The organism is Salinimicrobium sp. WS361 (genome assembly GCF_050750585.1).
In the GTDB taxonomy this organism is placed as follows: Bacteria; Bacteroidota; Bacteroidia; order Flavobacteriales; family Flavobacteriaceae; genus Salinimicrobium.
The window spans coordinates 57,672-115,342 of record NZ_JBOJLM010000011.1 but is presented as its reverse complement, the minus strand read 5'-3'; the positions used below and the strand labels follow the sequence as shown (position 1 = coordinate 115,342).

Annotated in this window: 56 protein-coding genes and 1 pseudogene (2 of these 57 cut by a window edge); 20 read left to right on the top strand and 37 right to left on the bottom strand. The window is 39.9% G+C overall.

Annotation, left to right across the window (positions count from 1 at the left end; translation table 11 throughout):
- On the bottom strand, window positions 1–689 hold the 5' portion of the coding sequence (gene ltrA / locus ACQ93I_RS12310; RefSeq protein ID WP_431698771.1) for a group II intron reverse transcriptase/maturase. The gene continues 574 nt to the left of window position 1, outside the view; the window shows 689 of its 1,263 coding nt (coding positions 1–689); the start codon lies at window positions 687–689; its stop codon lies off the left edge, out of view.
- 801 nt (window positions 690–1,490) lie between these two features.
- On the opposite strand from ltrA, the gene ACQ93I_RS12305 reads away from it, so the two are divergent.
- The 5 genes and pseudogenes from ACQ93I_RS12305 (at window position 1,491) to ACQ93I_RS12285 (ending at window position 8,132) form a co-directional block, all read left to right on the top strand.
- On the top strand, window positions 1,491–1,871 hold the full coding sequence (locus ACQ93I_RS12305; RefSeq protein ID WP_266069664.1) for a BfmA/BtgA family mobilization protein: 381 nt from the start codon (window positions 1,491–1,493) through the stop codon (window positions 1,869–1,871).
- Window positions 1,872–1,881: 10 nt separating this feature from the next.
- Window positions 1,882–2,913, top strand: coding sequence for a MobB family relaxase (gene mobB / locus ACQ93I_RS12300; protein WP_266069665.1), 1,032 nt, complete (start codon window positions 1,882–1,884; stop codon window positions 2,911–2,913).
- 13 nt (window positions 2,914–2,926) lie between these two features.
- Window positions 2,927–4,508, top strand: a pseudogene (locus tag ACQ93I_RS12295) (type IV secretory system conjugative DNA transfer family protein).
- 38 nt (window positions 4,509–4,546) lie between these two features.
- A complete protein-coding gene (locus ACQ93I_RS12290; RefSeq protein WP_168025960.1) occupies window positions 4,547–5,527 on the top strand; it encodes an AAA family ATPase in 981 nt (326 codons plus the stop codon).
- Complete coding sequence (locus ACQ93I_RS12285; protein ID WP_168025961.1) at window positions 5,520–8,132, top strand: S8 family serine peptidase; 2,613 nt, start codon at window positions 5,520–5,522, stop codon at window positions 8,130–8,132. The genes ACQ93I_RS12290 and ACQ93I_RS12285 overlap by 8 nt, the downstream gene beginning before the upstream one ends.
- A gap of 16 nt (window positions 8,133–8,148) precedes the next feature.
- On the opposite strand, the gene ACQ93I_RS12280 is transcribed toward ACQ93I_RS12285, so the two are convergent.
- The 9 genes from ACQ93I_RS12280 to ACQ93I_RS12240 are packed head-to-tail and all read right to left on the bottom strand — an operon-like array spanning window position 8,149 to window position 15,276.
- Complete coding sequence (locus ACQ93I_RS12280) at window positions 8,149–8,514, bottom strand: hypothetical protein (RefSeq protein ID WP_168025962.1); 366 nt, start codon at window positions 8,512–8,514, stop codon at window positions 8,149–8,151.
- 7 nt (window positions 8,515–8,521) lie between these two features.
- Entirely contained in the window at window positions 8,522–9,355 is an 834-nt protein-coding gene (locus tag ACQ93I_RS12275) for a DUF4138 domain-containing protein (protein WP_168025963.1), read from the bottom strand.
- Entirely contained in the window at window positions 9,352–10,281 is a 930-nt protein-coding gene (traM, locus tag ACQ93I_RS12270; protein WP_168025964.1) for a conjugative transposon protein TraM, read from the bottom strand. Before traM ends, ACQ93I_RS12275 begins: the two co-directional genes overlap by 4 nt.
- A complete protein-coding gene (locus ACQ93I_RS12265) occupies window positions 10,271–10,885 on the bottom strand; it encodes a conjugal transfer protein TraK (protein WP_168025965.1) in 615 nt (204 codons plus the stop codon). Before ACQ93I_RS12265 ends, traM begins: the two co-directional genes overlap by 11 nt.
- 10 nt (window positions 10,886–10,895) lie before the next feature.
- The gene (locus ACQ93I_RS12260) at window positions 10,896–11,738 is read right to left on the bottom strand and encodes a hypothetical protein (protein ID WP_168025966.1); all 843 of its coding nucleotides are present in this window, start codon (window positions 11,736–11,738) and stop codon (window positions 10,896–10,898) included.
- A gap of 2 nt (window positions 11,739–11,740) precedes the next feature.
- Window positions 11,741–12,310 (bottom strand): conjugal transfer protein, encoded by a 570-nt coding sequence (locus ACQ93I_RS12255; RefSeq protein ID WP_146831850.1) that lies wholly within the window; start codon window positions 12,308–12,310, stop codon window positions 11,741–11,743.
- Window positions 12,307–14,718, bottom strand: a complete 2,412-nt coding sequence (locus ACQ93I_RS12250) for a TraG family conjugative transposon ATPase (protein ID WP_168025967.1) — start codon at window positions 14,716–14,718, stop codon at window positions 12,307–12,309. The genes ACQ93I_RS12255 and ACQ93I_RS12250 overlap by 4 nt, the downstream gene beginning before the upstream one ends.
- Window positions 14,705–14,989, bottom strand: coding sequence for a hypothetical protein (locus tag ACQ93I_RS12245; RefSeq protein ID WP_168137306.1), 285 nt, complete (start codon window positions 14,987–14,989; stop codon window positions 14,705–14,707). Before ACQ93I_RS12245 ends, ACQ93I_RS12250 begins: the two co-directional genes overlap by 14 nt.
- On the bottom strand, window positions 14,989–15,276 hold the full coding sequence (locus ACQ93I_RS12240; RefSeq protein WP_168025969.1) for a hypothetical protein: 288 nt from the start codon (window positions 15,274–15,276) through the stop codon (window positions 14,989–14,991). Before ACQ93I_RS12240 ends, ACQ93I_RS12245 begins: the two co-directional genes overlap by 1 nt.
- A 194-nt stretch (window positions 15,277–15,470) precedes the next feature.
- On the opposite strand from ACQ93I_RS12240, the gene ACQ93I_RS12235 reads away from it, so the two are divergent.
- Window positions 15,471–16,121, top strand: coding sequence for an N-acetylmuramoyl-L-alanine amidase family protein (locus tag ACQ93I_RS12235; RefSeq protein ID WP_235942522.1), 651 nt, complete (start codon window positions 15,471–15,473; stop codon window positions 16,119–16,121).
- 158 nt (window positions 16,122–16,279) lie between these two features.
- Here ACQ93I_RS12235 and ACQ93I_RS12230 read toward each other — a convergent pair whose 3' ends face one another.
- From ACQ93I_RS12230 to ACQ93I_RS12120, 23 genes are all read right to left on the bottom strand, one after another.
- A complete protein-coding gene (locus ACQ93I_RS12230; protein ID WP_168025971.1) occupies window positions 16,280–16,942 on the bottom strand; it encodes an ATPase in 663 nt (220 codons plus the stop codon).
- Window positions 16,926–17,678: a hypothetical protein gene (locus tag ACQ93I_RS12225; protein WP_431698770.1), complete on the bottom strand. Its 753-nt coding sequence runs from the start codon at window positions 17,676–17,678 to the stop codon at window positions 16,926–16,928. Before ACQ93I_RS12225 ends, ACQ93I_RS12230 begins: the two co-directional genes overlap by 17 nt.
- A gap of 3 nt (window positions 17,679–17,681) precedes the next feature.
- A complete protein-coding gene (locus tag ACQ93I_RS12220; RefSeq protein ID WP_168025973.1) occupies window positions 17,682–17,966 on the bottom strand; it encodes a helix-turn-helix domain-containing protein in 285 nt (94 codons plus the stop codon).
- Between the two features lie 317 nt (window positions 17,967–18,283).
- The gene (locus ACQ93I_RS12215; RefSeq protein ID WP_168025974.1) at window positions 18,284–19,120 is read right to left on the bottom strand and encodes an RteC domain-containing protein; all 837 of its coding nucleotides are present in this window, start codon (window positions 19,118–19,120) and stop codon (window positions 18,284–18,286) included.
- A 243-nt stretch (window positions 19,121–19,363) separates the two neighbouring features.
- Window positions 19,364–20,284, bottom strand: coding sequence for a helix-turn-helix domain-containing protein (locus ACQ93I_RS12210; protein ID WP_431698769.1), 921 nt, complete (start codon window positions 20,282–20,284; stop codon window positions 19,364–19,366).
- Window positions 20,281–20,769, bottom strand: a complete 489-nt coding sequence (locus ACQ93I_RS12205; RefSeq protein ID WP_168025975.1) for an asparaginase domain-containing protein — start codon at window positions 20,767–20,769, stop codon at window positions 20,281–20,283. The genes ACQ93I_RS12210 and ACQ93I_RS12205 overlap by 4 nt, the downstream gene beginning before the upstream one ends.
- A 224-nt stretch (window positions 20,770–20,993) precedes the next feature.
- Complete coding sequence (locus tag ACQ93I_RS12200; RefSeq protein ID WP_168025976.1) at window positions 20,994–22,004, bottom strand: sodium:calcium antiporter; 1,011 nt, start codon at window positions 22,002–22,004, stop codon at window positions 20,994–20,996.
- A 629-nt stretch (window positions 22,005–22,633) separates the two neighbouring features.
- Window positions 22,634–23,425 carry a cation transporter gene (locus ACQ93I_RS12195; protein ID WP_209309364.1) on the bottom strand — a complete coding sequence of 264 codons (792 nt, stop codon included), beginning with the start codon at window positions 23,423–23,425 and terminating at the stop codon, window positions 22,634–22,636.
- Window positions 23,426–23,803: 378 nt separating this feature from the next.
- Window positions 23,804–25,120, bottom strand: coding sequence for an APC family permease (locus ACQ93I_RS12190; protein ID WP_168025977.1), 1,317 nt, complete (start codon window positions 25,118–25,120; stop codon window positions 23,804–23,806).
- A gap of 354 nt (window positions 25,121–25,474) precedes the next feature.
- Window positions 25,475–25,651, bottom strand: coding sequence for a hypothetical protein (locus ACQ93I_RS12185; protein WP_168025978.1), 177 nt, complete (start codon window positions 25,649–25,651; stop codon window positions 25,475–25,477).
- 127 nt (window positions 25,652–25,778) lie between these two features.
- Window positions 25,779–26,405 (bottom strand): cation diffusion facilitator family transporter, encoded by a 627-nt coding sequence (locus ACQ93I_RS12180; protein ID WP_431698768.1) that lies wholly within the window; start codon window positions 26,403–26,405, stop codon window positions 25,779–25,781.
- Window positions 26,406–26,829: 424 nt separating this feature from the next.
- On the bottom strand, window positions 26,830–27,006 hold the full coding sequence (locus ACQ93I_RS12175; RefSeq protein ID WP_168025980.1) for a hypothetical protein: 177 nt from the start codon (window positions 27,004–27,006) through the stop codon (window positions 26,830–26,832).
- A 76-nt stretch (window positions 27,007–27,082) separates the two neighbouring features.
- Window positions 27,083–27,448: an STAS/SEC14 domain-containing protein gene (locus ACQ93I_RS12170; protein ID WP_168026017.1), complete on the bottom strand. Its 366-nt coding sequence runs from the start codon at window positions 27,446–27,448 to the stop codon at window positions 27,083–27,085.
- Between the two features lie 214 nt (window positions 27,449–27,662).
- Window positions 27,663–29,027: a Na+/H+ antiporter NhaA gene (gene nhaA / locus ACQ93I_RS12165; RefSeq protein ID WP_168025981.1), complete on the bottom strand. Its 1,365-nt coding sequence runs from the start codon at window positions 29,025–29,027 to the stop codon at window positions 27,663–27,665.
- Window positions 29,012–29,368: an STAS/SEC14 domain-containing protein gene (locus ACQ93I_RS12160; protein WP_168025982.1), complete on the bottom strand. Its 357-nt coding sequence runs from the start codon at window positions 29,366–29,368 to the stop codon at window positions 29,012–29,014. The genes nhaA and ACQ93I_RS12160 overlap by 16 nt, the downstream gene beginning before the upstream one ends.
- A 48-nt stretch (window positions 29,369–29,416) precedes the next feature.
- Window positions 29,417–30,076 (bottom strand): ribulose-phosphate 3-epimerase, encoded by a 660-nt coding sequence (rpe, locus tag ACQ93I_RS12155; protein ID WP_168025983.1) that lies wholly within the window; start codon window positions 30,074–30,076, stop codon window positions 29,417–29,419.
- A gap of 72 nt (window positions 30,077–30,148) precedes the next feature.
- Entirely contained in the window at window positions 30,149–30,601 is a 453-nt protein-coding gene (locus ACQ93I_RS12150) for an OsmC family protein (RefSeq protein ID WP_168025984.1), read from the bottom strand.
- Window positions 30,588–33,140: a heavy metal translocating P-type ATPase gene (locus tag ACQ93I_RS12145; protein ID WP_168025985.1), complete on the bottom strand. Its 2,553-nt coding sequence runs from the start codon at window positions 33,138–33,140 to the stop codon at window positions 30,588–30,590. The genes ACQ93I_RS12150 and ACQ93I_RS12145 overlap by 14 nt, the downstream gene beginning before the upstream one ends.
- Before the next feature lie 259 nt (window positions 33,141–33,399).
- A complete protein-coding gene (locus ACQ93I_RS12140) occupies window positions 33,400–33,687 on the bottom strand; it encodes a cation transporter (protein WP_168025986.1) in 288 nt (95 codons plus the stop codon).
- Window positions 33,688–33,956: 269 nt separating this feature from the next.
- Window positions 33,957–34,292 (bottom strand): P-II family nitrogen regulator, encoded by a 336-nt coding sequence (locus ACQ93I_RS12135; protein ID WP_168025987.1) that lies wholly within the window; start codon window positions 34,290–34,292, stop codon window positions 33,957–33,959.
- 88 nt (window positions 34,293–34,380) lie between these two features.
- Complete coding sequence (locus ACQ93I_RS12130; RefSeq protein WP_168025988.1) at window positions 34,381–35,622, bottom strand: efflux RND transporter periplasmic adaptor subunit; 1,242 nt, start codon at window positions 35,620–35,622, stop codon at window positions 34,381–34,383.
- 30 nt (window positions 35,623–35,652) lie between these two features.
- Window positions 35,653–40,128 (bottom strand): CusA/CzcA family heavy metal efflux RND transporter, encoded by a 4,476-nt coding sequence (locus ACQ93I_RS12125; protein WP_168025989.1) that lies wholly within the window; start codon window positions 40,126–40,128, stop codon window positions 35,653–35,655.
- Between the two features lie 93 nt (window positions 40,129–40,221).
- Window positions 40,222–40,614: a hypothetical protein gene (locus ACQ93I_RS12120; protein ID WP_168025990.1), complete on the bottom strand. Its 393-nt coding sequence runs from the start codon at window positions 40,612–40,614 to the stop codon at window positions 40,222–40,224.
- Between the two features lie 273 nt (window positions 40,615–40,887).
- Between ACQ93I_RS12120 and ACQ93I_RS12115 the strand changes: the two genes are divergently transcribed.
- The 5 genes from ACQ93I_RS12115 to ACQ93I_RS12095 all read left to right on the top strand — a co-directional run bounded on the left by ACQ93I_RS12115 (window position 40,888) and on the right by ACQ93I_RS12095 (window position 43,892).
- On the top strand, window positions 40,888–41,259 hold the full coding sequence (locus ACQ93I_RS12115; protein WP_168025991.1) for an ArsR/SmtB family transcription factor: 372 nt from the start codon (window positions 40,888–40,890) through the stop codon (window positions 41,257–41,259).
- A gap of 1 nt (window position 41,260) precedes the next feature.
- Window positions 41,261–41,869 carry a mercuric transport protein MerTP gene (merTP, locus tag ACQ93I_RS12110; RefSeq protein WP_168025992.1) on the top strand — a complete coding sequence of 203 codons (609 nt, stop codon included), beginning with the start codon at window positions 41,261–41,263 and terminating at the stop codon, window positions 41,867–41,869.
- Window positions 41,870–41,884: 15 nt separating this feature from the next.
- Window positions 41,885–43,231: a dihydrolipoyl dehydrogenase family protein gene (locus ACQ93I_RS12105; protein ID WP_168025993.1), complete on the top strand. Its 1,347-nt coding sequence runs from the start codon at window positions 41,885–41,887 to the stop codon at window positions 43,229–43,231.
- A 20-nt stretch (window positions 43,232–43,251) separates the two neighbouring features.
- Window positions 43,252–43,476, top strand: coding sequence for a GDCCVxC domain-containing (seleno)protein (locus tag ACQ93I_RS12100; protein ID WP_168025994.1), 225 nt, complete (start codon window positions 43,252–43,254; stop codon window positions 43,474–43,476).
- Window positions 43,477–43,595: 119 nt separating this feature from the next.
- Window positions 43,596–43,892 carry an amino acid permease gene (locus tag ACQ93I_RS12095; protein ID WP_168025995.1) on the top strand — a complete coding sequence of 99 codons (297 nt, stop codon included), beginning with the start codon at window positions 43,596–43,598 and terminating at the stop codon, window positions 43,890–43,892.
- A gap of 211 nt (window positions 43,893–44,103) precedes the next feature.
- Here the strand turns inward: ACQ93I_RS12095 and ACQ93I_RS12090 are convergent, their stop codons facing one another.
- Window positions 44,104–45,318: a phage integrase SAM-like domain-containing protein gene (locus ACQ93I_RS12090; RefSeq protein WP_431698767.1), complete on the bottom strand. Its 1,215-nt coding sequence runs from the start codon at window positions 45,316–45,318 to the stop codon at window positions 44,104–44,106.
- A 320-nt stretch (window positions 45,319–45,638) separates the two neighbouring features.
- Here ACQ93I_RS12090 and ACQ93I_RS12085 point away from each other — a divergent pair, with 320 nt between their 5' ends.
- From ACQ93I_RS12085 to ACQ93I_RS12075, 3 genes are all read left to right on the top strand, one after another.
- The gene (locus ACQ93I_RS12085; RefSeq protein WP_431698766.1) at window positions 45,639–46,226 is read left to right on the top strand and encodes a HupE/UreJ family protein; all 588 of its coding nucleotides are present in this window, start codon (window positions 45,639–45,641) and stop codon (window positions 46,224–46,226) included.
- Window positions 46,227–46,333: 107 nt separating this feature from the next.
- A complete protein-coding gene (locus tag ACQ93I_RS12080; protein ID WP_266069691.1) occupies window positions 46,334–46,765 on the top strand; it encodes a deoxycytidylate deaminase in 432 nt (143 codons plus the stop codon).
- Window positions 46,762–48,366, top strand: coding sequence for a S41 family peptidase (locus tag ACQ93I_RS12075; protein WP_431698765.1), 1,605 nt, complete (start codon window positions 46,762–46,764; stop codon window positions 48,364–48,366). Before ACQ93I_RS12080 ends, ACQ93I_RS12075 begins: the two co-directional genes overlap by 4 nt.
- Before the next feature lie 5 nt (window positions 48,367–48,371).
- Here ACQ93I_RS12075 and ACQ93I_RS12070 read toward each other — a convergent pair whose 3' ends face one another.
- The 3 genes from ACQ93I_RS12070 to ACQ93I_RS12060 are packed head-to-tail and all read right to left on the bottom strand — an operon-like array spanning window position 48,372 to window position 49,746.
- Entirely contained in the window at window positions 48,372–48,977 is a 606-nt protein-coding gene (locus ACQ93I_RS12070) for an FAD-dependent oxidoreductase (RefSeq protein WP_431698764.1), read from the bottom strand.
- Window positions 48,977–49,174, bottom strand: a complete 198-nt coding sequence (locus ACQ93I_RS12065) for a hypothetical protein (RefSeq protein ID WP_431698763.1) — start codon at window positions 49,172–49,174, stop codon at window positions 48,977–48,979. The genes ACQ93I_RS12070 and ACQ93I_RS12065 overlap by 1 nt, the downstream gene beginning before the upstream one ends.
- The gene (locus ACQ93I_RS12060) at window positions 49,171–49,746 is read right to left on the bottom strand and encodes a MarC family protein (RefSeq protein ID WP_266069695.1); all 576 of its coding nucleotides are present in this window, start codon (window positions 49,744–49,746) and stop codon (window positions 49,171–49,173) included. The genes ACQ93I_RS12065 and ACQ93I_RS12060 overlap by 4 nt, the downstream gene beginning before the upstream one ends.
- Window positions 49,747–49,860: 114 nt before the next feature.
- Between ACQ93I_RS12060 and ACQ93I_RS12055 the strand changes: the two genes are divergently transcribed.
- The 6 genes from ACQ93I_RS12055 to ACQ93I_RS12030 all read left to right on the top strand — a co-directional run.
- A complete protein-coding gene (locus ACQ93I_RS12055; protein ID WP_431698762.1) occupies window positions 49,861–50,457 on the top strand; it encodes a DUF3109 family protein in 597 nt (198 codons plus the stop codon).
- A gap of 293 nt (window positions 50,458–50,750) precedes the next feature.
- The gene (locus ACQ93I_RS12050) at window positions 50,751–51,584 is read left to right on the top strand and encodes a DUF4412 domain-containing protein (RefSeq protein WP_431698761.1); all 834 of its coding nucleotides are present in this window, start codon (window positions 50,751–50,753) and stop codon (window positions 51,582–51,584) included.
- Window positions 51,585–51,792: 208 nt separating this feature from the next.
- Window positions 51,793–52,872, top strand: a complete 1,080-nt coding sequence (locus ACQ93I_RS12045) for a Gfo/Idh/MocA family protein (protein WP_431698760.1) — start codon at window positions 51,793–51,795, stop codon at window positions 52,870–52,872.
- Window positions 52,873–53,131: 259 nt separating this feature from the next.
- Entirely contained in the window at window positions 53,132–54,109 is a 978-nt protein-coding gene (locus tag ACQ93I_RS12040; protein ID WP_431698759.1) for a ribonucleotide-diphosphate reductase subunit beta, read from the top strand.
- 131 nt (window positions 54,110–54,240) lie between these two features.
- A complete protein-coding gene (locus tag ACQ93I_RS12035; protein ID WP_431698758.1) occupies window positions 54,241–56,658 on the top strand; it encodes a ribonucleoside-diphosphate reductase subunit alpha in 2,418 nt (805 codons plus the stop codon).
- Between the two features lie 317 nt (window positions 56,659–56,975).
- Window positions 56,976–57,671, top strand: partial view of a deoxyguanosinetriphosphate triphosphohydrolase gene (locus tag ACQ93I_RS12030; RefSeq protein ID WP_431698773.1) — the 5' portion only. It continues 645 nt past the right edge of the window; the window shows 696 of its 1,341 coding nt (coding positions 1–696); it begins with the start codon at window positions 56,976–56,978; its stop codon lies beyond the right edge, outside the window.

Sequence of the window (57,671 nt, the reverse complement as noted above, 5' to 3'; positions counted from 1 at the left end):
GCATAACGTTCAAACTGGATATCAGGATAGCGCTTTTGGATCCACTTGTCGAATACAATATCCATATAGATATTAGCTAATACAGGACTAATTACTCCGCCCTGTGGTGTGCCTTTACCGTTTGGATTATGCAGCGTTCCATCAGATAATTGCACTGGAGCCTCCAGCCACCTTTTCACGTAAAGCAAAATATGCTTCTCCTGTGTATGGTGCTGAACAGCTTTCAGTAGCAGTTCATGATCAATGTTGTCATAAAATCCTTTTATATCCAAATCAATGACCCAGCTATATCGTAAACAATTTATACGACATTGGCCCAAGGCATCATGTGCAGATTTCCTGGGACGATACCCAAAACTGCTTGGACTAAAGGTGTGATCAACTATTGTGTTTAACTGCGATGCAATTACTTGTTGGGCAACCCGATCAACTACAGTGGGAATACCCAAAGGTCTCATTTTACCTTTCCCTTTTGGGATTAGTACCTGTCGAACAGGTTTAGGGAAGTAACTCCCACTGGCCATCCTATTCCATAATGGGTACAGATATTTCCGTGGTTGACTACTTACTGTTTCAATGGATAATCCATCTACTCCAGCACTCCCTTTGTTGGCTTTTATTCTCTTAAAAGCTTCATTTACCTGCAACCTGCTAATAGGTTGCGTCTTGTGTTCTTCATTAAAAATCATCCTTAAATTACTTTAAGTTGTAATACAATAAATGAACATGCTTGAGTGAAGTCCTTCGCTCACAAGATGATTAATCTTGTTCTCTGGAGTATTTTCGCTACTACGACTTCATCCGTCCCAATACCTAACGTCGCTACTTTCTGGTTTTTCCGCTTCGGGATTTTCACCATTTTTGCTTCTCATTTAGATATTGGTTCTCCTGTTCCTTGATAATGCCTGAGTATGGTTCTTGCCTCCTATATGCCGGGTGTCGTATGGTCAGTAATCAGGTATCCACCATACTTAATCTCTCAGAGCTGCTCTCTCCTCGATTTTGACACCGTAAAGGTCACTTTCGACACGTCCATAGAGGTTCACTTACGTTCAACTCCCATACCCTCACCAGATCTTGTCGCTCAGTACCTGTTCTCTTAAAACAAGCACCACAAGGTGGTTTGAACAATATGCCTGAACATCTTGTTCGATAGGCCAACATTTTATGAAACGGTACCGTGAGACTTCTAACTTACCATCCAAAAATGGGGTTAGCTCGTTTCTGTTTCTACATAAAATTCTATCATCATTATCAAAGTTATGTTATCATTTCAATGAACTTTTTAGGTTCTAATGTACTCCCGTGATAACTCAGGACACACAGCAAGAGGGTAACACGCGATGCGATGTTTAGTACTCCTTTTTGTTTTCAAATAACTGGTAATCAGCAACTTGAAAAAATATAAAATTCCCGACCTTCTACAATTTGCGACAAATGTCCTGTGAACGCCCATTTTTAGGGAAGGATTTGCGACAAATCGGCGAATTATGGACTCATTTATCGGCATCAGGTTCAAAAAGGAAACGGCAAAACGTTTTCAGGAATTTTCAAGGACACACTTCAAATCGCACACCGAAGCAATGGCAACAATGCTCGATTTTTTCTTCTACAACGAGATTTCCCCAAAGGAAAAACTAGGACCTACGGGAAGGACAATCGAAGCTTCAATCAAGAAGCGAATCAATGCGGTGATTGCCATTATGAGGGATATGGAAAAGAGCCAGACCAAACCCACCGTAGCAATGTTGGAATCTCTATTTCAAACTGAAGAACCTAAAAAGAAGCCTTTGATTTTAGAAAAGAAAATCATTGAAGAAAAGAATGAAGTAAGCTTTCGAGAAAAGCTAAATGGGAGCAATGAACTCTAATTTTTGAGCTATGTACATTACCATCACACCTCAAAAATCAGGGAATAATTACTCGCAAAGTTCAGCGGATTTTGTGGGCTATCTGGAGAAAGAAAACCAGGGTTTGGAACAGGGAGCTATGGAACATTTTTTCAATCAATATGATGAGGAAATATCAGCGGATGAAGTTGTAAAGGAAATTGATGGGAATGGTGCCAAACTCAAAAAGACCGAACCGAAATTCTATTCGATCACGGTGAGCCCTTCTAAATATGAATTGAACCGGTTACAGAACAACAGTGAGGATCTAAAAAGGTACACCCGTGAACTGATGAAGGACTATGTGGCATCCTTCAATCGTGAAATCAACGGAAGACCGATTAGCATCGATGATATAAAATATTATGCGAAAATAGAACATCAACGAACATTTAAGGGAACGGATTGGCAGATTAGGGAAAACCAACCCTTTGCTACCAAAATATTGCAGCTCAAAACTGAAATCAGAAACATTAAAGAGGGGCGAGCTGAAGGCAATATCAAACTATTGCAGAATAAAATTGACCGATTGGAAAAGGAGGCTCCGCACCAACAGGACGGGAAGCGAATTGTCCAGGGGATGCCAAAGGCAGGAAATCAAAGCCATATCCATATCATCGTAAGCAGAAAGGATGCATCCAATACTTTCAGTCTTTCTCCTGGGAGCAAGCATAAGGCCTCGGAAGTCCAGATGCATGGTAAGAATGTAAAACGGGGCTTTGACCGTGATCAATTTTTTGACCGGGCAGAAAAGACCTTTGACAGGACTTTTGTCTATCAAAGAAACTTTGCCGAGACCTACAAGGCTCGAAAGGATTTTATCAAAAACCCTCAAATATATTTTGCATCACTGATGAAATTGCCCACCAATGAAAGGGCGATTGCTTTTAAAATTATGAAGGAAAGTGGTGTTCCAATGCTACCAAGTATTCCGGTTACCCAGGCACAACTGGCAATGAAAATATTCAACCGCCTGCGCCGTGGTGTGGAAGTGGCTATTAAATCAAGTTCAATAGGTATCTAAAGGAAAAACAATAATGCAACTAGCCAATCCACTACATATACTCTTAATTATCGTTTTGACAGCTTCAGTATTTTATGGACTGTATCGGATTTCCAAATATGCCTTTTTCATAAATACTGTGCTGCTTTTGGGACTGATAGCCTATTTGTATTATCCGCATAATACGATAAAAGCACTACTTTATTTAGGTTGTCCTTTATTGTTGGTCAATACGGTATTTTACGTTTTTCTGCATAAACCGGATTTAAAGCAAAATACCTCTGACAAATATCGGGTAACTTTTAAAACGGACAGGAAAAATTTTAAAATTGAAAACATCAAACGTGGAGCTTCGATTATTGGATCTGCCGGAAGTGGAAAAACCGAAAGCGTGGTTTACGGATTTTTAAAACATTTCCAGAAACATGATTTCTGTGGGGTTATTCACGACTATAAGGATTTTGAGCTAACCGAAATGGCGTACCCACTTTTTAAAAATCCAGATATTCCTTTTCGTATTATCTCTTTTGACAAAATTATCCATAGGGTAAACCCTATAGCACCCAGATATCTCGAAAACGAAGAAAGTGTGAATGAGATTTCGAGGGTACTTATTGAAAATCTTCTGGAACAGCGGGAATCGGGAATTACAGGATCCTCTAAATTTTTTTAACGATGCTGCGGAAGGATTGATTGGTGGATTGATCTGGAAACTGAAAACATCTTATCCGCATTTCTGTACCTTACCACATCTAATAGCCATTTATCAGTTTCTGGATACCGATAGTCTCATAAAGTTTTTAGAGACCAATACCACCTCCAGAGCGATGGCAGATGCGTTTATTAGCGGCAAAGATTCCGAAAGGCAGACAGCAGGGGTAAAGAGTACCCTGGCCAATGCTCTGAAACGTATCAGTACACAAAACATATTTATGGCCCTTTCCGCAGATGAAGTGCCATTAAATATTAATAACCCGGAAAATCCTGCTGTGATTTCAGTAGTGAACAATCCTAAATTTGAAACCTCCTATTCCCCTGTAATTGCCACCATAATCCACACGATTACAAAGCAAATGAGTGTACGCAATTCAAATTCTTCCTTTCTTTTAATGGAAGAAGCACCAACCATTCGGTTATTGAATATGCACCGCATTCCGGCTACCTTAAGAAGTTATGATATAGCAACTGTTTATGTAATGCAGGACAAGATCCAGAACGATATGATGTATGGAGATAAAGCGAGTAAAGCTATTTTAAGCAACCTTTCCTATCAATTCTTCGGAAAGGTCAATGATCCTGATACTGCAAAATACTATGAACGCTTCTTTGAAATCATAAAAAAAGAAACAACCAGCATCAACCGAGGTTACAGTCTTGACTTTGATACACGCATTACTACCGGGGAACGGGAAATTCCTAAAATACGGGCTGATGCTTTTTTCCGTTTAAAGCAGGGGGAGTTTATTACCTATGCGGATGGGGAAGATAAAAAAGTGCAGTTTAAATTGCAGAGAATTCAGAGGCAGCTTCCGGATGAATTAAGGCAGTTTTCCAAGGCTGATTTAGCAGCTAATTTTGAAAGAGTTTATCAGGAAGTGAGATCAATTTTTAATTAAATTATAGTTTAACAAATCAGAATATTATATTTGTACAAATGGCAAGAGCAGATTTATTATTAAAATTAGTTAAGGCCGGAACTAACGGAGACAATACCCTTTTTAGAAAGGTTGTTGAATCTATAATTGCCGAAGAAAAGAGTAAACAACATCATATTGTAGCTCAACAATTATTAGATGCACTTTCCAAAGCCTCTAAGCCTCAATCCAACCAACCTATACATAATCGTTTACTGGAAGATGGATTAGACAGTTTTTTATATCGCATTTACCCTCAAAAGACTTTGGATGATGTGATTTTAAATTATGAAAATCAAGCCGTCATTCAAGACCTTATCCAGGAACATCATCGTAGTGACTTATTGAGATCCTATAATTTAGAACCTAGAAATCGTATTCTATTGGCAGGTCCTCCTGGAAATGGAAAAACTTCTCTCGCAGAAGTCATAGCTCAATCTTTAATGATTCCATATTACGTTGTAAGGTATGATGGAATAATTGGTAGTTATCTAGGAGAAACCGCTACTCGGCTTAAAACAACTTTTGATTTTATTAGAACCCAAGAATGTGTTTTATTTTTTGATGAATTTGACACTATAGGAAAAGAACGCGGAGACATTCACGAAACGGGTGAGATTAAAAGAGTTGTAAGTTCTTTACTTCTTCAGATTGATCGTTTGCCGAGTTATGTAGTAGTTGTCGCAGCAACTAATCACGCCGAACTTCTAGATAGGGCTGTATGGAGAAGATTTCAAGTAAGATTGGAATTAAAAGCTCCGGATAAGTCAATGATAAAGATTTGGCTCAAAAACTTTGAACAGCGAGTTAAATACGATTTGCAATATCCTATTGATAAAATAGCAAATAAGCTTGAAGGTCTTAATTTTGCGGAGATTGAAGAATTCATCCTCGATGTTGAACGTAAATATATATTGTCGCTCCCTGACGTAAACGTAAAAAGGTTAGTGGATGAATGCCTTGTTCAAATGGAGCATAAATATTCCTTAGGGAATGGTTAAAAAACCACTTCTTTTGTTCCCATTCCCTATAAGTGCGGAAAAATCTAAAAAACAAGGTTTTCCGGGTAAAATGTTTATCCCAACCAAAACTCAACAAATTCAGAGAAATGAATTAAAGATAACGGAATTAGATCGTGTACTTTCTAATAGGTCAGCTTCACTACAAAAGGAAGCAGGGAATATTATCCCTGAAATGATCTTGGTGTTAGAAACTGCCGGAGAAATAAAAGATTTTTTTAAAGCTGTGAAAAAGACTCCAGGAATGGAGTTTTTAGCTGAATATGAGACTGAGTTCGAGGCAGAAGATGATTTCTATAACATAGATAAAAACGGTAATAGATCTGAAGAAAATGTGGATGCCAGATTTTACCTCACTATGACCAACCAAAGGGCACTTAAAGAACTTCAGAAATATTGGCGAGAATATAAGAAAGATAAAGAAAAACAAAATTTTAAGCGAGGGACTGCAAAATTCAGATCGCTTTTTGAACAATTAAAGGATATTAGGCCCTATAATGTTAGTGATAGGGTACGTGATACAGGTATTGAAAAATATATTCAGGAAAGAAAATTATACGATTTTGATTTCGTAAGATTTGAAATAGAATTGGCCTTTAAAGGTAGTGACCAAGCCAATCGAAAAGCCTATGAAGAAGTAACCCGTTTACTGAATTTACATAACGGAGAAGAAGTGAAAGGTTCAAGGACTATAATCTCCGAGATATCATATCACGCTTTTATTGCAAGAGCTCCGATTCAAGTATTTGATGATCTTACGGAGAATACGAATATTTCCTTTTTAAAATCGCAACAAATTTTGTTTTTTCGTCCTGTAGGACAGATGGTTTTTGAAACTCCTGAAGATATTGAGCAATTAAAAAAGTTGCCCAATGTTGAAGAAAATGATGAACTACCCACAGATGGCCATCCAGTCATTGCACTTTTTGATGGTCTTCCCTTAGCAAATCATTCTCTATTAGAAAATAGATTACAAATTGATGATCCTGATGGTTTCTCCAGTAATTATACGGGTAATCAAAGATTTCACGGTACCGCAATGGCTTCTCTTATTATTCACGGTGATTTAGATAATGAGAAAAAATCGATATTAAAAAGACCCTTATATGTCCGCCCTATAATGAAATTGGACACACAACTTTATCAAGGAGAATGTCTTCCAGATGACGTTTTACCAATAGATTTAGTGCATAGGGCTGTTCTAAGAATGAAAGTGGGAGATGCGGACAATCCTCCAGTAGCCCCTGAGGTAAAGATCATTAATTTTTCTATTGGAGACGCTTTTAGACCTTTCTTAAACAATATGAGCTCTTGGGCAAAATTACTGGATTGGCTTTCTTATCAATACGATATCTTATTTGTAATTAGTGCAGGAAATTTTAGTGACGATATCGCTTTGGAAATCCCAGATGATGAATTTGATAATCTCTCTGATGATGAAGTACAAAAATTAGCTTTAGAGGAAATAGTTAGGACAAATTTTAATAGAAAGATTTTGGCACCAGCTGAATCAATAAATTCTATTACAGTTGGTGCGGCACATTTTGATTTCTCAAAGCCTAATAATTTATACCAAAGGAAAAATCTGATTAAGTCATCCTCCTTATTATCTCCAATAAGCCGGATTGGTTTTGGTTTCCGAAGGAGCATAAAGCCAGAGATTATAACGTCAGGTGGGCGGAAGTTATTTCGGAAATCTCCAATTCAAAATTTACCAGGGAAAACGGTTCTTAAATTAGAATCTATCCCATTTAATGTAAATCCTCCCGGAAACAGATCTGCATTTCCAGGTAGTCCAGGACAAATAAATAAGTCTGGGTATTTATGTGGTACTTCAAATGCAGCAGCTTTGACATCTCGTCTTGCTGCCCAACTTTATGATGTTTTAATTTCTATAAATAATTCTGGAGATAAATCTATACCATCAGATTTTCTTACTGTAATTATTAAAAGTTTATTGGTACATAGTGCTAGTTGGAGTAAAAGTTCAGATTTTTTATTGCAACTAATTAAGGATTTACCAGGCTCAGCTGCAAATACTTCAAAAAAAAACGTATTGCCTTATCTAGGGTATGGGGGTATAGATCCAGAACGCATTTTATATTGCACTGAGAAACGAGTAACCATTATCGGATTCGGAAAGCTTTACGATGGTCAAGCCCATTTATATAGATTTCCATTGCCGCCATCACTTACTAAGGGGAGGATTGATAAAAAACTGACAATAACTTTAGCCTACAATAGTCCTCTAAATTTTAAAACAAGACAATATCGTAAAGCACAATTATTTTTTGATAATCTTAAACATAATAATCATCTCGAATTAGATAGATCATATTATGATTTCCGAACCACACAATTAGGAACTGTGCAACACGATATTCTTATTGGGGACAAGGCTGACGTCTTTGTTGATGGAGATTTTTTAGAAATAAAAGTGAATTGCAGAGAAGACGCATCTGAGCTTGGAAAACTGTCAATTAAATATGGATTGTCTGTTACTTTAGAAGTCAAGGAAAATAATGACATAAAAATTTATGAAGAAATTAGGCAACGAGTTCAAACACGAATTAGGCCTACTCTATAAATTCAAAAATTATTTTTCAAAAAGGTCCTTTCTCCCTCGCTCCTTGCTGCGTAACCTTCCAGTTTCCATCAATTTTTAAAAGCTTAAATAGCTCAGGGTTTTCTTCATAAGATGTGGTGAATCTAACCCAAGCTATTTCATTATCGGTGGTTTCTTCCAGCACTTCAAAATTGGAATTCCCCGATTTGCCTGCCGCCATCAAATCTTGTACCGATTTAAGACCTTCGTAGCCTTCTGGGGTAGTATATTTTTTCAAGGTCTCATTATCCTTATTGTAGAAACTTTCAACTACAATTTTTGAAGTTTCGCTTGGTGAAAGGTCTTGTTTTCCGGTACAGGCAAGGAATAAGAAGGCTATTGAGTATATGACGACGTTTTTCATTGCATTGCTAATTAGGGTTGTTGATAAATCTATGCGATACTTTTAATTTTAAGCCTCTTTCCCCGTTCTTTTCATTTAGCTCTAAAACCGCTCTGCGGTCATTGCTTATTGAAAACTTTGGTAGAACGTAAATCAATCTTACGGTTTCGTTTTCGGCTACTGTGGAAGGCAACTTATATTTGAAAATCGGCTCTTGATAAAGACGTTGCAATGATTTCTTTTTTCCTTTTTGTTTCGTTTCAACCGCAAGTTTCAAAAAATTTAGATCGTAATCCAAAGTAGATTTATTTTCAATCTGGATCACGAAGTAAAGTTCTTCTTTATCGAAAACAATGTTCTCAATACTTAAAACGATGCCCTCATTACGCTTTTTTATCCGGTTAATCCGTTGCTTTCGATCAAGTAGATAGGAACAGAATTTTTTGTAATAATAGATCTTGTTTCCTAACTCTATCTTGGACTCATCACTTTTAGCTGAATCAGGAGCAATAGGCTTTTCGTTGCCGATGCTACTGGATTTTGGGATGAAATAATTCAGCGTGGAAAGCTGTTTTTTATACTTAACAATATACGAAAAAACTGCACCATTTTTATTGACCACCAGAAGATTACTTTCTTTTCCCGGCTTTGCCTGAAGCAGTCCAAAGTATTGTTCTTTCTCCCGATTATAAGTAAATACAAAATTTTCTGATCCCGTAATTCCTTGACGGATGGGTTCTGGAAAAAACAATGCTACATTCTTTTGGTCATTAGCATAAATGGTATCAAGAGTAATAGGTTGTTGCGCAGAAGCTTTGCTAAAAGCCAAAACAAAGGCTATAATTAAGATATAAGCTTTCATAATTTAGGTTTTAAAATTAGTCTATAATTGTTGAGCACGGTAACCTTTAAGTTCCGGTTGTTGCGCTTGAGTAATTTGGTTATACCACTCACTTGCGGTACGCTAGGGATGTTGATATCCCCTAAAATATCATCTAAGACTTCATTAGTGGCCTCTGCGCGAAAACTATTTTCCACGTATATTCCCTCACTTCCATCCTGAAGATCGAAGGCTTTAAGTTTTGTGGGATGGTGATGGATATTTTCGATTTCAATTAATACCCGATGGGGTTGAAAACTGATAAAGCCAAAAACGTACGTGTTCTTTGGAATGCTTTTGTTATTAATGGTTGCGGCTTTGGTCAAGCGCATTCGCAAACGAGAATTGACCTTCACCACTTGATCACCATCCACGGCCGCATAGATGACGGCATCCGTTGTTCCGGAAATGGAAATATCACTTTCCTTTGGATCAGAGGCAAAGAACAACTGATGTTCCAGTCCCAATTCCTTAGCAGCAATTTTTTGTTCAGCTTTTATTTCTGCGGAGTCAACTAGGTTTGCGACTTTGGCAACAGTTTTCTTAACGCCAATATTCTGATAATTTTTTTCGGAATACTTAATTTTCCCTGCGGAGTAAATACTATCTACAATGCGCTCCTTTTCTTTTTCAGGTAAATCCACATCATAAAAACCCAAGGAATCAATCAGCTTTTCATTGTAGATGCTTGGTGCGTTGGTTTCCTTCACTTCCTTCAAATCGTTGATTGCATCCAGTTTGGAATTGTATTCTTTTTGACTTTCTTCCAGTGCGGGAACAGATGTCTCTTTAAGGTTCTCGTTTTCGCTTTCGTCATCACCCATTACCATCACGGAATAGGAAATAAGAAATAGGAATATCACGGCCAAAACTGCCGCAAAGACTATTTTATTCTTTTCAATTTTCATGGGATATTTTCTTTAAGGTATTTTCAAAATAATTCGTAATCAATAACCCGTGTGGATTGTTAGGAAAGTTGCGGTCAACCGAAATTAGGTTTCCAGTAGATACCATTTCATAGGTGTCGACAATTGACCCACGGTTGATTTCAAAAACAGCAACCGTTCTAAAACTGTAAGCCCCGTGTTTTTCTTCGATTTGGGAATCGATGCTAAGCACCTTTTGAACTAGTGAATATTGCAACAAGCGATTATAAACACCATCCGCCTTTTTTTGTCGATAGAGGTTGTCCACAGAGCTATTGCCGAGCCATAGTGCCTTTTCCAAGTTCTTTTCATAATTGCTTGCATCGATGTTGTAGAAATAATTGTGAAAAAGCTGTAAATGAGCCAAGGCTTCAACTTTATAGTTTTCCTTTTGAGTAACAAGTTTTAATGGAATGATACTTCCATCGGTATTGATGGCAAAAGCATTGTTCAAGGCCTTTTTATTAATGTTATATGCCATCCAAACGGCAAAGAAGCTGGATAATGAGGAACAGATGATGACGGCCAAGACGATAAACCTATTTATTCTAAGGACGGCGTAAATATTTTTATAAGGTGTTTTCATTGTATTAGTTTTAGGCAGTAAATAATTTCAGGGTAAATGAAGTAGCGCGGCGATACAATTTGAACTTTAGGAAAACGATAAACCCTACCGAACCAAGCTGTACAACTGGGGCAAAAAAGCCGCTGCCTACATCCGTCCCGAACAAGTTCGTCCAAAAGTTGGTGTTTATCTCAGTATAAATGGCATTGACAAAGACATTGACCAAGAAGAAGGCCGGTACCAGCATATAGACCGCTGTATACAATTTGAAAAAATTATAAGCCAGGGAACGGAATTTTTCAAAAACGGCCAGACTGATGACCAATGGGAAAAACGCTTGCATAATCCCCAGTAGGAAAAAGCGTTCTGCCAAAAATAAGGGATAAATGAACAGATCTAGAATCCATAGGATAGTACTTCCTATAAAAGCGAATATTTTGAAACCAAAAAGGGGTGTTACCAAAGCTTCATAGAGCAATGCCATTGCAGCCTGAGCTGCTTTTATAATGTTTACTTCATCTTCAATAGGAATATCCTGCATCTGTAAAGGAAGTAAAGCTGGGGCCGTGCCGCGATATTGGCCTTCAATGGCCACTAAAATACCATCAAAAAAGCCGAGAATTTGTGTCGAGAAAATTACCAGTAGCACGACAGCAAAGTTTTTGGCCAGTTCTCCAGGGCTTAACCCCCAGGTATAGCCATCCTTATCCGCAACGCCCTCACTGTATTTTTTGAGGATATTGACTAAAAAGAAAAGGACGGCAAGCGTTTTCATTCCAGCAATGGTATATTGCGAGAAACTACTATTTTGTATGGTCTGGAAAATGGTATCAACATATTCCAGACCTATTCCTAAGATGATATTAGCAGCCATAATTAATATTCTGTTTCACGATTATTGATTTTATCCTGCATCTTTCGGAAAGAAATAATATCACGGTATCGCTTCGTTTTCAATGTAATTTCTGAAACCATAATTTTGGATTCTTCTTCCTTTTCTTTTAGGATATACGCACGGTCGGCATCGCTCATTTTGAGGTAATCGCTGGACAGGATTTCATCAATAAAGTCCATTGTTTCTAATGAGTTTTCTACAATGGAGCTAAAAGATTCAGTCACCCGTTGGATTTCCTCTGGTTTGATATAGGGTGAGTTAAGAATGTCCTGTAAGTCATTCTGCATTACGTTGATAAGACGTTGATTGTTCCGGCCTATTTCCTGTACGGCTTTTAACTGCTTAACTACATTGTTTACTTTTTCAAGATTTTCTTTCTGCTGTTTCAGGAATTCAGCAGTTTTTAAAAGTTGGGAAGTCTGCTTTGCAGATTCCACCAGCGACTTCACCAGGCTGATAAAGTTCGTATTATCGTAAACCGGCATTCCCTGGGCCCGGGTGTTTAGACTAAAAAAGATAGCCATTCCAAGAATTAAAATTTTTGTTCTCATATTTTTATTTTTTTGGATGAATACTCTGTAATTGCTTTCTCCATATCCTGATGCTTTTCATAAAGCTTCATTATTTCTTCATTCTCGTATCCATCGGTTAAATATGCTGCATAAACTTCCCTTGGCACTTCCAGACGGAAGACATTGCTTTCCTTTCCAATCTTGATAAACATTTCAGTGTACTTCCGTTCCCCGGAAAGATTGTTCCTGATGGATTTTAGCTGGTTAAGATCGTGGCTGGAAAGGTTTAACCGCTTGGCCAGCTCGTTATACCCCTTTTCATTATGCAGGCTGTAAATGACCTGAGTGTTCTCCAGGATACTTGCCGAGATGGAATTGTTCGGCAGCTGGTTAATAGATTGTAAGATGATACCGATTGCCCCGTTCTGTTTCCGAATTGCCTGATAGTAGAATTCCACGCTTTCCAGTACGTTCTCAAATTTCAACTGCTTCGCAAATTCATCAAAAAGGATAATTCCTTTCTCGGCACGATTTTTCCAAATGGTTCGTTGGATAGCGGATTTAATCAGCTTAAGCATTACTGAAAGAACTTCCTTGTTATCCTTTACTTCATCAAGCTCAAAAACAATCAATCTTTTATCTTCAATTTTATAGGTCTGGTCCTCGCTAATCTCAAAAAGGAAACTGTACAGGCCATCTCCAACATATTCTGACATCACGTGCAGGAAGTTCACTATGTTGAAGTAATCCGCATGGATCTTCAGTTTTTGCAGGAGATCCTTCTGATTGGTTTCTACAAACCGATAAAAATTATCCAGGGAATGCTTTTCAGGAACATTCGAATAGTAGTGGAGCAATATTTTTCTGATCGAAACTGATTGTGCTTTGGTGACTTTTAAATCTGAGCCGAAGAGTTCAAACAGGAACATTGACAAATCCTCCAGCCGTTCTGGCGTGACATCTTCTGAATTACTGATGTAAAACGGATTAATACCCAAATTTTTCCCGCTTTCATATCTCAGAACAGTATACTTTTCAGGATATAATTTTGCGAATTTTGTATAGGAGCCACCAAGATCAATGATCACCAGGCGCACTCCGCTCTCAAAGTACTGGCGCAAAATATTATTGGCCAGAAAAGATTTTCCTTCCCCTGTAGGGGCAAAAATGGCAAAGTTCCGGGCTTTAATCCGCTTCTTTCCCTCGTCCCATACATCCTTTAGCACCGGGATGTTGTGTTCCCGGTCATTGAAGATGATTCCTGTGGGATCAGATTTATAATTGGTATTATTAATCAGCAGGCACAGCGCATGTTTTAAATCGGTCACATATAGATCTGAATTGGAAAAATTGGAAGAGAAACAACAGTAGCTATTCACTACATAATTTTTACGTTCTTCCCCCCGCGGGTAGTACGGCGTAATATCAAGTTCCTTAAATTCAGTCTTTACCTTCGAAGCTATCTGGGCCAGCTCTCCGGCTTCCTTAGCCCAATAGATGACATTGAAATGGCCACGGATAATTCTGGACGTATCATCCGCATTTATCTGATCAAGGATATGCTGAATTTTACCCAGCACAACCTTATTCTGAGATCCGAAATTTGAACTTTTATGAAGTTCTTCGATTTTGTTATCAAGGAGCTTCCGCCATTTTTGTTTGTCATCCAGGTAGAGAATCTGGTTTACCATATGATTTTCATTAAGGGTCAAGCCGAGGCCGTCAATAAAGCCCTGGTGGAATATAAACTCATCGGAAGTAAACCTTTCATTGACCTTACTGCTCTGAACAGTTTCTCCAAAACAGCGTTCGCTGTTGATAGCCAGGGCATCAAAATAATTGTCGCCAACCTGAATATTGGATTTATTTAGCAGCATATCTGTATCAAAACCTTCAGAAAAACCATTAAAAAAGCTATTGGTTAAAGCCTGAATTTCCACGGCGCCCAGAGGTAGAAAAGACATCCTACGGCTATTATTGATAAAGGAAACGGAATCGCTCACAGAGCTGATAAAACTTTTGAGATTATCATCCAGTTCCTGGCACATCCCTTTAGAGACCTTTCGAAATGGATTGACATACTTCGGGTTATTTAATGCTTTGTTTTTGGTGAGGATAAAAAACAGATAGCAGCGATGTTCCATATATTCCCTGCCTTTGAAATGTTCGTGTGTTGCCTTTTCTAAAAAGGTAGTATTTGGCAATAACTCCGCAGAATAAGATTTTTTTAAATAAATGTCCTGTTTGTGTACAACACTTCCATTGGGCAAAGATTTTAGGGCCTGGAACCAAACCCCATGAATATCTTTAAAGTCCTTTTCAGATAAAGAGTAGATTTCAGGTAACATCCCCTCATAGCAAAGAACTACGTTACCATTATTGGCAAAAATGATATTGTCCTGAATATCGATTATGGGCGTAAAGTCCGAAAGATTAATCTTGTTCATAATTAAAATTTGAATTTCTTCTGTTGCTGATGATTTCTGGAAATTTTACCGAAACCTGAAAGAGCTGTGATGTTCTGGTTATTCTGATTAGTACTAAATAAAGGATACAATTGAGGATCAAAGCACTAATGATGATCCAGAAGCTGAAAGAGAAAATGATGACCAGTAATGAAGCTACTACGCAAATCATCATTAAAGCAAAGGAGGAGATGGGCAGCCCAAAAATGACAGCCCCTTTCCTAATGTTTCTATAGACTTCAAACTGTTTCATTAGACCACGATTGAAATCAAATAGGTGAAGATGCCCACTACTGCTCCTGCAATAAGGACAAAGACGAGCACCCGGGTAATCCCCTTTTTAAGGTCTGCATTTTCCCCAAAGAAGTGGCCTGCGTTAAACAGGAAGCCGACAAGAAAGATCACTCCAAGGAGGATTGGGAAGATGGTCCGGATCGTATCGGCAATATCATTAACCGAATTTTCAATTCCCCCGATTTGTGCAAAAAGCGGTAAAGAAACCAGGGACAAAAAGAGCGTGGGATAGATTGGTTTTTTCATAAAGCACAGTTTAAAATTTTGTGTTGTTTTTGTTATGGAAAAAATACATATATTTCAATATAATACGTTGAAAATCAGCATAATAAATAAAAAATAATATTTGATTTTTAATAGTTTAGTTTGATATTAAATGATGTCAAACTGAATTGAAATCACCAGGAGAACTGGTAACAACCTGAAAATTTTAAATGCTCATGAAGCTGAAAAACGTCATTTTTCTGGTTTTGCTCCTGAAAATGTGTTTCATTTTTGGGCAGGGAAAAGAACATCGAAAAAGAATTATTGTCGATGTTGGTCATGGAGGAAAAGACCCTGGTGCGATCGGAATAAACGGAATCCAGGAAAAAGATGTTGTCCTGGCCATAGCAAAAGAAATGATCAGGCTCAATAAAACAATATTTGGAGATGTGTACGACATTTATCTTACAAGATATGATGATAGTTTTTTCACCCTTTCAGAAAGGATCAACTTAGCAAAATCATTAAGGGGAGATATATGTATTTCCTTGCATTGCAATTCATTTTATAGCGATGCCAAGGGAATGGAAATTTTTACATTTAATTCTGAATCCATAAAAAATGACTATAACACCAGGACTTCAATCGCTCTTGGAAATGAAATTCTAAAAGAGTCTACTCTTAATTTAAACATTGAAAACAGGGGGATGAAATTTGCCAATTTTCAAGTACTCAGGGAAATGATTAAGTTTTGTCCTGCTATTCTAATTGAAGTAGGCTTTTTGAATAATCCGGTTGAGGCAGTGTATTTTTCCAGACCATCAGGTATTACAGCAATAGCATTGGCTATTTTATCAGGAATAAATAATCATTTAAAATCGAAATAATGAAAGAAGCATTTTTAGAAATTATTAAAAGTATTGGGGATGTTGTAAAAGCTTTCGTTTCAGAAACTTTAAAGCAACTTTCGGACTTAAAAAAATGAACCATGGCTTGATGATAAGTTGTTATTATCTCTTCAAATTTATATCATAGATGCCCATTTCTATTTCCGCTTATCCCCCACGGTTTCATCAAAAGCAACAAGATTGAATAATTCCCGCATACGGCTTCGGACTCTGTTTCCGTAACGTTCTTCCAGCTCCTCAGCGTTAAGGTTGGTCGTTGCGTGGGTTTTTATGTGTTGCTTTGTCTGTAGAAAAAATTCATATCGCGATAAAAGGACTTCGCCCATTACGTTACAGTCTTTGCCGTAATAGCGACCGGGTGGTTCAACACCCAGATCATCAAAACAAAAGAATTTGGTGTTCCCGTATTCTTCAATCGTTTTATAGCCCAAATGGTTGAAGCTGAAGGTCACATTCCGGCAGGGAATCATTTCGTAAGGCCGCTGCAAAGGAACCAGATGGTGTAATAACTTCATCAAACTTGTTTTGCCGCATCCGACCGGGCCGGACAGCAAAATACCTTTTTCAAGATCTATCCCAAATTTCTGGCAGTTATCTTTTTCCTTTATAAAATAAGAGCACAGCTTCAGTAAAATATCACGGTCGTCCTCATAGATCCGGAATTTTTGTCCGAATAGAAGTTTTCCTTTGGCATTTAGGTAGATGAGCATTTTTGGAAAATCGTAAACAACGGTTTTCCCATCAAACTTTCCCAGGGAATATTCCATACCACCTTCGATAATTTTAGAGGGGTTGTCCATAATCTTTTGCTTTAGTGGTTCTGAGGTTGTCCTGATTTTGGGACGCTCGCTTTTTGTTTTGTTTGTTTTCCTCTCCGAATAATTCTATTCGGTCCATCCAGTTTTTGGCCAGGGCACGCCAATCCCTTATCGCTTTTCCGTCACTGGTTTTCCAATCATCTGCCTGATAATGTTCATAGAATTTTTTTCCTTCATCAGCAGAAAAATCTTTTTCCTCAAAAAAAAATAAAACAGCCTGCCTGTCCTTTGGCTGTTTATTAATGTTTACTTGTTTAGTATTGTTTATATAAGATACCAATGCTTGTCCACTCACGGGACGGTGCGAGTCCACAGCTTGTCCATTGGTGGGACGGTGCTGGTACACCACTGGTTCATTTTTGGGATGGTAGCGTTCCGCAAGATGTTCTAATCTGGGATTGTACTGTCCCGTCTCCGATTCATCACTTGTCCCGATAATGGACATCTTGATCTTACTGCCTTTGTAAGGGTTATTCGACGGAAAATAGCAGAGGTATCTCCAGGTATCAAGATCCGTGACACACCTATGGTATGTGGATTTGGAGCCGATTTTGGCTACACGCATCAACTCTCTGCGGTTAACGAAAAATTCATCGGCAAACCGGCTACTGTTCCATTCCTGAAACAAAGCCATATACAGGCTGATGTGCGTTGGATTTAGGCGGTCATCAAAAAAAAAATTTTCAAAAGCCGCATTAAGAAGGTTTATATAATTCATCGCTTAGGAATTTAAACCATGCTGCACACGATTGGTATCCATCACGTTCTGGATTTCCTCTGCATCGTAATATATGATTCCGCCCACTTTTGTGTATGGGAGCGTACCATTTATTCGTAAATTTTGAAGGGTTCCCGGACTTACCTGGAGCAGGTCCATCACTTCGGAAGATTTAAGGTATTTTTTAATTCTTCCTGAAGTTTGTTTGGCAAGAAGGTCTTTAATCTCATCGAGCAATTCCATTTTGAATTCCCGAAGATCGTCTGTGGTAATTATACTTGTTGGCATAATAGAATTTTTTAGAAGAAAGGGACTACCAAAGGGTTAAACTTTTTAAATTGATAGCCCCTGACTGAATTTGACTTTCGTTCTACAAAATTGGGAGGGATTACTGGATTTTATTCCCCAGTACGACCGTAGTACGGTCAAAGTTTAACATTTTGAAATTTGATGAACTTTGGCTGTTTTTATCCTATAAATTTTAAACTTAAATCTTCAAATAACATTAAATTAAATGGAGGTTTGAAAAAAATATCGATTTCGGTAGGTCAACCGTAGTACGGTCTTTTTTTATCAATTCTGGAAGATCAAAAAATCCAAAAATTTTAGTCTTCACTCTTATCCATTTCGGAAAGTAGTGAGGTCGCTAATTGGTCAAGAAATAACGTCCTGCTATTTTTTCTGCCCTTGATGTCCTGATTGGTTTTGTAGATGTCCCTTGGTGTATAATCAAAGATTTCCTGAAGCTTTTGTGAAACCTTCATAATGCTAAGGCCATTTTGGTTTCGAAGTCCATTATACCATAGGGCATAAACCAATTCCACCCAATCCGAATTCGTAAATGGCCAATGTATTTTTTCGGTGGCATGGAGCTTTACCTCTTTTCCATTAAGATTATTTTCAACATTGGACATTCGTTCATCCAGATAAATAACCAATGTATTGTAGGCTTTGAATTTACCTAGGAGCATGTCCCTGGGCGTGCAAAAATCAGGGTCCTGAAAATAGAATTTTGAAGTGGTTATATGAAAGCTATCCAGGTAATCCCGGGTGTAATATTCTTTGTCGAAATGGGTGGCCCCGGAATTGACATACTGCCCGAAATCCATATTGTACAGAAAGAAACGATTTAGCTTACCAATTTTCTTTTTTATGAATTTAAGCTGGGAGTTTTTATCCGCTTTTGGAAACTGGATTTCAAAGGAATGGATTTCTGAGAAATAAATGAGTTGAACTAGGGGAGCCTGTTTTATAGTTTTAAAGAATTCAATTTCGGCTTCAATTGAGTCAAAGCCTTTAGCTATGACTTCTCTTTTGAGTGTAATGAGTAGGTTACGACAGACTTCAATAGAGCGATAGGATTGTTTAAGGATATTCTTACTGTGAAGTTTGATTTCCTTCAGATCTTCCAATAGCTTGTATGAGAGCAATTCTGTATCCATCTGTAACAATTTTACTGTAAAGCATCATACACTTTTTTATATAAATGGTTAGATAGTCCATTCGAGTCTATCGACTACGAATGATCAAAAAGGAAATTGGGAGGTACTTTCCTTACAGCTAAAGAACCTCCTTGAAGATAATCACAAATACCTTTACTGTCAGTAATTGATGCCGTATTTTATTACGGAAAAGCCCGTATTTTCCTACGGAATACGAGCTAGAAACCCAAAATAGTATTGAAGCTATTCATTCTTTGGCTTGAAGCGGGATATGAATTGACCTCTATTCTTGACCGCAGTTTTTTTAAAAATATTTGAGGCATGTTTAGAAACAGTGCTTTCTGCTATGAAAAAATCTTTGGCAATTTCTTTATAGGATAATCCTCGTAAAATGGATAATGCAATTTCAACTTCCCTTCTTGTCAGATCTCCATAAATTATTTTGTTTTTCAGGGCTTCATTTCCTTCTACTTTTTGAAAAGCAAAGACTTCGAAGGCTTCAGGCTTATTCTTCAGAAAACGAAGGTATCTATTTACTTCAATAACTGTTATTGCATAGAAAGCCAGGTTCATTACAGTGAATGTTAACCATTGATAATCACCTATAACTGTTAGTATGGGCAAAAGGGCTATGCAAGAGATACTTATGATGGCTAATCTGTTTTTTTTAGAAACAAATGAATTTGGATTGTCGATGTTTGAAATCCTTCTGTAAAATAAGCCGAGAAAAATAAATGCTATAATTGAAACCGGGATCGTGAAAAGAAGCCTTGCTGAATCTAAAGAATTTGTAAGGAAGTAGGGAATTAAGAATAACAGAATAAAACTACAACCTACCAGTATAGCAATATTGGGAATAGTGGAACCGAATTTTAAAAATTCAATATCATAGTCCTTATACAAATAATAAATTATGTATACACATAGTGCTATTGCTACGCCATAAGTAATGATGTATTGAACAATTATTGGATCAGGAAAACTTTCTGTTGGGAGGAATCCCCCGGTTAAGTTGTAAGCAATATACAGCAACCCTAGAATTATATACCTTCTTAGGCTCAGGCGTTTTAGCTTTGCATTTTGAATGACAGCAATAAGTACAATAATGGTGTCAATCAAAAGATAGAAAAAGGTCGTCCAATGGATTGAAGTGCCAAACATCATTGTTTTTCATCTTTAGGCTCGAATTTATTTGTCTTTAAATTTTTAGTCACATTGCTCCAATGAAAAATCCTGCCGTTCATAGCAACATATACATCAGGTTTTAAAAATTGCAAGGAGCATATCGCATAACCTAAATTAAAAGGTGCATCCGTGTTCTTTGATGAACCTAAGATAAATGAACCTACGAGAACAATTGTTTTATCAAGGTTAAGTTTTCCTATATGCGCCGCAGTATCTTCCATAGTGAAAGTGCCGTGGGTGATCAATATTTTAGAAGAACCGGTTGCTTTAATTCTCTCTGCTAAAAATTCCCGGTCTTCCTGAGTTATGAAACGACTGTCTTTTTTGAAGACTTCCTCCAAGGTAAAAGGAAATGAAACATTTGCTGATTCCAGAAAATTACTTAATGAAATTTTTCTGGCGCTTTGTTTTTGATTATAATCCAGGCCTTCGATGGTGCCTCCTGTGGTAAGTATATGTATCAAAATTGTAAGATTTGGGATTTTACGTACTAAAGATAAGATACTTACTCTTTACAGGGTGATCCTTTCCCTTTTTTTACCCGTACCCAATCGGCTTCAGTCAACTTTGCTATGGCAACTGTTTCGATTAAGTTCTTTTGTGGGTAACTTGTAATCTTTAGCATATCTCTGAAAAAACAAACGGTTAATAGAATGGTCTATAGGCTTAAATACTACTTTGCCCACTGCTAAAAATAGTTCAGCACCCAAAAGAGAACAACCGCCACGTAAACAAATAAAACAGCACCCAAGGTATAAACCTGCCAGCGTTTAAAGCCATGCTCTCCTTCACTACTTCCCCAGTGAATAAAAGCAGCATAAAGTATAGCTACAAGGCCCACAAAACTTAGGACGGTAATGAACAAAGGGAAATTTTCAACCGGTACCGTTACCAGGGCAAGGGGCAAAAATGCTACTGCTAAAGTAGCCGCATGATCGCCTATTACACTAGTGACGGCAGAGGTTATCTGCCCGCTTTTGGCTACACTCCAGGTGGCAAAGATTTCAGGAAGCGCAGCCATAGGCGCTGTTATAAATAAACCACCTACCACTTTAGAAATACCAAAGGCGGCAACTAAATTCTCCGTAGCTCGAACAGTAAAAAAGGCCCCCAGCCCCAGAGCAGCTACACCTGCCACTGCCAGCCAGATTTCTTTTTTTTTCCATTCTATTTTTTCCTTTTCTTTTCTTCCCCTTAAAAGGGCCTGGGTAAGAAAAATTACATACAAACCCAGCATGATCCAACCATCCACAGGCTGTAAACCCCGCCACTGCTTAGGAACGGTGAGTATCGCCACTACCGCCACAATTACCAAATAAGGGATAGCCTGTACGGTGACAGCGGTTGGGTCTACTTTTAGCAGCTGCTCTTTGATATGTTGTCCATGGTTTTTTTCAGCCTTCTTTTTCTTCAGATTCCTTGTAGCTATATAAGCCGTGATGACCATTAGAGGAATGGCAATAACATTGGAGCCCAGCATTGTCCCTAAACCTATATCGCCTACACCTGTAACAGCGCTGGCAATGTTAACTCCTATTTCAGGGCTTGCCGAAGCTATCCCTACGAGGGCTCCTCCGGCAGCCACAGAAAAGCCCCATTGCTTCCTTAGTTTTTTTAAAGGTGTTGCTAAATGTTCTGCGCCCCAATTTGCCAGCCATACGGCAGCAAGCAAAACCAATGCCCAGATCCATGTACTCATATCTGCTTTTAAAGATTTTTTTAAGTTCTCAAAATAAATTTCGTTTTTCTAGCTGATGAACATCCTTTCTTGCGAAATAGTTTCTCAGACTTATCTTAGCCTTAATTAAAACCGAATAGAGAATTATCCCAGTTTAAAAAAAGATAAAGGAACTTTCTCCTAAACTTCTGTTAGAACCTTTTTTATTTCTCTTCTTCCAAACCTTAAAAACAAATTCCAAGAAAAATTAGCCTTGTAAGTCTTTCAAAACAAACCAAAAAAATAAAAATGCTAATACAAATAAGCCTATAAGCATTAAAATTCCATTTATTCTGTCCTTTCTGGTAATTTTACTTTTCGGGGATTTTTTATTCTTTATCTTTTTTATTTTCCTTCTGGTTTTTGGATCTACAGTCATTTGGCTTTCTTTTTTCTTGAAACTGGCTTTTTTAAATGATTTTCTTCGGAAAACAGAGCAATTGCTTCAATTTTAATTCATAGTTTCTTCACAATATGCGTTCTTTGGAAAATACCTATTCTATCATGGGTTTTTATCTGTGAATATATCGGTATATTGTTTGGCAGATAATCTTACATGTTCAAAGAGTATTTTAAGTCTCTTCTTATAATCTCAAATACATCTTGCCCCGTCACTTGGATATTTTTAAAATTCTAAGGGCACCGCGCATTACAAAAGTGAACACGATTCCACCAATCACCAAATCGGGCCATTTACTATCGAGAAAATATACCAGCACACCGGCCAGGATTACCCCGCCATTTACAATAATATCGTTAGAAGTAAAAATCGCGCTCGCCTGCATATGCGCTTCCTTACTTTTGGCTTGGTTGATCAACCAAAGCGAAATAAGATTGCCCAGTAAGGCAAAAATGGAAACAATGATCATCCATTGAAACATTGGTATTTCACTTTCACTAAAGAATCTTCTTAAAATTTCCATAAATCCAAATGTCGCCAGTGCCATTTGGAAGTACCCGCTAAACTTTGCCACTTTCTTCTTTCTTGAAATAGCACCACCAACCGCGAACAGACTTAGTGCGTACACTATGGAGTCTGCCAGCATATCCAGGGAATCTGCAATAAGACCCATAGAAGACGAAATCCACCCCGTGGTCATTTCGATAATGAAAAAACCAAAATTGATTCCCAGGACCCACCAAAGAATATTTTTTTGTTTAGATTGGTCTTCCCATACGGGAGGCTCGGCTTCTTCGGTTCCCTGAAGTGTATCCCCAAGCTTTAAACTGGCTATTGATGTTTGTATATCCTCAATGCCATCCAAATGATACACTTGCAATTTTCTATTGGGTATATCAAAATCGAGGTATTTTACTTGAGGGTAAGCCTCTAATTTCATCCGGATCATTTGCTCTTCAGAAGGACAATCCATTTTCTGAATGGTAAAATTTGATCTTTTCATTTAAATTCTATTTAGTACCACAAAATTATTTTCAAAAACTCACTCCTAAAGATACTACTGTCTCTACCGAAATGGAAACAACATTGATATTCTGTACTTTTCTCGCTGTTTTTCAAATAATCTTTTTGTTTTTGATCTTTCATTCTTTATTAATCAAGGGTCATTTTGTTACCTTCTTGTGTTCTTGTTTTCATTTTGCTAAATCATAAAACCGTTCTGCAGCTCCTTTTATAGCTTCACCCGTATACCTTTTCTGAAAAATTTCCGTTTTTTATTAGTTGACTGGTAATTTCGAGTGCCTTCTTCTTTATTTTTGGATTCCAAATTCAGTTTGAAAATCTCCCAATGTCCACACCATAGTAATTCGCTTTAGAAGTTTTAATGGCCGAACAGCTCCTTCTCTTCCTCCGGTTTTAATTCTTTTTTGGGTTTCCTGTCCAAAAAATAATGTAGTACAACACCCACTACTATAGCCCCCCCAAAAGCAGCATATACCTGCCATTGATACTGGATTGTCAGACTTGCACTTATTAAAATGGCCAAAATGGGCAAAACAGGCAATTTACCAAGGGATAATGGTACTTTAAACGGTCTTTCCTGCTCGGGGGCCTTATACCTCAAAACTATAAGTGCAATATTGACTGCTATAAAGACTAGTAAAGCTCCTAAAGAAGACATTCCTGCCACTGTTTTTATGTCTCCAAGGAGGAGGAAAGCGCCAACTGCCACAAGAACAATCAATGTTGCCGCCCAGGGCACTTTTTGCTTGTTGGTTTTTTCTATAAATGTCGGAAGTTCGCCGGTTTTTGCCATCCCAAACAATAACCTGCTTATAGAGATAATTCCACTAAAGGCAGCATTGGCAGTTGCAAACAGTGCAGCAACCGCCAATACAACAGGGAGCCAGGAATTCAAATTCGATGCAGCAACTGAAAGGGGGGAGTCCTCATTGGCCAATTTAGAGGGATTGCTGATGTTCAAAACCGTAAAAGAAATAAACAAATAAATAATTGTAGTAATGAGCATTGTCAATAAAAAAGCCCTGGGGATTGTCTTTCCGGGATTTTTTACTTCCGAGCCCAAAGCCGCCATATGCTCAAAACCGGTATAAATAAAAAAGAGTGTGGCGGTTGCTGCCAGGGTATTTTCAAAGGATTCAATTTGAAAAAACTCTTTTTCCGGTGCACCTGTGCTTGTTAGTCCTACTACTATTAGAATCAACAGCCCGAGTAATTGAATACTCACCATAAAAATATTGGCGGTAGAGGATTTCTTTATTCCTGTGATGCTGATTAAAGCAAGTAAAATTAAAGCCCCGTAGCTAATCAACAATGAAGGAAATTGAAAGAACACATTAAGATATCCCGAAAAAGCCAGTAATACTGCTGCAATGGTAGCAGAACTATGAAAAGCAATGGTCCAGCCGGTAAGAAACGAGGGGATGTGGATCTTAGGAAAAGCCTTTTTTAAAAAGATGAATTCGGCACCTGCATTGGGAAAAGTTGAGGATAGTTCCGCATAAGATACCGCAGAGAAACTTGCGGCAACTGCGGCCAAAATAAAACTGAGCCAAAGGTCATAACCCGCCTGCCCGGCTGCGGCACCAATAACAGTATAAATTCCTGCGCCTACAATCGTGCCCACACCATAAAAGGTGAGCCTTAAAGTTCCTAATGATTTTTTTAGTTCAGCCATACTTTAACTTTTTAAATTCATTTAAATGCTAATTCTTTTAAATAATCAGGAAATCAAAATCTGTCGAGGTAAAAAAACTTCAGTAAAATATTATCTGTTTTACGCTTTTTACCCACTCAAGGATTGTTTAAATGTCACTGATATGTTTAAGGTTAATTTAAATCCTCCAATAGCATTTTACTTAAAATGTCAAAACTAAACACCAACGGCATTTTTGATGTTACTTTTGCTAGTAAAGAAAATTGCCTGGAAAAACAAATGTTTTTATGCCCGTTTCTTTTATCGCAAAGGCTTCCTCTCCTTAAGAACAAGGCTTCTTCCAATATTTTGAACATTCGTCAACGTTTTCTCGTTTTATAGATTCCTTTTCTCTAATTCAGCTTTTGCAATTCCCATTTCCAATGCTTCCTCTTTAGTGCAATTTCTGTCTTGGTAGAAAGAGACAGCATAGTTTAAGACTGCTTCCCGCACTTCTTCATCAAGAACACTAAGCCGCTGGTGAAATTCCTCAAATTGTTCTGCTCCTTTCATTGTTTTATTTTTTTGCTATCAAAAGTTACTGAAAGCTTCACTCCTATAAATTAGAAAAAAATAATCGTGGAGCACTTTTCCGCATTATAATTAATTAATGAAAGAGTGGAGATCCATTATTTAATCCTTAATATTCAACCTTTCTTCCATTTTGTAAAGCCTCCCATCCTTCTTTAAGGGCATAAGGAACAATCAGAAGAGCAGCCACCGGATCGGCCCACCACAAATCTAGATACTGAACCGCCAGTAAACCTCCCAATACAGCAATGGTTTGATACAAACACACAAAGGTATCTTTGGAGTCGGCTATTAATTCCTGGCTGTCCAGCTTTTTACCGTACCTGAATTTGTACCAAATCAGGATAGGGTTAACCACGAGTGAAACCAATAAAATTATTAATCCCAAAGTACTCCAGGAAGGAGTTTCTTTGTTGAGTAACTTTGTTATAGAGTCGTAGGTAATAAAAGTACTAACAATTAAAAAAGAAGTAGCAATTACGTAGAGGGTGATTTTTTCTCTTTTCTTTACCCGTTTATCACTAATATCATGAATTTCACCATGTAACCTCCACCAGAGGGTACTTGCCGAAATAACTTCAATAACACTGTCGAGCCCCCAGCCAATCAAGGCTGCACTACCGGACGTAAATCCAGCCGTTAAGGACACACCTACTTCAATGGTATCATAAAACACATTGTACTTTTGAACTGTCTCTGCTTTTCTTAAATATTTTTTTCTTTCCTTGTCTGCCATAATTTTATTTTATGTTTAAATTCTGTAAGCTTAGCTTCTGAGCCACCTATGGACTTTATTCTCATAGGTGATTTAAAGAAGCAGATCCCAGGGGTAAAAAGCGGCTCCGTCAGGTTTTTCACCATCCCTGCCATTCTTTGTTCCCTATCAGAATCGTTTGTCTAATGTTTGTTCTTCAAATGGCAAAATTCTCCGGGGAAAGCCCACGGAAAATTTTAATTGAACACGTTTTCAAATTTTCCGCCCGGGCCAGATCCTATAATAGTTACATCAAATTTTTCCATTTTTTGAAATTTAAGTTTTAATATTGTTCACAACAACCCAAAGATTAGGTCTACTTTTTAGGAAACAGCGATTACATTCCACTTTGACCAATACTTTCTGATAGGGTTCACAGGAAAGTTATTGGCTTATGCCTTAGATTTCATCCTTCCAGATCATAAAACCATTCTTCCGCCTGTTTAATGGCTTCGGTTATCGCTTCTTTTTTTGTATACTTTTCCTCTTTCACAAGCTCGTTAGCTATTTCAAGAGCTTTTTCCCTGACTGGCGGGTTCAGGGATTCCAAATCTGTTTTAAAATCTTCAAATAGCCATTCCATAATGAGTTATTTTTGTTGAACAATTTTTTCCTGTTTGTTGACAGTTTTCTATCTCAAGAAGGATTTTTGCTGAAGACTACGCCTTTACTAAACCAATCCAGGCTTTGGCCGTATCCTTTTCGTTTAAATCAAAGTATTTTATTTGAGAGCCTGAAAAGAAATTTAAAACCTTTGTAGTCTTTTCCTGCCATATTTTATCTCCAACAATAGCCATATTTCCGTAGTCGGAAATATGTGCAGCATCTATTTTTAGATCTGCCCACAATCCTTCCAAATCGTAACCGTAGAAATCGTGCAGTTCAAAATAAAAATCCACTTTATTGTTTTTAGCAATAATTTTATCGATAAGCGGATGCAAATTTTCCACTTCCTCTTTTGAAACCTTACCGCTCACTTCCACGGCTATAAGGTTGTCTCTATCTGAATTTAAAAGGTTTATCATAATTTTTAATATTTTACTTAAAAATACTTCTAATTTGTCTACCACAGTAAAATCTTCAAAATTACTGTGACATATACTTAGCCTCTCCAACTAGAGCAGTTCCCATAGGACTCAATGTTAATATTAGTTGCATTTTAGTTCCTTTTAAAGTTCTTAAAATGACCAACTCCTTCCGGTTTTTGTTTTGACAATGCTCTGGCTTTCACAAAAAACCTTAAAAAACTTCTCCCAGCTCTTGTTGCTTAGCGCTCCGGGTCTTCCCCAGACTAAGCACAAGCACACCGGCTATGGCTGCTACAAGTGAAGCAAGCAGGATACTTATTTTCGCTACCTGAACAAGGTTTTCATCTGCAAATGCCAGGTTCGTGATAAACAGGGACATGGTGAACCCGATACCGGCTATCAGCCCGACTCCTACAATATGTTTCCAGCGGAGGCCTACCGGCAGGCGGGCAAAGCCCAGTTTAGCACCTAAATAGGAGAAGGCGGTAATGCCGCATACTTTCCCCAGCACCAATCCTGTTAAAATTCCGAGACCCAAAGGACTTGATAGTACTTCTGAAATTCCAAGACTGAGTTCTACTCCTGCATTGGCCAACGCAAAGACCGGAATGATAAAGAAGGCATTGAAACCGGTAAGCGCATTTTCCAGCCGCAGCAGGGGAGGGTGGGTGTGCTTCGTGTCATTTCGAATTGTTTCCAGAATATTCTGTTGCTTCTTATCAGTGAGCAGATGGGTGTTTACCAGGTCAATTTTTTCCAACTCCTGCACATGGGACTTTGTCCGTTGTTGAAAATCCCCACTTTCTAATTTCGGTTTAATGGGAATGGTAAGGGAAAACAGCACCCCGGCCAGGGTGGGATGTATTCCGGAGTCAAGGAAAGCCAGCCATAATACAATTCCCAGTAAAATATACAAAGACAGGTGTTTTATCCCTGTCTTGTTCAATATGGCCAGTATTAGCAGAGCCCCTCCTGCAATCAGCAGGTTCATCCAGGCTATTTGACTGCTGTAAAAAATGGCAATGACCAGAATCGCACCGATATCATCGGCAATGGCCAAAGCTACCAGAAATATCTTTAACTGCACAGGCACCCGCTTTCCTAAGAGACCCAGTATTCCAAGGGAATAGGCAATATCGGTAGCCATGGGAATACCCCAGCCTTTGGCTGTAGGCATGTTAAGGTTGAATAGGAAAAAAAGTAAAGCCGGTACGAGCATGCCACCCAGGGCAGCAAATATAGGCATGGAAGCTTTTTTGAAATTAGACAACTCTCCTACCATTACTTCTCTTTTCAATTCGAGACCGGCCACCAGAAAGAAGATTACCATCAGGCCGTCGTTGATCCATTCTTCCACCGAAAGGGAAATTTCCAGGTGCTCCGATGCCCCTATAACAATTTCATCAGTCAGGTAATGGTGGTATATATCGGCCACACCGGTATTGGCCAATACCAAAGCGACCAAAGTAGCAAAAATGAGCAGAAGGCCGCCTGCGGTTTCCCGGTCAAGGAATTTTCGGCCAGTTTCCTTCATGTAGCTTATAGGGGTAGATTCCTTTTTTACTTCTCTATCCATTTTTGTCCTTCGCTTGCATGGTTTATTTCAAAAAATTTTACTTCGGCAGAGGTAAAAGGTTTCATCAAATCCGTCATCCAATCTTCCCATTTTTCATCCCCTACCATGGCCACTTTTTCAAATTTGTTGGCATGTTGGACATCGAATTTCAAATCTTCCCAAAAGGCTTTTGGTTTCCATCCTTCAAAACCCTCCATTTCAAAATACCAGCGAATTTTTTTATGTTTCTCCACTATGTTGTTCAGCAGGGGCAATAGCTTATCGTAATCGGCTTCAGTCAAATTTCCTGTTGCCCTTGTGGCTATTAAATTCCCTTCTGTTTGTCCCAATATTTGTAGCATAACTCCTCTTTTAATTATTATTTAATTTATTCCTTTTTACAACATTAGTTACCTTATTAGGGGGTTTCTAAGCTCCTGAATTGCCCTAAGGGGATCATTGGAATTGAAAATACTACTTCCTGCTATAACAGCATCAGCTCCTGAATTCAAAATTTCCTTCACGTTATTCCTGTTAACCCCTCCATCTACTTCAATAAAGGCCTTTGCATCTTTTCTTTGTATCAATTGCTTTAATTCCTTTATTTTTTCCAGTGTATCGGGAATAAAATCTTGTCCGCCAAAACCCGGATTTACAGCCATTAGGCAAACTGTATCTAAATCTTTGATGACGTATTCCAGGCTTCCTAAAGAGGTATGCGGATTTAAAGCTACCCCTGCTTTACAACCTAGGTTTTTTATTTGTTGCACCACGCTGTGCAAATGAAGGCAGGCCTCGGCGTGCACCGTAATTTGCTCCCCATATTTAGAAAAAACTTCCAAATACCTTTCAGGTTGAGCAATCATTAAGTGCAACTCGACCGGTTTCTTGTTGTGCTTATGAATAGCTTGTAAAACAGGGGTTCCGAAGGAGATATTGGGAACAAACATACCGTCCATTACATCCACATGCAGCCAGTCTGCTTCACTTCTATTAATAGTTTCGAGGGTTTTGCCCAGGTGGGCAAAATCTGTCGAAAGAATGGAAGGGGCAACCATGAGATTTTTCATATCAACTATATTTTATCGGCTAGTTCAAAATTCAAACTAAAACCCTTACACACTAAATCTACCTGAAGAAAATTATAAAACAGGTTCCAACACAATCTCTGTTATTACAGAGTTAGAGATAAAACACTCAGCATGTGCTTTATGGTGCATTTTTTTCATTTCTTCTTCATCAGGTATATGTTCCCCCGAGAATTCTACTTTGGGCCGTAAAAAAACCCTGGTCACAGCCTGTTTACCATCCTTGTTTTTCTCAACCACAGCAACGGTTTCATCTTTGTAACTCTTTATAATATACTTTTTAAAGGAGGCAATAGCCAGAAAAGTCAATAAGTGGCAGCTGGAGAGGGAAGCAGCGAAGGCTTCTTCAGGATTGACAAATTCAGCTTTCCCCAAATACTCTGGAGCTGCAGATGCAGTAATTTGCGAGCCTCCTCCAAAGATCCATTGATGGGTACGTGTATAATTCTTATAGGAGAAATCCTCGGAATCGGATTTCCATTCTAGTTTAACTTTAAATTCTGACATTATTTTCTTGTTTTAATTCATGAATTTGTTTTATACGGCCTCCGGGAAAGGCAGTTTTCTTATTGTTATAAGCTAATAATCTCAAAGCATTGCCCACTACCAATAATGTAGAACCTTCGTGAACCAGTACTGCTATACCAATGTTGGCAAACCCGAAGATAGTGGCCGGAATTAATAAAGCTACAATCCCCAGGCTTACCCAAAGGTTTTGTTTGATGATGCTTTTGGCTTTCCGGCTCAAACCTATTGCAAAGGGCAGCGTTTCCAGTTTATCGGCCATCAGGGCTATATCGGCGGTTTCCAGAGCTACATCAGATCCTGCTGCCCCCATTGCAATACCCACGGTACTATGTGCCATAGCGGGAGCATCATTCACTCCATCGCCCACCATGGCTACTTTGTCCTCCTGTTTCTTTAATTTTTTAATAGCATCTACCTTTTCCTCGGGAAGCAGGCTTCCCCAGGCATCGGTAAGGCCAATTTCTTTGGCCACCGCATCAGCCACTTTTTGGTTATCCCCGGTGAGCATGATCATACGTTTAATACCGATTTTTTTAAGCTCCTCCAAGGTGGCTTTAGCTTCTTCCCGTGGAGTGTCCATAAGGGAAATAATTCCAATATACTCCTCATTCCTGCGTATCAACATTGTCGTGTTCCCTGCGGCTTCCTGTTCCCTTACTTTTTCAACGATTTCTTCTGAAGGCTTTTGATCATCGAGGGCTTCAAAGAGCTCAAGATTCCCCATATACACCTTATCTTCCCCGAGGCTGGCTTTTATACCTTTTCCTAAAACAGCTTCCATATTACTTGCTTCCGGAAATTGTGCATTTCCCAGGCGTTCTTTGCCGTCCCGTACCACTGCTTTTGCAAGGGGGTGGTTGCTTAAAGCCTCTACAGCTACAGCTGTTTTTAGCAGTTCCTCTTCACTTACGTCCGTTAAAGTGATAACTTTGGTGAGCTTTGGTTTGCCTTCAGTAAGGGTACCGGTTTTGTCAAAAGCAATAGCGGTGAGCACGCCAAGGTCTTCCAGGGGCCGCCCTCCCTTTACCAGAACACCACCCCTGGCTGCACGAGCCACTCCGCTAAGTACAGCACTGGGTGTGGAAATGGCCAGGGCACAGGGACTGGCAGCCACTAAAACTGCCATAGCCCTGTAGAAACTCTCACTAAAAGGTTCATCAATGACCAGAAAGGCGAAATTCAGCAAAACCACCAGGGCCAAAACCGATGGCACAAAATATTTTTCAAACTTATCAGTCAATAATTGGGTAGGTGATTTCTGTGTCTGGGCTTCATTCACTAATGTCACCAGTCTTGACAGTGTAGAATCCTGAGAGGTTTTTATCACCTTTACTTCCAGGGTACTATTGCCGTTGATGGTTCCCGCAAAAACCCGATGTTCTTCTTTTATTTCGCTTTCTTTTGAATAGTCCCTGTCAGGATCGGGTACGGGGGACTTATCCACAGGGACGCTCTCACCGGTGATGGGTGCCTGGTTCACACTACTATTGCCATTAACAACAACACCATCGGCAGAAATTTTGGTGTTGGATCTCACTACAACAATATCACCTATCTGAAGCTCTTCTATTTTTACTTCCTGCGTCTTTCCATCTCGTTTTATCAGAGCAGTTTTAGGTGCAAGGTCTGCTAAAGCTGCAATAGATTTTCGCGCCTTGTTCATGGCGTAATTTTCCAGTGCATGGCCCAGGCTAAATAGGAAGAGGAGCAAAGCCCCTTCTGCCCATTCTCCCAGAATGGCTGCCCCGATGGCCGCGACCAGCATAAGGAAATCAATTTCGAAACCTCCTTTGGCAACCGTTTCAATGGCTTCTTTTGCCGTGTAATAGCCCCCAAAGAAATAGGCGCCTATGTACAAGGCCAAACTTGCCCATTCGGGCACAGTTTCCAGGTAGGAAAGGCCAAAACCGGTGCCCAATAACACCCCGCAAATAATGGAAAAGTACATCTCAGTATTTTTTCCTAAAATACCCCCGTGGTCATGAGCGTGGCCTTCATCTTTAAGCTCTGCCTCTTTGTTGGAATGTTTATGGGTTTCAGCCGTTTCAGGAGGCACTTTTTTATTCTTTTTGGCAGTCTTGATTTTCAGGCCTTCGTTCCTCAGGATTTGACGAAAATCTTCTTCATCAGTTTTAGCCTTTATGAATTCCAGCCTTACGATTCCCGATTCGGATACCGAGGCTTCCATTATCTCCTCCAATCCTCTCAGGGCATTTTGAATTTTCCTCGCATGCCTTGCATGTCGTATTCCCTCAACCTCCAACAGGGTATGTCCAAATTCATTGGTCAATGATGCCCCTGCCTGTTTTGCGAGTTTTGTAATATGGGCAATGGAAATAATGTCGGGATCGTAATGAAAACAAAGCTGAGGGGTATCATCCTCTTTTTCAGAAACAATATGCACCTTTTCAATACCTTCCCTGTTTTGCAGGTGATCCATTAGCCTCTGCACACATTGATCGTTCTCATCGGGAACTTCCGGCAGGAGTATTGGCAGTTTTACTTGCGTTTTTTTCATTTTTTCTATCGGTTTTTCGATTCTTGTCCGGTAAACTCTCGCTGAAATCTTTAAATTGGCGATGATCTTTTAATTAATGCGCCTTCACCTCCTTGAACTTCTACTTTGTTTTTTAAGTTTAAATATCCTTTTTCTTACAGCGACCATGAAAGCAAGAGCTATCCCCAGCAATGCAAAAAGAAGGTTCATCAAGATTTGATTTTTATCACTAAAATTGAATATTTCCTGGTAACTCTCAGGGAGGTACTTCCACCAATTTTCATCTCCCTGTAAATAATTCATTTGTAGGGAAAGAACCAGCGGTTGCATGATCAATATTCCAAAGACCACACCTGTTAGAATCGCTATAAAAATTTTTCGCCTCCTCATAATTTCTTGTCTTTTTTTCAGGTTCCCCTAAAGAAAGGCAATCGGCAAAATCATGCAGTGAACCAGCCATTATGGCAATACTGCCCGAAAGAAAACCACCAATCAATTCGACTACCGTAAAGGTCAGGTTGAGAAAAAAGGCGGTTCTGGTATAGATTAACGGTTTTGCCCGAAACATTTATAAATTCTGCCAACATACCTCCGCCAAAATTTCCTAAGGCAGGCATGGCTGCAAACAATAGAACAGTCAAAAAATCATTCATAGATCATTTCTTCTTTTCAGTTATAAGTTACAACTTTCCTTATGGCATCTATATGTCTCCTTTATTACTTCCTGTATTTTTAATTTCGAGCTACAAAAAATTATGCCTGAAAAGGAAATCCCATTAGTAAGACAAACAGTTAGAACTTCCTTTACAGGACTTATTTTATTGTTGTTGCTCCCCGTCAATCAAATTTCTTTATGGATTTTCCCGTCTTTATTTGAAACGCATCTTCAATATCTGAAACATAAATAATTCCGTCGCCAGGATCCGTTGTCTTTCCATTTTCGACTATGATGTCTATTGCTTTTCGTGCTTCTTCATTTTGGCACACCAGTTCCAGTTTCACTACGGGACTATCTGTAATGCGAAAATCAAGGGAGGGGCTGGCACCTTTGGCTTTGAATGCACCGGTCCCTTCCCCTTGCGAAAGGGTCATGCTATTAAAGCCACTATCACTAAGGGCTTCAACTACTTTTTGTACTCTTTTTGGTTTTATAAATGCTTTTATTTCTTTCATCGCTATAGTTTGTATTAAGGATGAACCCTCTGGGTTAACTAATTAAGACAAACATTATACAGAGAGCCCATCCATTTAAGTTTTTAATTTAATGACCGTGAGAAGTCTGGCTCTTCTTCATTTCTGCTATCAAATAATAAGCATTGTTCCACGCCACCTTTGCACCTTCAGGTAAAGGTTGCAATAATTTAATTTCCACCCATCCTTCATTTTCTTCTCCTGTCACCACTTCCACCGGCTTAAAAGACCACTCGGTTTCCCCGTCCTCCTCGTGCTCTTCAGCAATAAAGATGTAGGATTTGTCTTCTTCCTCAATAATTGCTTCTTTCGGTAAGGCTGTTACTTCTGTTCCTGTGCCCGTAACGATCCTGCCGTTGATGTACATGCCCGGTACCAGGTTTTCTGAATCTTCCTGTATCTCTGCATGCACGTGGACAGCCCTGGGATTCTGTTCAAATTTCTTGCCGATAGAATAAATTTCAGCAGTATAAGTCTGGCCGGGCACTGATTCCATTTGTAACAGGACCTTTTGTCCCTCCTTGACTTTATATACATCTTTGGCAAAGACCATTAAATCTGCATGCACATGTTCGGCGTTGATCACTTCGAATAGCTCGGTTTGGGGATCAACATATTGTCCTACCTGCACACTTACATCTTCAATGCTCCCTTTTATTGGACTGACTACAGGAACATTCTCGACAATATTTCCTTCTCGTATGCCAGCAACATTAAGGTTTAACTGCCTGAGCTGTGATTCAAACCCTTGAACCTCTGCCTGCACAACACGATAATCGGCCTGTGCCTGTTGAAAAAGTTTGCCTGAACCTACTTCTTGTTCATAAAGCCTTTGTTGACGATTAAATTCTTGCTCCAGGTTCTGCAAACGGCTGTAAGCTGTCATATAATCGGTTTGTAACCTGGTGAGGTTAGGATGGGATAGATATGCCAGTACCTTACCTTTGCTTACTTGATCCCCCTCAATGACCTCAATAGAAGTTATATTGGCTCCTATAAAAGCAGTTACTGTAGCTTCATATTGTGGTGGGACTTCCAGTTGTCCGGTAGCTTCTACTATATCGGAAATGGGCCTTGTGGGCAGGGTGTCCACTTTTATTTCCAAACTGTTGAACTTGAGACTGGAAAGATGCACTTCACCCATTCCTCCTCCTTCTTCTCCTTCTTCATGACCTCCTTCTTCTTCTGCAGAATGTTCTTCCTGAGCTTCAGGGGACGCTTCTTCCGTACCTTTGCCTTCTCCGCCATTGCAGGCTGAAAGAAAGCTTACCGTAATGAGCAATGTGAACAGTTTTATAATGTGCTTTTTCATTTTTATATCTTTGTCTATTAATTAATTATCTTATTCTGAAGTATTTATATAATATTCGAGTTGGGAGCGGCTATCAAGATAGCTGCCCAATGCCTGCCAGGCATTCACTTCTATGCGTACGGCATCGCGTATGTTTTGCAGGAAAGTCACATAGTCAATTGCTCCTTCCCGATAAGCGATGATGGCCCCTGCCCGCTGTTCTCTGGCCAAGGGTAGCGCTTCTTCCTGATAGTATGTCCAGGAATTAAGCCACTTCAGGTATTCTTCGCGTGCCTCAGCATAAGCTGTCTTTAGCTCAAACTGCGTCTGCTGTAAATTAGCTTCAGCTATTTCGCGGTTTATTTTTGCTGATTGTGTTCTGCCCAATTCAGGTCCAAAGAACAAAGGAATGCTGATCCCTACCTGATATTGATAAAAGCCGGTTTGGCCGTCAATTTTCTGCCTGCCGTACTGCGCCTGAAATTTCGGAAGAAACTGCGATCGCCTCTCCCTTAGGGTTGCATCAGCCACCTCTATCCTTTGTTCATACACATTGAGCAGGGGATGGTTCCCAAGGGGTTGCAGTAATCCGCTAATGGGCTCATCAAACTGATCGGCAGGAACATTAGGTACCGTGTAAAGTGTGTCACTGGCAAACCACAGGTTGAATCGCTGCAAGGCTCCAAGATAATCCCTATAGGCCTGCTCTTTTTGTATTTCAACTTCATTGCCCTGGTTTACCGTAGCCAGGTATTCAAGTCTCGAGATTGTCTCTGTTTCCAACCTGATCTGTGCAGCTCTCTCAATATCGGTAAAGGCTGAATCCAGACTGTATAAGGTCTCATACTCATTTTTAGCAGCATATACCGACGCCCAGGCCTGACTTACCTCCAGTTCTACTTCAAGAATGGAAAGATCAAGGGCTTCTTCTGCCAGGGCCACCCTTTCCTTCTGCAACTTCAGGCGTGGCGCAATACCAAAGATGTCGATATTCTGTTGCTGAACCCCAATTTGTGTATAGACACCAAGATCAGCATTACTCGAACCACCGCTAATTTCTTCTGCGCCGGTGAATATCTGGGTATTACCAAGGTCCCAGGCCGTTTTCTTTAAAGCCTGCTGACTTTCTATCTCCAGGGCAGCAGCTCTTATTCTCGGAAAAGCCTCTATTGCCCGTTCCTTGGCCTCTTCTAACGAGAGGACTGGCAAAGAATCCTGTTGGACAATTATTTCAGCCTGAGCCGGAGAATTTTTCTGTGAAGAACTGTTTTCCTGTGCCTCTGCAGGGGTGCTAAATCCTAAGAGGCTTCCGACAGAAAGCAATGCCACCACTATTGCAGGGGCTGGTGCAAAGCCATTATTGTTATTACTATTTCTTCTGTTTTTCATATTTTCTATTAAAGTATAAAGGACTGGCAACACCACAAGGGTGAGAAGGGTAGCTGTAAGCATACCTCCAATAACCACGGTTGCTAAAGGGCGCTGCACCTCTGCACCGGCCGAAGAAGAAAATGCCATTGGCATAAATCCTAAAATATCTGTTACCGCTGTAAGCATGATCGGCCTGATTCGTTCTTTCGTACCCATAAAAATCCGGTCTTTGATACTGGTTACGCCTTCTTCTTTTAATGAATTAAAGCGATTCACCAGGACCAGACCGTTAAGTACTGCCACTCCAAAGAGCACGATAAAGCCTACACCTGCAGAGATACTAAAGGGCATGTCCCGGAGCCACAGGGCGAAAACACCCCCAATGGCCGCTAATGGAATGGCCATATAAATCATGATAGACTGCGAGAATGAGCCCAGGGCAAAATACAGCAGCACGAATATCAGCAAGAGAGCGATAGGCACCACAATAATCAGGCGGTCTTTGGCATTTTGAAGGTTCTCAAACTCACCGCCATAAGAAATGTAGTAACCTGGAGGTAAATCCAGTTCGGCACCCAGTTTTGCCTGAATATCATTCACAACCGACTCTACGTCACGGCCCCTCACATTTACCCCAACGTATGTTCTGCGATAGGTGTCGTCTCTGGAAATTTGCATTGGCCCGGGAACAAAGCTGATATCAGCTACTTCATTAATCGGGACTTGGGTACCATTAGGCAGATCAATGTATAAAGTCCGTATATCTTCAATACTCTGTCGGTGCTCTTCATCAAAGCGCACTACCAGGTCGAAACGTCTTTCTCCTTCAAAAACCACTCCTGCCACTCCACCTGCAAAAGCGGTATTTATATATTCATTTATTTTTTCGATTTCCAGCCCGTACTGTGCTAACTTGTCACGATTGTAGCGTACCGTCATTTGTGGGAGACCAGAAGTTCTCTCTGCATTTACATCTCCTGTTCCGGGTACAGTTTGAATAATCTCTGCCATTTCCTGAACCTTAGTGGATAGAACTTCCAAATCCTCGCCATAGAGTTTTACCGCAATATCTTCTCTTACCCCTTCCAATAGCTCATTAAACCTTAGCTCTATAGGTTGGGTAAAAACAAGGTTGACACCTGTGAGGTTTTTATTGAGTAGGTCCTGGATTTGTTCAATGAGTTCCTCTTTTGTGTCAGCAGAAACCCATTTGTCCCTGTCTTTTTCGAGTATGATGTACATATCTGCTATATCCATCGGCATGGGATCAGTAGGAATATCGGCCACCCCAATTCGGGCTGTTGCTGTCTCTATTTCCGGGAAGTTGTCCAAAAGTAAGGTCTCAATTTTTTTAGAGACTTCAATAGATTCATTTAATGAACTACCTGGACGGATTAAAGCTTGCATGGCAATGTCCCCTTCATCCAGCTGCGGAATAAATTCTCCCCCCATCGCGGAAAAAACATAGCCTGCAGCCCCCAATAAAACAATAGATCCTATGATCACCGCAGCTTTGAGGCGGAGGGAAGCTTTTAAGAGCGGAAGGTAAGCACGGTGAATGCCACCAATGATTTTATCACTGACTCTTTCCAGCCAGCGTTCTAACTTGCCATACCAGTTTTTCTTGTTTTCAATCGGCTTCATAAACAATGCCGTCATCATAGGAACGTAGGTAAGGCACAAGATAATGGCACCTATCATTGCAAAACCAAAAGTATAGGCCATTGGCTTGAACATTTTGCCTTCCACTCCTGTTAGGAACAAGATGGGTGTAAACACAATAAGGATGATAACCTGGCCGAAAAATGCCGACCCCATCATAGTGCTTCCGGAATCGTAAGCGACCTCATCCATGACCGCCTGATTAAATTTGACTTTTCCGGCTTTGATCCTTTTATGGATTTCATAAACGGCACCTTCTATAATAATAACCGCCCCATCAATAATTATCCCGAAGTCAATGGCCCCCAGGCTCATTAAATTTGCCCAAACCCCAAACTGCTTCATCAGGATGAAGGCAAAGAGCAAGGACAGCGGAATGGTAGTGGCTGTAATGAGGCCCCCACGCAAACTCCCCAATAGGAATACCAATGCAAAGATTACGATTAAAGCACCTTCCAACAGGTTTTTAGTCACGGTATCGGTTGTTCTTCCAATAAGGGCGCTTTGGTCAATGATGGGCCTTATTTCAAGTCCTTCCGGCAAGGATTCTTCTACCTCCGCCATCCTTTCCTGGACCCTCTGTATTACCGCATTGGGGTTTGAGCCCCTCAGCATCATAATAATACCGCCCACAGCTTCCTCTCCATCCTGAGTAAAAGCACCATAACGCACCTGACTTCCGAAACTCACTTTTTCGGCAATATTTCCAACTGTAACAGGAATCCCGTTTTCATTGGTAACCACTATTTTCCTGATGTCATCTAAAGACTGGATCAGGCCTTCTCCCCGAATGAAGTTGGACATTCTGTTCCTTTCAATGTAGGCTCCCCCGGTATTTACATTGTTCCGGGCCAGGGCCTCGTAAACCTGGGAGATGCTTACATCCAGCGCATTTAATTTCTCAGGACTAATAGCTACTTCGTACTGTTTGATGTATCCTCCAAAGGAATTCACTTCTACAACACCTTCAAGGAGTGTCAGCTGTCTCTTAATAATCCAGTCCTGAATACTTCGGAGCTCCGTAGGAGTATACTCCTCTTCATAATCTGGTTGTGGCTGGATGGTATATTCATAAATCTGTCCCAGCCCGGTGGAAATAGGCCCCATAGTTGGGCTACCAAAGTTTTCGGGAATGGTTTCCTGCAGCTCTGTCAATTTTTCCTGAACCAGCTGCCGGGGCAAATAAGTTCCCATGTCATCTTCAAAGACGATGGTTACCACGGATAGTCCAAAGCGGGAAACAGATCGTAATTCAGTCACCCCGGGGAGATTACCCATTGCCAGTTCGACCGGATAAGTGACAAACTGTTCAATATCTTCAGTACCTAAGCTGGGAGATTGGGTAATCACCTGTACCTGGTTATTTGTAATATCAGGAACTGAACCCAGGTTCACGGTCATCATCGACCATATTCCGGCTCCTATAAGTGCCAATGTTAGCAGTCCTACTATAAACTTGTTGTTTATAGAGAATGCTATAATTTTGTTAATCATTAATAATAGAATTTAATTCAACGTAAATAGATGAGATGGCCATTAAAGAAGTCAATGGCGTCAGGATATAATTATCCTATCACAAAAGTTAAATTAAACTTGGGGTGGTTGAAAGATAGTACCTAAACTGGCCGAGGAAAATGGAGGTTGGTAGAATAAAGAATTAGTTTTTGCTTCTGGAATTCCTAAGGAATAGGTTTCAAGATTCGGCGAATCAACATAGGCCATGCCATGATAACACGAGTGGTTGCCTTGTAATGGAAGTTCACCATCATGATTATCCTTCTCGTGGCCCGGAAATTTTTTCTGATCCCCATAATGATAATCTATGAAATCAAAAAAAGTAATACCGGTATCTGCCGATTGTTCTTTATAATGCTCAACAAGATTTGGTATTTTCAGTAGTTCACAGCACCAATCCGTTACTGGTCCCGAAGATTGGAACAAGAAAATGACGGATAAAAAAGTGGTTGCTAGAATTTTCACATTACAAAGATAAAAAATTTAAATGCAACAGAAGTGCAAAAGTAGAACTTCTAATATTTAGCGAATTGAAATGAAAATTTAAAACCGATGCCTGCGGCCATTTGAGCGGAAGAAATCAGATATTAAACCAGTTTTTAGAATGGATTAAACTGAGGTAATTCCTGGAAGAAATTTGGCGGGATGAATATCAACATAATACACTATTTCTCTATCATATTTAATAAGTTGCTTAAATAATAAATAATTTATATCTTAGCAGCTTTAAAATTTTTTATGAAACTTGAAATAATCTGTACACGTGCTGAAGCTAACCATACACAGCTATTGAATTGTCAGGCAACAATTGAAAGTTTGGACAACGGTTTCCAGCAGATGACAAAACTCCTTTCTATTGCCGGTAATGAGGTGCGTTTAAAGATTCTCTTCCTTTTAAACATGGAGAAGGAATTATGTCCCTGTGATATAGCAGACATTTTAAAAATGAGTATGCCGGCGATTTCGCAACATATTCGAAAAATTAAAGACGCCGGCTTTATTGTCTCCAGAAGGGAGGGGCAAACTTTATATTATTCGCTGGTAAATTCTGAAACCCAGGTTCTGGATAACATTTTGAGTTCAATTAAATCATCAAGAAAATCCGCTTAAAATGGATGCATCTCAAAATAGATCCAATAAAGCTGCTTTAAGCGGTGTAGTAGCGGCAACAGCAGCATCTTTATGTTGTATTGCACCAGTTCTTGCTTTGGTCGTGGGCACGAGTGGAATGGCTACTACCTTTTCGTGGATGGAACCTTTCCGGCCGTATTTAATTGCGCTCACGGTTTTAGTTCTGGGCCTGGCCTGGTATCAAAAACTAAGATCTAAAAAAGAAGCTGAAAGTGATTGCGGATGTGCAGAAGATGAAAAACCAACATTTCTGCAGTCAAAGAAGTTTTTACTGATTGTAACATTATTTGCAGGGCTCATGCTGGCTTTTCCCACTTACTCCGAAGTATTTTACAGCCAACCTACCAAGGAAATAGTCTATGTTTCACAATCAAATATTGTTAAGGAGGTATTTGTTGTAGAAGGAATGACCTGCGCAGGATGTGAAGCCCCTGTGGAAAATGAAGTCAATAAACTTGATGGCATTATTTCGGTAAAGGCAAATTATGAAAATGCCAATACGGTAGTCGAATATGACAAAACAAAAGTAGATAAGGCTGCAATTATTAGTGCTATAAGCAGTACCGGTTATAAGGTAGTTGATAAGTAACTTAAAAAGAACCAGATGAAAAATTATGATGTTTTTGTGATAGGTTCCGGAATGGCAGGAATGAATATTGCCAATAAATGTGCTTCTAAAGGGCTTAGGGTGGGAATCACAGATAAATTGCCCTATGGTGGTACCTGCGCTCTTCGTGGATGTGATCCCAAAAAGATCATGCTCGGCCCTACTGAAGTAAAACATTTGGCTGATAATCTACACGAGAAGCAAATTTCTGAAGTACCAGCTATCTACTGGCAGGAAGCAATGAAATTTAAACAGGATTTTGTGGATGCTATGCCGCCTAAAATTGAAAAAAGTTACGAAAAAAACAAAATTGATACCTTTCATAGATCAGCAAAATTTATTTCTGAAACTCAATTGCAGGTAGGAAATGAAACTATAGAAGCCGGAAAGATTATAATAGCCACGGGTGCAAAACCGAGAGAGCTGGAAATACCCGGGGAGGAGTACGCTATGGACAGTACAGATTTTCTGAATTTCCAGTTCCTGCCATCCTCTTTGCTGTTTATTGGCGGTGGGTACATCGCTTTTGAATTTGCACATATGGCTGCCCGTTTTGGCAGCAAAGTGACAATCGTTCACAAAGGGAGAAGACCGCTTGAAAATTTTGATCCTTTCATAGTAGATCAATTAACTGAAGCTACCAAACAAATGGGTATACAACTAGTTTTGAATACCAATGTTACCGCGATTGAAAAGGCGAATGGGGCTTTTTGCGTGACCGGAAAAGGTGAAAGCGGGGAAAAGAAATGGGAGGCGGCGCAGGTGATTAATTCTGCAGGAAGGTCTCCTGCCATTTTTGATATGGACCTGGAAAAAGCCAATGTTGCCTTTGGTGAAAAAGGAGTTGAAGTGAATGAATATTTGCAAAGCACCACTAATCCAAATGTCTATGCTGCCGGGGATGCAGCAGATACAGATGGTATTCCCCTTACACCTGTTGCAGTTATGGAAGGACATATTGTAGCATCCAATATATTAAAAGGCAACATTAAAAAACCAGATTATACCGCCATTCCCACTGTGGTTTTTACACTGCCCACAATGGCTTCGGTAGGATTTTCTGAAGAAGAAGCTGTTAAAAAAGGTTTAAACTTTAAGGTAAACAAGGATCGTGTTCCCGACTGGTTTACCGCAAAAAGGATCAACGAGAAAACCTATGCCTATAAGACTCTCATCGAGAAAGAAACCGGAAAAATTTTGGGAGCACATCTCATTGGCCCTCACGCCGAGGAAATTATAAATTTATTTGCCATGGCTATAAAAGCCGGATTTACTTCCAAAGATTTAAAAACCATAATCTTAACCTATCCTTCATCAAGTTCAGATGTTGTATATATGGTATGATTAATTAAAAAAATAAAAAAATGAATTCCTTTATAATTGAATCAACTATAACTTGTCCAGATTGCGGACATTCCAAGACAGAAGAAATGCCTACAGATGCCTGCCAGTTCTTTTATGAATGCGAGCAATGTAAAGAGGTTTTAAAACCCAAAGAGGGTGATTGTTGTGTATTCTGTTCTTATGGCAGCGTACCCTGTCCTCCTATCCAACAAAATAATACTTGCGGGTTTTCTAATTATTGCTAAAAAGTTACAATAAAAAAGATGGCTCATGGATATAAGAATAGGTAAAAGCGCTTAAAAAATACCTATAGGTCAAAATCAAGAGATTTTATTGAAGTGATGTTCTATTTAAAAATTGTTTTATGAGTGATTATAAGAAAGGAAGCCTTAGTCTTGGCAATACCGTTGCTATGGGTACTGGAGTAATGATTGGAGCAGGTATTTTTGCCCTTCTGGGGCAAATCGCTGAACTCTCCGGACAATATTTCGCACTATCATTTATAGTGGGTGGAGTAATTTCGGGATTTAGTGCTTATTCATATATTAAAATGGCCGATGCTTATCCTTCCGCAGGGGGGATAGCTATGTTCCTGAAAAAGGCCTACGGGAAAGGCACAATTACAGCATTTGCAGCGTTCTTCTGTATGGCATCCACATAAAATATACTATAGCAATTACAACCCCTGTTCCACTAACGATAAAGGTAATTTCAGGACTATCATAAAACCAGATCAGACCCGCCAATGTACTTGCCAACATTGTGGTAATGCTTTTTAATTCTTCATAAGTGTCAATAGCAGTAGCAGTGTCTTTTTTATCACAAATATTGCTTATCCATGCATTTGAAATGCCTTCGGTGTGAATATCTATTTAGAAATTAATCACACTATCCAATGCCTCATCGGTATCTTTATGCATAAAGTTAGATTGGTAATTTATTGTGGTAGTAATTGATGAATGCCTATATAGTTTTTGAAGCATATTGATCGGAATTTTATCCTCTGATATGTTTCCAAAGGTATGTCGTGCTATGTGCATTGTGACTTTTTTTGATATTTCGGCCTGTTCTGCAACGGATAACAAATATTTGTTGAATTTTTTGTTGGCTGTTTTTGTTTTAACATAGACATCTTTGGCATCTTTTAAATTTGCCTTTTTCATTTCAGGAAATATAAAATCATCATCATTTTGTTTATTGTCCTGATAGTATTCCAAAATCGGAAATATTTTACCGGGGATTTTAAGGGATAACAATTTTGAATTCTTATTCATACGATAATGAAGCCTTTCATCATAAATGTCGCTCCAGCGAATTTTCAATACGTCAGCTACTCGAATTCCAGCAAAATAAAAACTAAAAAGCCAAACATTTCGAGCGTGAGTTTCGTTTTCATTCAGATTTTTAACGGATTCAAGTTTTATGACCTCATTTCTGGTTAGACCTATTTTTTCGGTTTCTGGGAATTTAATTCGTATTTTATCAGAACCGAAGGGATAGAGTTTTCTATCTACTATATCCAATTTAATAGCTCTATTATAGATAGTCCTAATCACTATAAGATTATTTACTATTGACCTTTCTGATAGGCTGTGTTTTTTACGTAAGTAGATTTTAAATTTCCTTAAAAATTGTTCATCTATTTCCTGAAAGGTAAGCTGCTTTGATTTGGAAAAGTTCAATACGTGGTTAACGCGAGCCTTATCGGTAGAGAGTCTTGACAATTTCTTATTTGCTTCTAGTTCATCAAGAAAATCTTTTGCAACCTCAAAGAAAGTAATAGATTCAGAAGAGGCATACAGTTTCTGTTTTATTTGATTAGCTGATATATCCTTTTTCCCCGATTGCAAATCAATTAGCATCTTATTAGCTTCAGAAAGTTTAGTGGTTAATAAGCCATTGAGACTATCTGCATTCAGATGTGATTTCCTAACTCGGATATTTTTCTCATCCCAATCTTTTAAATTTATATAATGACCTATATAATGATAGTTTGAACGGCGATTCTTTGTAATACGAACCGCCAGTGGATACAGTCCTTCTTTATTGGGTTTTTTTCTGAGTACTATTTTTGCATTTGACGTCACCTCTTTGATTTTAGAACTATAAAGATAATCATTTTTGGTACAACATAGGTACAACAAACTTTGATTTTAAACCATATCAAATGAAATTAATAAAAATTACATTTCTGTTAATCAATTGTTTATAAGTATAATTAGTTTAATTTATCATTAAAAACGCAGGATTCAAAATCCAGTTTCTTCGGAAGTGTGGGTTCGATTCCCACCCAAGGTACAAAAGCTCATCTCAGGATGGGCTTTTTTTATTTCATCTCACTTCTATTAATCCCCTGCCGTTGCCCATTTTGGACAGAAATTGTATTTTCGGCGCTAATCTTTATCCTATGTCTCAATTCTGGTTATATTTTCAGTTAGGCCTGGAACATGTTCTGGACTGGAATGCTTATGATCATATCCTTTTTCTCATTGTTCTGGTCGCCTCCTTCTCATTCCTCACCTGGAAAAAAGTCTTTTGGCTGGTCACCATTTTTACTGTCGGCCACATGCTTTCTCTCTTCCTGGCGGTGTACAAAATTGTTCTTGTGAATACCACCTGGGTAGAATTCCTTATTCCGGTAACTATTCTCGCCACAGCAATTTTTAATATGATCAATGCAAAAAAGAAAGAGAACAAGAACAATGTTGGCCTGCTTTACTTTAGTACGGCTTTCTTCGGAATAATTCACGGCCTTGGATTTTCTTCTTATTTTAAAATGATTGCCTCGGGTACAGACAGTGTTTTTCTTCCCTTGCTGGAATTTGCACTGGGCATTGAAGCCGCGCAAATCATTGTAGTATTAGGTGTGCTGCTTTTGAGCTTCCTGTTCCAGAATGTTTTGAATATAACCAGACGCGACTGGATTTTGGTAGTATCGGCAATCGTGATAGGAATAATTTTACCTATACTTAAAGAAAATTACCTGGCACTTTAAAATATAACTTCTCTCAATTAGATTAATTTTGCCATGCAGTAAATTAGTAAAGCCCAAAGTTTTAGCAACTTAAAAAGCTTTCTATATTGCAGGCGTATTTTACTACTATGCAAAAAACAAAGCAGCTTAAGTTTGACAGGGCATATTTAAGGATCGCCAGGGAATGGGGTAAACTTTCTCACTGCAACCGTAAGCAGGTTGGCGCACTTATTGTGAAAGACAGAATGATAATTTCTGACGGATATAACGGCACCCCTACCGGTTTTGAAAATCCGTGTGAAAATGAAGAAGGATATACCAAATGGTACGTATTGCACGCCGAAGCCAACGCGATTCTCAAAGTTGCCGCCAGCACCCAGTCCTGCAAAGGGGCCACGTTGTATATCACTATGTCTCCCTGCAAAGAATGCAGTAAGCTTATACACCAGTCGGGCATTACCCGTTTGGTTTACAACATAGACTACAAAGACAATTCGGGCCTTGATTTTTTGAAGAAAGCCGGGGTTGAAATAGAACAAATAACAGAACTTGACGGTTGAAAAACAGCAATAAAAAATACCTGCCACTACTACTGGGGTTTGCCTGTGCCCTTGGGGTACTCCTGGGTGCCGCTCTGGATTTTACCAGTTACAACTCGGGTACCTTTCTTAAAACCAACAAGAAAAAAGAGAAGCTGGCGCGGCTTATAGATTACATTGAATACGAATACGTAGACGATGTAAATATTGACAGTATTGTAGATGTTACGGTAAATGAAATTCTCACAGATTTAGATCCGCATTCGGTTTACATTCCACAAGAGGAATACGTAGACCTAAGCGCAAGTATGAAGGGAGACTTTGTGGGCATTGGTGTGAGTTTCAGAAATATCAACGATACCATTGCAGTTATTCAGACTATTGAAGGAGGGCCAAGTGAAAAAGCTGGTATTAAGGGAGGAGACAGGATTCTTTATGCCAATGGAGAAGCCCTTTTCAATTCAAATATCAACGAAGATTCTATTACGAGTAAATTAAAAGGAGAAGAAAACACACGGGTGCTTCTGAAAGTTCATAGAAAAGGTACCCCCGAACTCCTGGAGTTTGATGTAGAACGAGGAAAGGTAGCCCTTAAAAGTGTAGATGCAGCTTATATGTTAACCGACAATCTGGGCTACATCAAAATAAATCGTTTTGCTGAATCTACCTATGAAGAATTTAAAAACGGACTTCTTAAACTGAAGGAAAAAGGTGCGAGGCAAATTGTGCTTGACCTGCGTGATAACCCCGGTGGATATCTTGCCGAGGCGACAAAAATTGTAGACGAATTTCTTCCTGAGGATAAACTTGTACTTATCACTAAAAACAAAAAAGGAGCCGTAGAAAAGACCTTTGCCACAAAAGACGGAAATTTTGAAACGGGAGAGCTCTACGTACTCATTAATGAGAACTCGGCATCCGCCAGTGAGATCATTGCCGGCGCCCTTCAGGATAACGACAAGGGCATCATCGTAGGGCGAAGATCATACGGTAAAGGTTTGGTGCAACGAGAAATGGCTTTAGGCGACGGCAGTGCCGTAAGGCTTACTATAGCACGATACTACACTCCCACGGGAAGGTCTATACAACGCCCCTATTCTCATGGCAGTGAAGAGTACTTTGCCGATTACCTCAACCGTTATAAAAACGGCGAACTGGTAAGTGCAGACAGCATACACGTAGCCGATTCCCTGAGGTATGTAACCCCAGAAGGTAAAGTTGTTTACGGCGGTGGCGGCATTATACCCGACATTTTCATTCCCAAAGACACTAATTTTGAAAAGCAAAGCCTCAACCTCATGCTTAGAAATGGGTATATGGACAGCTTTATTTTTGAAGTTCTTGAGCAGAATCGCAAATACTACAACTCCCTTAGTTTTGAGGATTTTATGCAAAAGGAATTGATCACCAAAGCTACCGTTGAAGAATTCCGGGCCTTTATGAGACGGGAGAACTTCGATATGCGCTTTAAGAATTATTTACCTACTCTCAAGCTTTATCTCAAAGCAGCCATGGCCCAACAATTATTTGGCAGCACCGCTTTTGAACAAATTTTAAATGAAGAAGATCCTGCAGTAAAAAAGATCATCGAACTCTCCACCAGCCCGAAATTTAAAGATTAAACCGCTTAAATTTTATCGTGCACCTTGGTATGTTCTCCCCCATTCCAAAGCGTAAGTACATCGGTCGCCACTGCAGCACCACTGCCACAGGCAATAGCATACTGGCTTCTGTGCCCTGCCAGACTACCCGCTACATACAATCCGGGGCGCACCAGGTGATCATCGTTGTATAGCTGGATTCTCTCTTTTGAAGTTTTTGCTTTCTTATGAGGTATAATATATTCCTCAAGCCCTTGAATAGTAAAAGGCCGGGCATAACCTGTTGCTATAACCACAACAGTAGAAAAATAGGTATTCTTATTGGTGGAGACTTCAAACTTACCTTCCAAAAATGCTATTTTTAGCACCTTTTCTTTCTGAATGATCTCCACACCGGGATAAAGCGTTTCAAGCTGCTCAAGGCCCGAAGTGAGAATATCATTACCGGCAGTACCCCGAGGGAGTCCCAATACGTTGTTTAATTGCGCACTTGCAAGGTGAGAAGCACGTTGATGTGCAATAAGACCTACTGTTTTACCTGCAGCGAATTCTTTAGACAGGCCAGAACCCAGAACAAGGGCACATGACAGGCCTGCAGCCCCACCACCTATAATAAGCGCATCATAATTCATTATTCGCCACTCTTCTTTGCAATGGCACGGGACATGAGAAGAATGATCATAAGAACCACCACAATACTCGATGCGAGTATACCAATCAAGGCAGTTTTACTATCCCCAGAAAAGGCATTTTCAAGATCTAAAAAAGTAGCGTTATATACAATGAGGCCCATGGCCACGACAATTAAAATGTAGATGAGGACTTTCATAGGAAAAGGCTCTTAATATTTGTAGCGAAAAGTTTTACGGCTATTGCCAGTAGAATGACCCCAAAGATCTTCCGGATCACGCTTATACCTTGTTTTCCAAGGAAATTTTCAATTTTCCCGGAAGACTTCAGCACTATGTATACAAAAATAGTATTTATAACTATGGCGGCAATAATATTAACAGTAGCGTACTCTGCCCGCAACGATAAAATAGAGGTCATGGTACCGGCACCGGCAATAAGCGGAAATGCAAGAGGCACCACTGCCGAAGTTTCGGGCGCATCATCTTTGTACAGCTGAATTCCCAGGATCATTTCGAGGGCCAGGAAAAACAGAATAAACGCCCCTGCCACTGCAAAGGAATTCACATCTATACCAATGAGGTTCAGGATCTCCTTACCTAGAAAAAGAAAAGCGATCATAAGAACCGCTGCAACTATAGTAGCTTTTTCACTTTGTATATGCCCCGCTTTCTTCCTAAGATCAATTATTATGGGAATACTCCCAATAATATCAATAACAGCAAAGAGGATCATAGTGGCGCTGGCTATTTCCCTGAAGTTTAATTCCATATCCCAAAACTAGCTTGCAAAAGTACTTTGAATTGATAGAATACAAATTATACTTAGAAAATTTTAACAGAATTACAGCTGAAGTTAAGTGCCTGAAAAAATTATCTTTGCAGCATGTTTCAGCTTGGAAAAACTATAGTATCTGAAGAAATCCTTAAAAAGGATTTTGTGTGTAACCTTTCAGCCTGTAAAGGAGCGTGTTGTATCGCCGGAGATGCCGGCGCACCCCTTGAAGAGGCCGAAACCCACATCCTCGAAGATATCTACCCGCTGGTAAAGCCTTATCTCCGCAAAGAAGGAATTGAAGCCATCGAAAGACAGGGCACATCAGTTATTGGTGAAGACGGTGAATATGAGACCCCGTTAATAGATGGTGCCGATTGCGCTTATGTCACTTTTGATAATAAAGGTACTGCCCTGTGCGGAATTGAGGAAGCCTACAACCAGGGAGATATAAAATGGAAAAAACCTGTTTCCTGCCATCTCTACCCGGTACGTACCCAGGATTATTCAGAGTTTTCTGCTGTGAATTATCACCACTGGTACATTTGCGACGATGCCTGTACGCTGGGAAAAGAACTTCAGGTGCCTGTGTACAAGTTCGTAAAAGAAGCCCTTATTAGAAAATACGGTGAAGACTGGTATGCCGAACTGGAAAAAATTGCCGAAAAACTAAAGCAAGAAGAAGCTGAAGGTTCTTCGGGAAAATAAACCTACTCCTTTTAAAGATCCTGTAAGTCGATCCATGTGGGGCATTGTCTCCCGACAGTTCTGCTTTTCACTGTCTTGAACAGTCATTCCCAACCTGGGTAAAATCTTTCCAACCTTCTGAGAATCACTTTTAATTTACTGTAAATAAAAAGGTTACATTTTGACGGTCCGGGTATTTTAATTATCTTTAGAGATCATTCTGCACTTTTTCTTCCCCTTAAGCAGGAGATTCCCCTTTGTAATTTTTTGATATGCCTCTTCAAAGAGGCCTTAATTATCTAAACACAGGAACTATGAAAAAGATCTTTTATTTAGTTCTTGCTATTTTCTTTATGGCAGGGACTAGCACCGCAGAGGCTCAATTTTTTAAGAAGCTCAAAGAAAAAGTAGAAAAGAAAGTGGAAGATGCAGCAATCAAGAATGTATCGGACAAAGCCGCAAAAGAAACAGACAAATCCCTAAACAACCTATGGGCAAAACAGCTTGAGAATTCCAATTTCTCTATGGGAATGGATATGGTTGATCCTTCAGAAATCCCCGCAGGCTATTATTTTGACTGGGAATACACCCTCCAGATGAACACTTCGGAAGGAACAATGGATATGGTATATCACATTAAAGAGAACGCACCATATGTGGGAATCAAAATTCCGCAGGCAGAAAATATGTTTACCGTCCTGGATAACAAGAGAAATATGACGGTGCTATACATGAACTCTGAAGGCAATAAAATGGTGATGGCTACACGTTTCGACGTTTCTGAAGAAGATATGGAAGCCGACAATTCTTATGAAGAAATGAAGTTTGAAGAGATTGGCACAAAGACCATTTTAGGCTACGAATGCCAGGGCTACCGTTCCGAAAATGCCGAAAATGTCTTTACTTTTTATGTTACAGATGAGGCAGGAGTAAGCTTCAGAAACCTTTACCAGGAAAACCAAAAGAATATCCCCGAAGGGCTTAATGCCGATTGGATCAGGGATGGGACAGGGTTAATGATGGAAATGCAGATGAAGGACAAGAAAAATTCCGAAAAAAATGTCACGATGACCTGCACAGGGATTGAAAAAAAGCCATTTTCTGTTGACACTTCAGAATATCAAAGTATGAATATGGGCCAAAGATAAGGTTACAGACATTGTATTTTCACAGCTTTTATAACAACCCTGACACCAGAAATTTTGTTTTCTCCAAAGTTTTTGCTTAGGGTTTTTTTGAGCCACACAATTCCGGAATGCCCTTCCCGGCTGCCACGCAAACATATAGCGCCATTTTTAAACAGAAGAAGCAGTTGAGTTTTCTGAAGATTCTTTATCTTCAGGAAAATTACACCGCATGGAACACAGACGAACTTTCATTAAAAAGTCGGGGCTTTTTCTGGCAGCAGGCTTTCTACCATTTCCTAACTTTTTATGGTCTTCAAAAAAGGATAAACTGGGAGTTGCCCTCGTAGGTCTTGGCGGCTACAGCACCCATCAACTGGCTCCTGCCCTGCAGGAAACTGAATACTGCGAGCTTCGCGGAATAGTCACCGGCAGCCCTGAGAAAATCCCTCAATGGCAGGAAAAATACGGGATCCCTGATGCCAATGTGTACAATTACGAAAACATGCACCAAATTGCCAATAATGATGATATTGATGTGATCTATATTGTGCTGCCCAATTCCATGCATGCTGAATATACCATAAAAGCGGCCAATGCCGGAAAGCACGTTTGGTGTGAAAAACCTATGGCAATGAATGCTGAAGAGTGCCGCCAAATGATAGAAGCCTGCGAAAAAAACAGAGTCAAACTTGCAATAGGGTATCGTCTTCAGCATGAAAAGAATAACCGCATCATGATGAAGTGGGCCGAAACAAACCCTTACGGACCAATACAGGAGGTGAAAGCCGCCGCCGGTTTTTACAGTAATAATCCCGGCTGGCGTGCAGTAGAAAAAATGGGTGGTGGTGCCATGTACGATATGGGGGTATATCCTTTAAATACTTCGCGCTACACTGTAGGCCGGGAGCCTATTGCTGTTTCGGCTAAAAGCCAAACCACCAGAGATCAGCTTTTTAAGGGTGTAGATGAAACTATGGATTTCACGCTAGAGTTTCCCGAAGGAGTAATAGCCAATTGCCGCACCAGCTTTGGCGAAGGCATGAACAACCTCGAAGTGACCTGCAGTGACGGCTCTTATTATCTCCAGCCTTTCCAGACTTACAGCGGAGTAAAAGGAGGAACCAGTGACGGTAAAATTCTCGAACCTTTTGGGAAAAACCAGCAAGCCGTACAAATGGATGACGACGCCCTCTCAATTCTCAACAATAAGCCTATGATGGTTCCGGGGGAAGAAGGTTTAAAGGACATTATTGTGCTCGAAAAGATCTATGAATCGGCTGCAAAAAATGGCCAGACACTTAAAATATAAGGTTGCTAAAAATGCCATTTTTGACATCTCTTTCAGAAGAACTTCAGAAGAAACTTTATTACATCTTCAGGAAATTTTGCAATTATAACAAACTAGCCCACAAACACATATACCGAAGCCTTTTTCAGGCTTCAGAAACAATTTTATTTTGTTTTGTTGAAAACTTTGTTGAAAAGCTTTCCTTCCCTGTAGGAAAAACCCTTACATAAATTCCAATCTTTGAGAGAACCGTTTCCAACCAACTAAAACTCAATATCCTATGACCCAGTTAGAACCCATTTTACAGGAGAACAAGGACAGATTTGTGATTTTCCCCATTAAACATCACGATATCTGGGATTGGTACAAGAAAATGGAAGCAAGTTTCTGGACTGCAGAAGAGATTGACCTGCACCAGGATTTGAGTGACTGGAACAACAAATTAAATGCAGATGAAAGATATTTCATCAAGCACATTCTTGCCTTTTTTGCCGCTTCAGACGGAATTGTGAATGAAAATTTAGCCGAAAACTTCGTCAACGAGGTGCAATATTCTGAAGCTAAATTCTTTTATGGATTCCAGATCATGATGGAGAACATCCATTCTGAAACCTACTCCCTGCTCATTGACACCTACGTTAAAGATGAGAAGGAAAAGAACAAACTTTTTAAAGCCATAGAGGTATTTCCCGCTATTCAGAAGAAAGCGCAGTGGGCCCTAAAATGGATAGAATCTGATTCTTTTGCTGAAAGGCTCATCGCTTTTGCAGCTGTAGAAGGAATCTTTTTTTCGGGCGCATTTTGCTCCATCTTCTGGCTTAAAAAACGCGGATTAATGCCCGGCCTTACCTTCTCTAATGAACTCATCTCACGAGATGAAGGTGTGCACTGTGACTTTGCCGTTCACCTGCACAACAACCACCTGGTAAACAAGGTGCCAAAAGAGCGAATTAGAGCGATCATTGTTGATGCACTTAATATTGAAAGAGAGTTTATTACAGAATCCCTTCCGGCAAGCCTTATCGGGATGAATTCTAAACTGATGACCCAATATCTTGAATTTGTTGCCGACCGACTGCTGGTTGAACTGGAATGTGAAAAGGAATACGGCACTGCGAATCCATTCGACTTTATGGATATGATCAACCTGCAGGGGAAAACCAACTTCTTTGAAAAGAGAGTTGGCGAATACCAGAAAGCAGGAGTGATGAACAAGGATAAAGACGCCGACAAAATAAGCTTCGACGCCGATTTTTAAATTCCCCCTAACCCCCGAAGGGGGAACAAAGTTATTTCAAGCTTCACGACTGTGAAACATTCAATAAAATAAACGCCCCAAACTCCTCTCCTTTGGTGAGGCCGGGAGGGGCTTTCTTAAATCCTTCAGTTATGTTCGTAGAAAAAAGAGACGGTCGCAGAGAACCCATGATGTTTGACAAGATCACAGCCCGCATAAGAAAATTGTGTTATGGCCTTAATGACCTCGTAGATCCTGTAAAAGTGGCTATGAGGGTAATCGAAGGGTTGTACGATGGGGTTACCACCAGCGAACTTGATAATCTCGCAGCTGAGATTGCCGCGACCATGACCACTTCCCACCCGGATTATGCAAAACTGGCGGCGAGGATATCGGTATCGAACCTTCACAAGAACACAAAAAAAACATTTTCGGAGGTAATGACAGATCTTTATGATTATGTCAACCCCCGCACCGGTCAGAAAGCTCCCCTTTTGGCCGATGATGTGTACGAGGTAATTCAGCAGAATAAAGAACTGCTAGATTCCACGATCATCTATAATCGGGATTTTCAGTATGATTACTTCGGATTTAAAACGCTGGAGCGCTCTTATCTTCTGAAGATAAACGGAAAAATTGCCGAAAGGCCTCAGCATATGCTTATGCGAGTTTCCGTAGGAATTCATCCCGATAATATGGAAGCTGCCATTGAGACCTATGAGCTCATGTCCAAGAAATATTTCACCCACGCCACTCCTACCCTCTTTAACGCCGGAACGCCAAAGCCGCAAATGTCATCCTGCTTTTTACTAACCATGAAAGACGACAGCATTGACGGTATTTACGACACGCTGAAGCAAACCGCCAAGATCTCCCAATCTGCCGGCGGGATTGGTTTGTCCATTCACAATGTTAGAGCAACCGGGTCTTATATTTCTGGAACCAATGGTACTTCCAACGGGATCGTGCCCATGCTTCGGGTTTTTAATGACACCGCAAGATATGTTGACCAGGGTGGCGGAAAACGAAAGGGTTCTTTTGCCATTTACGTAGAACCCTGGCACGCCGATATTTTCGACTTCCTCGACCTGAAAAAGAACCACGGAAAAGAAGAAATGCGGGCCCGTGACCTTTTCTATGCAATGTGGGTACCCGATCTTTTCATGAAAAGGGTGGAAGAGAATGAAAGCTGGACTTTGATGTGTCCGCACGAATGCCCCGGCCTCTATGACATCCACGGGGAGGAATTTGAAGCACTCTATTTAAAATATGAAGCTGAAGGCAAAGGCCGAAAAACCATAAAAGCCCGTGACCTTTGGGAGAAAATTCTCGAATCCCAAACCGAGACAGGTACGCCTTACATGCTTTACAAAGATTCGGCTAACAGGAAATCGAATCAGCAGAACTTAGGAACTATTCGTTCTTCAAATCTTTGTACCGAGATCCTGGAATACACCAGCGAAGATGAAGTTGCGGTTTGTAACCTGGCTTCCATTGCACTGCCAATGTTCATCAAAGGAGATGAATTTGATCATAAGGAACTCTTCAGGATCACCAAAAGAGTAACCCGGAACCTCAACAAGGTGATCGACAGGAATTATTATCCGGTAAAGGAGGCGGAAAATTCGAATTTCCGGCACCGTCCGGTGGGGCTTGGGGTGCAGGGACTGGCAGATACTTTTATCAAATTACGACTGCCTTTTACCAGCGATGAAGCTAAAAAACTAAACCAGGAGATCTTTGAAACCCTTTATTTTGCTGCCGTTACCGCCTCTATGGAAATGGCTAAAGAAGACGGAGCTTATTCTACTTATGAAGGTTCTCCAATGAGCAAAGGCCAATTCCAATTTAACCTTTGGGGGATCAATGATGAAGACTTAAGCGGAAGATGGGACTGGGCAAAACTGCGCAAGCAGGTACTCAAAAATGGCGTTCGCAACTCTCTTTTAGTTGCGCCCATGCCAACTGCTTCCACATCCCAGATCCTTGGAAACAATGAAGCTTTTGAACCATACACTTCCAACATTTACACCCGCCGGGTGCTGTCGGGAGAATTTATCGTTGTTAATAAACACCTTCTGGAAGACCTGGTAGCCCGAAACCTGTGGACAGAGAATGTCAAAAATGCCATTTTACGCTCTAATGGTTCTGTGCAGAATATTGATGTAATTCCGGAGGATCTTAAAGAGCTCTACAAGACCGTTTGGGAGCTTAGCATGAAAGATATCATCGACATGTCGCGTCACCGCGGCTATTTTATCGATCAGTCGCAGTCGCTCAACCTTTTCATGGAGAACGCGAATTACAGCAAGCTCACCTCCATGCACTTCTACGCCTGGAAAAGTGGACTCAAAACCGGAATGTATTACCTGCGCACTAAAAGTGCTGTAGATGCCATTAAATTCACTTTGGCAAAAGAGGAAAAGAAGCAGGAAATCCCTGCGGAAACACCGAAAACAACTGCCGTTCCGACACCAGAAGGAACTTCTTTGAGTCCGGAAGAATTGCGGGCCCTTATCGCCAGTTCCAAAGAAGCCGAAGGGGATGATTGTTTGATGTGCGGGAGTTAGTCTGTAGACGGGAGAAAGTTTTTTGTCCAAGAAGAATTGCAGCAGATTTGCCAAAGTTTTCAATAATTGGTGCCGAAGTTCGACTCGTACCTAAACAAATAATCACATAAACTTTGGTAAATCTCACCCAAGAATAGATTTCTCGTCGCATCTCCTTTTTCTCAAAAGGAAATGTTCTGTCGAAATGACAATCGTGCCTTTTAGATTTTGGAATCTGGTGCCTTGAATTTGATGCTTTTATCATTATTACCTGTTAATTGATCATTGTTAATTGCTCATTGTTTATTTTTGAAGCTTACTGAAATAAATATCAAATGATGAACTGGGAGCAGCTGCTTTCGCTTAGAAAAGCAGGAGACACGAATAAAAGATTAAGAAAAGAACAAAATGCGACCCGCTTAGGATTTGAAGTTGATTACGACCGCATCATATTTTCTTCGGCTTTTAGAAGTCTGCAGGACAAGACGCAGGTAATCCCGCTTTCCAAGACAGATTTTGTACATACCCGGCTTACGCACAGCCTTGAAGTTTCGGTAGTGGGGCGTTCTTTGGGCCGCCTGGCAGGGCAAAAGATCCTGGAGAAACATCCGCAGCTGGAAAAAACCCACGGCTACCAAATGAACGATTTTGGGGCCATTGTTGCCGCTGCCGCCCTGGCACACGATATTGGGAATCCGCCGTTTGGGCATTCGGGAGAAAAGGCCATAGGAGAGTACTTCAGCAATGGCAACGGCAGGCGTTTCCGGGAGTTGCTTACTGCTGAAGAATTTGAAGATTTGACCAAATTTGAAGGAAATGCCAATGGCTTTAAGATCTTAACGGAAGACAAACCCGGTATACCTGGAGGCATCAGGCTTTCGTATGCTACTTTAGGAGCTTTTATAAAATATCCGAAGGAATCCCTTCCGTATAAACCCACCGCACGTATAGCCGATAAGAAGTTCGGAATATTTCAGTCTGAAAAAGCCTTTTTTGAAGAGGTAGCCAATGAACTGGGACTTATTTCCACCGGC

What these genes read in the sequence shown, in the direction of transcription:
- ACQ93I_RS12150 (WP_168025984.1), bottom strand. Translation starts at nt 30,601, where the DNA reads ATGTCAGAATTTAAAGTTAAACTAGAATGGAAATCCGATTCCGAGGAT.
- ACQ93I_RS12245 (WP_168137306.1), bottom strand. Translation starts at nt 14,989, where the DNA reads ATGAAACAGTTTGAAGTCTATAGAAACATTAGGAAAGGGGCTGTCATT.
- ACQ93I_RS12085 (WP_431698766.1), top strand. Translation starts at nt 45,639, where the DNA reads ATGTCTCAATTCTGGTTATATTTTCAGTTAGGCCTGGAACATGTTCTG.
- ACQ93I_RS12160 (WP_168025982.1), bottom strand. Translation starts at nt 29,368, where the DNA reads ATGCTACAAATATTGGGACAAACAGAAGGGAATTTAATAGCCACAAGG.
- ACQ93I_RS12250 (WP_168025967.1), bottom strand. Translation starts at nt 14,718, where the DNA reads ATGAACAAGATTAATCTTTCGGACTTTACGCCCATAATCGATATTCAG.
- ACQ93I_RS12145 (WP_168025985.1), bottom strand. Translation starts at nt 33,140, where the DNA reads ATGAAAAAAACGCAAGTAAAACTGCCAATACTCCTGCCGGAAGTTCCC.
- ACQ93I_RS12285 (WP_168025961.1), top strand. Translation starts at nt 5,520, where the DNA reads ATGGTTAAAAAACCACTTCTTTTGTTCCCATTCCCTATAAGTGCGGAA.
- ACQ93I_RS12255 (WP_146831850.1), bottom strand. Translation starts at nt 12,310, where the DNA reads ATGAGAACAAAAATTTTAATTCTTGGAATGGCTATCTTTTTTAGTCTA.
- ACQ93I_RS12220 (WP_168025973.1), bottom strand. Translation starts at nt 17,966, where the DNA reads ATGCCAACAAGTATAATTACCACAGACGATCTTCGGGAATTCAAAATG.
- ACQ93I_RS12140 (WP_168025986.1), bottom strand. Translation starts at nt 33,687, where the DNA reads ATGTTTCGGGCAAAACCGTTAATCTATACCAGAACCGCCTTTTTTCTC.
- ACQ93I_RS12290 (WP_168025960.1), top strand. Translation starts at nt 4,547, where the DNA reads ATGGCAAGAGCAGATTTATTATTAAAATTAGTTAAGGCCGGAACTAAC.
- ACQ93I_RS12070 (WP_431698764.1), bottom strand. Translation starts at nt 48,977, where the DNA reads ATGAATTATGATGCGCTTATTATAGGTGGTGGGGCTGCAGGCCTGTCA.
- ACQ93I_RS12230 (WP_168025971.1), bottom strand. Translation starts at nt 16,942, where the DNA reads ATGGACAACCCCTCTAAAATTATCGAAGGTGGTATGGAATATTCCCTG.
- ACQ93I_RS12045 (WP_431698760.1), top strand. Translation starts at nt 51,793, where the DNA reads ATGGAACACAGACGAACTTTCATTAAAAAGTCGGGGCTTTTTCTGGCA.
- ACQ93I_RS12195 (WP_209309364.1), bottom strand. Translation starts at nt 23,425, where the DNA reads ATGAAAAGATCAAATTTTACCATTCAGAAAATGGATTGTCCTTCTGAA.
- ACQ93I_RS12135 (WP_168025987.1), bottom strand. Translation starts at nt 34,292, where the DNA reads ATGAAAGAAATAAAAGCATTTATAAAACCAAAAAGAGTACAAAAAGTA.
- ACQ93I_RS12065 (WP_431698763.1), bottom strand. Translation starts at nt 49,174, where the DNA reads ATGAAAGTCCTCATCTACATTTTAATTGTCGTGGCCATGGGCCTCATT.
- ACQ93I_RS12175 (WP_168025980.1), bottom strand. Translation starts at nt 27,006, where the DNA reads ATGGAATGGCTATTTGAAGATTTTAAAACAGATTTGGAATCCCTGAAC.
- ACQ93I_RS12050 (WP_431698761.1), top strand. Translation starts at nt 50,751, where the DNA reads ATGAAAAAGATCTTTTATTTAGTTCTTGCTATTTTCTTTATGGCAGGG.
- ACQ93I_RS12115 (WP_168025991.1), top strand. Translation starts at nt 40,888, where the DNA reads ATGAAACTTGAAATAATCTGTACACGTGCTGAAGCTAACCATACACAG.
- ACQ93I_RS12080 (WP_266069691.1), top strand. Translation starts at nt 46,334, where the DNA reads ATGCAAAAAACAAAGCAGCTTAAGTTTGACAGGGCATATTTAAGGATC.
- nhaA (WP_168025981.1), bottom strand. Translation starts at nt 29,027, where the DNA reads ATGGATAGAGAAGTAAAAAAGGAATCTACCCCTATAAGCTACATGAAG.
- ACQ93I_RS12060 (WP_266069695.1), bottom strand. Translation starts at nt 49,746, where the DNA reads ATGGAATTAAACTTCAGGGAAATAGCCAGCGCCACTATGATCCTCTTT.
- ACQ93I_RS12235 (WP_235942522.1), top strand. Translation starts at nt 15,471, where the DNA reads ATGAAGCTGAAAAACGTCATTTTTCTGGTTTTGCTCCTGAAAATGTGT.
- ACQ93I_RS12105 (WP_168025993.1), top strand. Translation starts at nt 41,885, where the DNA reads ATGAAAAATTATGATGTTTTTGTGATAGGTTCCGGAATGGCAGGAATG.
- ACQ93I_RS12035 (WP_431698758.1), top strand. Translation starts at nt 54,241, where the DNA reads ATGTTCGTAGAAAAAAGAGACGGTCGCAGAGAACCCATGATGTTTGAC.
- mobB (WP_266069665.1), top strand. Translation starts at nt 1,882, where the DNA reads ATGTACATTACCATCACACCTCAAAAATCAGGGAATAATTACTCGCAA.
- ACQ93I_RS12125 (WP_168025989.1), bottom strand. Translation starts at nt 40,128, where the DNA reads ATGATTAACAAAATTATAGCATTCTCTATAAACAACAAGTTTATAGTA.
- ACQ93I_RS12130 (WP_168025988.1), bottom strand. Translation starts at nt 35,622, where the DNA reads ATGAAAAAGCACATTATAAAACTGTTCACATTGCTCATTACGGTAAGC.
- ACQ93I_RS12265 (WP_168025965.1), bottom strand. Translation starts at nt 10,885, where the DNA reads ATGAAAACACCTTATAAAAATATTTACGCCGTCCTTAGAATAAATAGG.
- ACQ93I_RS12225 (WP_431698770.1), bottom strand. Translation starts at nt 17,678, where the DNA reads ATGAATTATATAAACCTTCTTAATGCGGCTTTTGAAAATTTTTTTTTT.
- ACQ93I_RS12185 (WP_168025978.1), bottom strand. Translation starts at nt 25,651, where the DNA reads ATGAAAGGAGCAGAACAATTTGAGGAATTTCACCAGCGGCTTAGTGTT.
- ACQ93I_RS12190 (WP_168025977.1), bottom strand. Translation starts at nt 25,120, where the DNA reads ATGGCTGAACTAAAAAAATCATTAGGAACTTTAAGGCTCACCTTTTAT.
- ACQ93I_RS12260 (WP_168025966.1), bottom strand. Translation starts at nt 11,738, where the DNA reads ATGGCTGCTAATATCATCTTAGGAATAGGTCTGGAATATGTTGATACC.
- traM (WP_168025964.1), bottom strand. Translation starts at nt 10,281, where the DNA reads ATGAAAATTGAAAAGAATAAAATAGTCTTTGCGGCAGTTTTGGCCGTG.
- ACQ93I_RS12240 (WP_168025969.1), bottom strand. Translation starts at nt 15,276, where the DNA reads ATGAAAAAACCAATCTATCCCACGCTCTTTTTGTCCCTGGTTTCTTTA.
- ACQ93I_RS12180 (WP_431698768.1), bottom strand. Translation starts at nt 26,405, where the DNA reads ATGGCAGACAAGGAAAGAAAAAAATATTTAAGAAAAGCAGAGACAGTT.
- ACQ93I_RS12040 (WP_431698759.1), top strand. Translation starts at nt 53,132, where the DNA reads ATGACCCAGTTAGAACCCATTTTACAGGAGAACAAGGACAGATTTGTG.
- ACQ93I_RS12095 (WP_168025995.1), top strand. Translation starts at nt 43,596, where the DNA reads ATGAGTGATTATAAGAAAGGAAGCCTTAGTCTTGGCAATACCGTTGCT.
- ACQ93I_RS12100 (WP_168025994.1), top strand. Translation starts at nt 43,252, where the DNA reads ATGAATTCCTTTATAATTGAATCAACTATAACTTGTCCAGATTGCGGA.
- merTP (WP_168025992.1), top strand. Translation starts at nt 41,261, where the DNA reads ATGGATGCATCTCAAAATAGATCCAATAAAGCTGCTTTAAGCGGTGTA.
- rpe (WP_168025983.1), bottom strand. Translation starts at nt 30,076, where the DNA reads ATGAAAAATCTCATGGTTGCCCCTTCCATTCTTTCGACAGATTTTGCC.
- ACQ93I_RS12275 (WP_168025963.1), bottom strand. Translation starts at nt 9,355, where the DNA reads ATGAAAGCTTATATCTTAATTATAGCCTTTGTTTTGGCTTTTAGCAAA.
- ACQ93I_RS12170 (WP_168026017.1), bottom strand. Translation starts at nt 27,448, where the DNA reads ATGATAAACCTTTTAAATTCAGATAGAGACAACCTTATAGCCGTGGAA.
- ACQ93I_RS12055 (WP_431698762.1), top strand. Translation starts at nt 49,861, where the DNA reads ATGTTTCAGCTTGGAAAAACTATAGTATCTGAAGAAATCCTTAAAAAG.
- ACQ93I_RS12280 (WP_168025962.1), bottom strand. Translation starts at nt 8,514, where the DNA reads ATGAAAAACGTCGTCATATACTCAATAGCCTTCTTATTCCTTGCCTGT.
- ACQ93I_RS12305 (WP_266069664.1), top strand. Translation starts at nt 1,491, where the DNA reads ATGGACTCATTTATCGGCATCAGGTTCAAAAAGGAAACGGCAAAACGT.
- ACQ93I_RS12215 (WP_168025974.1), bottom strand. Translation starts at nt 19,120, where the DNA reads ATGGATACAGAATTGCTCTCATACAAGCTATTGGAAGATCTGAAGGAA.
- ACQ93I_RS12210 (WP_431698769.1), bottom strand. Translation starts at nt 20,284, where the DNA reads ATGATGTTTGGCACTTCAATCCATTGGACGACCTTTTTCTATCTTTTG.
- ACQ93I_RS12200 (WP_168025976.1), bottom strand. Translation starts at nt 22,004, where the DNA reads ATGAGTACATGGATCTGGGCATTGGTTTTGCTTGCTGCCGTATGGCTG.